Annotated in this window: 59 protein-coding genes and 2 pseudogenes (2 of these 61 cut by a window edge); 39 read left to right on the top strand and 22 right to left on the bottom strand. The window is 54.1% G+C overall.

Annotated features, from left to right (window positions below):
• Nucleotides 1-216, bottom strand: partial view of a cystathionine beta-lyase gene (gene metC, locus APU02_RS18165; protein ID WP_060570832.1) — the beginning only. It extends 972 nt beyond the left edge of the window; only the first 216 of its 1188 coding nucleotides appear in the window; the start codon lies at nucleotides 214-216; the stop codon falls past the left edge of the window.
• 250 nt (nucleotides 217-466) lie between these two features.
• On the opposite strand from metC, the gene exbB reads away from it, so the two are divergent.
• Together exbB and exbD are read left to right on the top strand one after the other, a co-directional pair.
• Nucleotides 467-1201, top strand: coding sequence for a tol-pal system-associated acyl-CoA thioesterase (exbB, locus tag APU02_RS18155; RefSeq protein ID WP_042289210.1), 735 nt, complete (start codon nucleotides 467-469; stop codon nucleotides 1199-1201).
• 6 nt (nucleotides 1202-1207) lie between these two features.
• Complete coding sequence (gene exbD / locus APU02_RS18150) at nucleotides 1208-1633, top strand: TonB system transport protein ExbD (protein ID WP_042289208.1); 426 nt, start codon at nucleotides 1208-1210, stop codon at nucleotides 1631-1633.
• Between the two features lie 112 nt (nucleotides 1634-1745).
• Here exbD and APU02_RS18145 read toward each other — a convergent pair whose 3' ends face one another.
• From APU02_RS18145 to APU02_RS18135, 3 genes are all read right to left on the bottom strand, one after another.
• Nucleotides 1746-2630: an SDR family oxidoreductase gene (locus tag APU02_RS18145; protein ID WP_060570831.1), complete on the bottom strand. Its 885-nt coding sequence runs from the start codon at nucleotides 2628-2630 to the stop codon at nucleotides 1746-1748.
• Between the two features lie 92 nt (nucleotides 2631-2722).
• Nucleotides 2723-3145 carry a hypothetical protein gene (locus APU02_RS18140; RefSeq protein ID WP_060570955.1) on the bottom strand — a complete coding sequence of 141 codons (423 nt, stop codon included), beginning with the start codon at nucleotides 3143-3145 and terminating at the stop codon, nucleotides 2723-2725.
• Nucleotides 3145-3552, bottom strand: a complete 408-nt coding sequence (locus APU02_RS18135) for a hypothetical protein (protein ID WP_042289205.1) — start codon at nucleotides 3550-3552, stop codon at nucleotides 3145-3147. The genes APU02_RS18140 and APU02_RS18135 overlap by 1 nt, the downstream gene beginning before the upstream one ends.
• A gap of 103 nt (nucleotides 3553-3655) precedes the next feature.
• On the opposite strand from APU02_RS18135, the gene APU02_RS18130 reads away from it, so the two are divergent.
• Together APU02_RS18130 and APU02_RS18125 are read left to right on the top strand one after the other, a co-directional pair.
• Nucleotides 3656-4159: a hypothetical protein gene (locus APU02_RS18130; protein WP_042289202.1), complete on the top strand. Its 504-nt coding sequence runs from the start codon at nucleotides 3656-3658 to the stop codon at nucleotides 4157-4159.
• A gap of 68 nt (nucleotides 4160-4227) precedes the next feature.
• Nucleotides 4228-4725, top strand: a complete 498-nt coding sequence (locus tag APU02_RS18125) for a TIGR00645 family protein (protein WP_042289198.1) — start codon at nucleotides 4228-4230, stop codon at nucleotides 4723-4725.
• A gap of 73 nt (nucleotides 4726-4798) precedes the next feature.
• Here APU02_RS18125 and APU02_RS18120 read toward each other — a convergent pair whose 3' ends face one another.
• Nucleotides 4799-5839 (bottom strand): aldo/keto reductase, encoded by a 1041-nt coding sequence (locus APU02_RS18120; protein WP_060570830.1) that lies wholly within the window; start codon nucleotides 5837-5839, stop codon nucleotides 4799-4801.
• A gap of 81 nt (nucleotides 5840-5920) precedes the next feature.
• Here APU02_RS18120 and yghX point away from each other — a divergent pair, with 81 nt between their 5' ends.
• Entirely contained in the window at nucleotides 5921-6808 is an 888-nt protein-coding gene (yghX, locus tag APU02_RS18115) for a YghX family hydrolase (RefSeq protein WP_042289192.1), read from the top strand.
• A 79-nt stretch (nucleotides 6809-6887) separates the two neighbouring features.
• Here yghX and APU02_RS18110 read toward each other — a convergent pair whose 3' ends face one another.
• Complete coding sequence (locus tag APU02_RS18110) at nucleotides 6888-9488, bottom strand: autotransporter outer membrane beta-barrel domain-containing protein (protein ID WP_060570829.1); 2601 nt, start codon at nucleotides 9486-9488, stop codon at nucleotides 6888-6890.
• 503 nt (nucleotides 9489-9991) lie between these two features.
• On the opposite strand from APU02_RS18110, the gene APU02_RS18105 reads away from it, so the two are divergent.
• From APU02_RS18105 to hybG, 9 genes are all read left to right on the top strand, one after another.
• Nucleotides 9992-11569 (top strand): methyl-accepting chemotaxis protein, encoded by a 1578-nt coding sequence (locus APU02_RS18105; RefSeq protein ID WP_060570828.1) that lies wholly within the window; start codon nucleotides 9992-9994, stop codon nucleotides 11567-11569.
• A gap of 189 nt (nucleotides 11570-11758) precedes the next feature.
• Complete coding sequence (gene hybO, locus APU02_RS18100; protein WP_042289187.1) at nucleotides 11759-12877, top strand: hydrogenase 2 small subunit; 1119 nt, start codon at nucleotides 11759-11761, stop codon at nucleotides 12875-12877.
• Nucleotides 12878-12879: 2 nt separating this feature from the next.
• The gene (gene hybA / locus APU02_RS18095) at nucleotides 12880-13866 is read left to right on the top strand and encodes a hydrogenase 2 operon protein HybA (protein ID WP_060570827.1); all 987 of its coding nucleotides are present in this window, start codon (nucleotides 12880-12882) and stop codon (nucleotides 13864-13866) included.
• A complete protein-coding gene (hybB, locus tag APU02_RS18090) occupies nucleotides 13856-15034 on the top strand; it encodes a Ni/Fe-hydrogenase cytochrome b subunit (RefSeq protein ID WP_060570826.1) in 1179 nt (392 codons plus the stop codon). The genes hybA and hybB overlap by 11 nt, the downstream gene beginning before the upstream one ends.
• Nucleotides 15031-16734: a hydrogenase 2 large subunit gene (gene hybC / locus APU02_RS18085; RefSeq protein ID WP_060570825.1), complete on the top strand. Its 1704-nt coding sequence runs from the start codon at nucleotides 15031-15033 to the stop codon at nucleotides 16732-16734. The genes hybB and hybC overlap by 4 nt, the downstream gene beginning before the upstream one ends.
• Nucleotides 16734-17228 carry a HyaD/HybD family hydrogenase maturation endopeptidase gene (locus APU02_RS18080; protein ID WP_060570824.1) on the top strand — a complete coding sequence of 165 codons (495 nt, stop codon included), beginning with the start codon at nucleotides 16734-16736 and terminating at the stop codon, nucleotides 17226-17228. The genes hybC and APU02_RS18080 overlap by 1 nt, the downstream gene beginning before the upstream one ends.
• The gene (gene hybE / locus APU02_RS18075; RefSeq protein ID WP_060570823.1) at nucleotides 17221-17709 is read left to right on the top strand and encodes a hydrogenase-2 assembly chaperone; all 489 of its coding nucleotides are present in this window, start codon (nucleotides 17221-17223) and stop codon (nucleotides 17707-17709) included. The genes APU02_RS18080 and hybE overlap by 8 nt, the downstream gene beginning before the upstream one ends.
• Nucleotides 17702-18043 carry a hydrogenase maturation nickel metallochaperone HypA gene (gene hypA / locus APU02_RS18070; RefSeq protein WP_042289173.1) on the top strand — a complete coding sequence of 114 codons (342 nt, stop codon included), beginning with the start codon at nucleotides 17702-17704 and terminating at the stop codon, nucleotides 18041-18043. The genes hybE and hypA overlap by 8 nt, the downstream gene beginning before the upstream one ends.
• Before the next feature lie 18 nt (nucleotides 18044-18061).
• Nucleotides 18062-18310: a hydrogenase maturation factor HybG gene (gene hybG, locus APU02_RS18065; protein ID WP_042289171.1), complete on the top strand. Its 249-nt coding sequence runs from the start codon at nucleotides 18062-18064 to the stop codon at nucleotides 18308-18310.
• Nucleotides 18311-18378: 68 nt separating this feature from the next.
• On the opposite strand, the gene yghU is transcribed toward hybG, so the two are convergent.
• Nucleotides 18379-19245, bottom strand: coding sequence for a glutathione-dependent disulfide-bond oxidoreductase (yghU, locus tag APU02_RS18060; RefSeq protein ID WP_042289168.1), 867 nt, complete (start codon nucleotides 19243-19245; stop codon nucleotides 18379-18381).
• Nucleotides 19246-19440: 195 nt separating this feature from the next.
• On the opposite strand from yghU, the gene gss reads away from it, so the two are divergent.
• Nucleotides 19441-21300 carry a bifunctional glutathionylspermidine amidase/synthase gene (gene gss, locus APU02_RS18055; RefSeq protein WP_060570822.1) on the top strand — a complete coding sequence of 620 codons (1860 nt, stop codon included), beginning with the start codon at nucleotides 19441-19443 and terminating at the stop codon, nucleotides 21298-21300.
• Between the two features lie 435 nt (nucleotides 21301-21735).
• On the top strand, nucleotides 21736-22500 hold the full coding sequence (locus APU02_RS18050) for a hypothetical protein (protein WP_060570821.1): 765 nt from the start codon (nucleotides 21736-21738) through the stop codon (nucleotides 22498-22500).
• Between the two features lie 382 nt (nucleotides 22501-22882).
• On the opposite strand, the pseudogene APU02_RS18045 reads toward APU02_RS18050, so the two are convergent.
• Nucleotides 22883-23184 (bottom strand): annotated as a pseudogene (locus tag APU02_RS18045) (SymE family type I addiction module toxin).
• A 399-nt stretch (nucleotides 23185-23583) separates the two neighbouring features.
• On the opposite strand from APU02_RS18045, the gene APU02_RS18040 reads away from it, so the two are divergent.
• Entirely contained in the window at nucleotides 23584-26184 is a 2601-nt protein-coding gene (locus APU02_RS18040) for an autotransporter outer membrane beta-barrel domain-containing protein (RefSeq protein ID WP_072197145.1), read from the top strand.
• Nucleotides 26185-26457: 273 nt separating this feature from the next.
• Here the strand turns inward: APU02_RS18040 and hemP are convergent.
• Nucleotides 26458-26616 (bottom strand): annotated as a pseudogene (hemP, locus tag APU02_RS26300) (hemin uptake protein HemP).
• 318 nt (nucleotides 26617-26934) lie between these two features.
• Complete coding sequence (locus APU02_RS26490; protein WP_131729050.1) at nucleotides 26935-27192, bottom strand: hypothetical protein; 258 nt, start codon at nucleotides 27190-27192, stop codon at nucleotides 26935-26937.
• 168 nt (nucleotides 27193-27360) lie between these two features.
• Here APU02_RS26490 and APU02_RS18035 point away from each other — a divergent pair, with 168 nt between their 5' ends.
• Complete coding sequence (locus tag APU02_RS18035; protein WP_042289159.1) at nucleotides 27361-28350, top strand: hypothetical protein; 990 nt, start codon at nucleotides 27361-27363, stop codon at nucleotides 28348-28350.
• Between the two features lie 100 nt (nucleotides 28351-28450).
• On the opposite strand, the gene APU02_RS18030 is transcribed toward APU02_RS18035, so the two are convergent.
• The 7 genes from APU02_RS18030 to APU02_RS18000 are packed head-to-tail and all read right to left on the bottom strand — an operon-like array spanning nucleotide 28451 to nucleotide 34749.
• Complete coding sequence (locus APU02_RS18030) at nucleotides 28451-30547, bottom strand: flagellar biosynthesis protein FlhA (protein ID WP_042289157.1); 2097 nt, start codon at nucleotides 30545-30547, stop codon at nucleotides 28451-28453.
• Nucleotides 30534-31670, bottom strand: coding sequence for a flagellar biosynthesis protein FlhB (gene flhB, locus APU02_RS18025; RefSeq protein ID WP_060570819.1), 1137 nt, complete (start codon nucleotides 31668-31670; stop codon nucleotides 30534-30536). The genes APU02_RS18030 and flhB overlap by 14 nt, the downstream gene beginning before the upstream one ends.
• Nucleotides 31670-32443 carry a flagellar biosynthetic protein FliR gene (gene fliR / locus APU02_RS18020; protein WP_042289153.1) on the bottom strand — a complete coding sequence of 258 codons (774 nt, stop codon included), beginning with the start codon at nucleotides 32441-32443 and terminating at the stop codon, nucleotides 31670-31672. The genes flhB and fliR overlap by 1 nt, the downstream gene beginning before the upstream one ends.
• A 6-nt stretch (nucleotides 32444-32449) precedes the next feature.
• Nucleotides 32450-32722, bottom strand: a complete 273-nt coding sequence (gene fliQ, locus APU02_RS18015; RefSeq protein ID WP_042289150.1) for a flagellar biosynthesis protein FliQ — start codon at nucleotides 32720-32722, stop codon at nucleotides 32450-32452.
• Between the two features lie 2 nt (nucleotides 32723-32724).
• The gene (fliP, locus tag APU02_RS18010; protein ID WP_060570818.1) at nucleotides 32725-33480 is read right to left on the bottom strand and encodes a flagellar type III secretion system pore protein FliP; all 756 of its coding nucleotides are present in this window, start codon (nucleotides 33478-33480) and stop codon (nucleotides 32725-32727) included.
• Nucleotides 33477-33875 (bottom strand): flagellar motor switch protein FliN, encoded by a 399-nt coding sequence (fliN, locus tag APU02_RS18005; RefSeq protein ID WP_042289145.1) that lies wholly within the window; start codon nucleotides 33873-33875, stop codon nucleotides 33477-33479. Before fliN ends, fliP begins: the two co-directional genes overlap by 4 nt.
• The gene (locus APU02_RS18000; protein ID WP_042289143.1) at nucleotides 33868-34749 is read right to left on the bottom strand and encodes a flagellar motor switch protein FliM; all 882 of its coding nucleotides are present in this window, start codon (nucleotides 34747-34749) and stop codon (nucleotides 33868-33870) included. Before APU02_RS18000 ends, fliN begins: the two co-directional genes overlap by 8 nt.
• Nucleotides 34750-35259: 510 nt before the next feature.
• Here APU02_RS18000 and APU02_RS17995 point away from each other — a divergent pair.
• The 10 genes from APU02_RS17995 to APU02_RS17950 are packed head-to-tail and all read left to right on the top strand — an operon-like array spanning nucleotide 35260 to nucleotide 44720.
• Complete coding sequence (locus APU02_RS17995; RefSeq protein WP_042289736.1) at nucleotides 35260-36297, top strand: sigma-54 dependent transcriptional regulator; 1038 nt, start codon at nucleotides 35260-35262, stop codon at nucleotides 36295-36297.
• Nucleotides 36298-36316: 19 nt separating this feature from the next.
• Nucleotides 36317-36685, top strand: coding sequence for a flagellar hook-basal body complex protein FliE (gene fliE / locus APU02_RS17990; protein WP_060570817.1), 369 nt, complete (start codon nucleotides 36317-36319; stop codon nucleotides 36683-36685).
• A 10-nt stretch (nucleotides 36686-36695) separates the two neighbouring features.
• Nucleotides 36696-38381, top strand: a complete 1686-nt coding sequence (gene fliF / locus APU02_RS17985; RefSeq protein WP_060570816.1) for a flagellar basal-body MS-ring/collar protein FliF — start codon at nucleotides 36696-36698, stop codon at nucleotides 38379-38381.
• Entirely contained in the window at nucleotides 38353-39390 is a 1038-nt protein-coding gene (locus tag APU02_RS17980; protein ID WP_042289135.1) for a flagellar motor switch protein FliG, read from the top strand. The genes fliF and APU02_RS17980 overlap by 29 nt, the downstream gene beginning before the upstream one ends.
• Before the next feature lie 3 nt (nucleotides 39391-39393).
• The gene (gene fliH / locus APU02_RS17975; protein ID WP_042289133.1) at nucleotides 39394-40152 is read left to right on the top strand and encodes a flagellar assembly protein FliH; all 759 of its coding nucleotides are present in this window, start codon (nucleotides 39394-39396) and stop codon (nucleotides 40150-40152) included.
• Nucleotides 40139-41458, top strand: a complete 1320-nt coding sequence (fliI, locus tag APU02_RS17970; protein ID WP_060570815.1) for a flagellar protein export ATPase FliI — start codon at nucleotides 40139-40141, stop codon at nucleotides 41456-41458. Before fliH ends, fliI begins: the two co-directional genes overlap by 14 nt.
• 9 nt (nucleotides 41459-41467) lie before the next feature.
• The gene (gene fliJ / locus APU02_RS17965) at nucleotides 41468-41911 is read left to right on the top strand and encodes a flagellar export protein FliJ (protein WP_060570814.1); all 444 of its coding nucleotides are present in this window, start codon (nucleotides 41468-41470) and stop codon (nucleotides 41909-41911) included.
• Between the two features lie 5 nt (nucleotides 41912-41916).
• Complete coding sequence (locus APU02_RS17960; RefSeq protein ID WP_072197144.1) at nucleotides 41917-43320, top strand: glycosyltransferase family 2 protein; 1404 nt, start codon at nucleotides 41917-41919, stop codon at nucleotides 43318-43320.
• A gap of 26 nt (nucleotides 43321-43346) precedes the next feature.
• Nucleotides 43347-44294: a hypothetical protein gene (locus tag APU02_RS17955; RefSeq protein ID WP_042289125.1), complete on the top strand. Its 948-nt coding sequence runs from the start codon at nucleotides 43347-43349 to the stop codon at nucleotides 44292-44294.
• A 3-nt stretch (nucleotides 44295-44297) separates the two neighbouring features.
• Nucleotides 44298-44720 carry an adenylyltransferase/cytidyltransferase family protein gene (locus APU02_RS17950; RefSeq protein ID WP_042289123.1) on the top strand — a complete coding sequence of 141 codons (423 nt, stop codon included), beginning with the start codon at nucleotides 44298-44300 and terminating at the stop codon, nucleotides 44718-44720.
• Between the two features lie 39 nt (nucleotides 44721-44759).
• On the opposite strand, the gene APU02_RS17945 is transcribed toward APU02_RS17950, so the two are convergent.
• The 5 genes from APU02_RS17945 to flgA all read right to left on the bottom strand — a co-directional run bounded on the left by APU02_RS17945 (nucleotide 44760) and on the right by flgA (nucleotide 48283).
• Nucleotides 44760-45812 (bottom strand): CDP-glycerol glycerophosphotransferase family protein, encoded by a 1053-nt coding sequence (locus tag APU02_RS17945; RefSeq protein WP_072197143.1) that lies wholly within the window; start codon nucleotides 45810-45812, stop codon nucleotides 44760-44762.
• Nucleotides 45813-45855: 43 nt separating this feature from the next.
• The gene (locus APU02_RS17940; RefSeq protein WP_060570813.1) at nucleotides 45856-46617 is read right to left on the bottom strand and encodes a hypothetical protein; all 762 of its coding nucleotides are present in this window, start codon (nucleotides 46615-46617) and stop codon (nucleotides 45856-45858) included.
• 33 nt (nucleotides 46618-46650) lie between these two features.
• Nucleotides 46651-47088, bottom strand: a complete 438-nt coding sequence (locus tag APU02_RS17935; protein ID WP_042289119.1) for a flagellar protein FlgN — start codon at nucleotides 47086-47088, stop codon at nucleotides 46651-46653.
• Between the two features lie 2 nt (nucleotides 47089-47090).
• Nucleotides 47091-47363, bottom strand: a complete 273-nt coding sequence (gene flgM / locus APU02_RS17930; protein ID WP_042289118.1) for a flagellar biosynthesis anti-sigma factor FlgM — start codon at nucleotides 47361-47363, stop codon at nucleotides 47091-47093.
• Between the two features lie 131 nt (nucleotides 47364-47494).
• A complete protein-coding gene (gene flgA / locus APU02_RS17925) occupies nucleotides 47495-48283 on the bottom strand; it encodes a flagellar basal body P-ring formation chaperone FlgA (protein ID WP_042289117.1) in 789 nt (262 codons plus the stop codon).
• Between the two features lie 78 nt (nucleotides 48284-48361).
• Between flgA and flgB the strand changes: the two genes are divergently transcribed.
• The 11 genes in view from flgB to flgL are tightly spaced (at most 34 nt apart) and all read left to right on the top strand, a layout consistent with a single transcriptional unit that may run on beyond the window.
• Nucleotides 48362-48712 carry a flagellar basal body rod protein FlgB gene (gene flgB / locus APU02_RS17920; protein WP_042289116.1) on the top strand — a complete coding sequence of 117 codons (351 nt, stop codon included), beginning with the start codon at nucleotides 48362-48364 and terminating at the stop codon, nucleotides 48710-48712.
• A gap of 23 nt (nucleotides 48713-48735) precedes the next feature.
• Nucleotides 48736-49161 (top strand): flagellar basal body rod protein FlgC, encoded by a 426-nt coding sequence (gene flgC / locus APU02_RS17915; RefSeq protein WP_042289114.1) that lies wholly within the window; start codon nucleotides 48736-48738, stop codon nucleotides 49159-49161.
• A 2-nt stretch (nucleotides 49162-49163) separates the two neighbouring features.
• Entirely contained in the window at nucleotides 49164-49841 is a 678-nt protein-coding gene (gene flgD / locus APU02_RS17910) for a flagellar hook assembly protein FlgD (protein WP_060570812.1), read from the top strand.
• Nucleotides 49842-49875: 34 nt separating this feature from the next.
• Entirely contained in the window at nucleotides 49876-51066 is a 1191-nt protein-coding gene (gene flgE, locus APU02_RS17905; protein ID WP_060570811.1) for a flagellar hook protein FlgE, read from the top strand.
• A complete protein-coding gene (locus APU02_RS17900) occupies nucleotides 51066-51797 on the top strand; it encodes a flagellar basal body rod protein FlgF (RefSeq protein ID WP_060570810.1) in 732 nt (243 codons plus the stop codon). The genes flgE and APU02_RS17900 overlap by 1 nt, the downstream gene beginning before the upstream one ends.
• Before the next feature lie 20 nt (nucleotides 51798-51817).
• Nucleotides 51818-52603: a flagellar basal-body rod protein FlgG gene (gene flgG, locus APU02_RS17895; RefSeq protein ID WP_060570809.1), complete on the top strand. Its 786-nt coding sequence runs from the start codon at nucleotides 51818-51820 to the stop codon at nucleotides 52601-52603.
• 26 nt (nucleotides 52604-52629) lie between these two features.
• Nucleotides 52630-53295, top strand: a complete 666-nt coding sequence (gene flgH / locus APU02_RS17890; protein ID WP_042289104.1) for a flagellar basal body L-ring protein FlgH — start codon at nucleotides 52630-52632, stop codon at nucleotides 53293-53295.
• 11 nt (nucleotides 53296-53306) lie between these two features.
• On the top strand, nucleotides 53307-54398 hold the full coding sequence (locus tag APU02_RS17885) for a flagellar basal body P-ring protein FlgI (RefSeq protein WP_167333861.1): 1092 nt from the start codon (nucleotides 53307-53309) through the stop codon (nucleotides 54396-54398).
• Nucleotides 54398-54787, top strand: a complete 390-nt coding sequence (locus APU02_RS17880; protein WP_060570808.1) for a rod-binding protein — start codon at nucleotides 54398-54400, stop codon at nucleotides 54785-54787. Before APU02_RS17885 ends, APU02_RS17880 begins: the two co-directional genes overlap by 1 nt.
• Nucleotides 54788-54790: 3 nt before the next feature.
• Entirely contained in the window at nucleotides 54791-56161 is a 1371-nt protein-coding gene (gene flgK / locus APU02_RS17875) for a flagellar hook-associated protein FlgK (RefSeq protein ID WP_060570807.1), read from the top strand.
• A gap of 21 nt (nucleotides 56162-56182) precedes the next feature.
• On the top strand, nucleotides 56183-56828 hold the 5' portion of the coding sequence (flgL, locus tag APU02_RS17870; protein ID WP_042289093.1) for a flagellar hook-associated protein FlgL. 269 nt of this gene lie beyond the right edge of the window; the window shows 646 of its 915 coding nt (coding positions 1-646); its start codon is at nucleotides 56183-56185; its stop codon lies beyond the right edge, outside the window.

The raw sequence follows: 56828 nt of genomic DNA, 5'->3' as shown, positions 1-56828 counted from the left end.
ACACATCGCTTCCTGGAGTGAGAAATGCGTGAGCGTGCCGCGACGTCCGTAAAACAGTTCGCCGTTTGCGCGGTTACGGGTGGCGTGTTTTTTGGCTTCGACGGTGTCGAAGACCAGCGATGAGGCGCGCTGAATCACGCTGTTGACGGAGCCGAGAGTGTACTTCTTACGGCGTCCCGCGCTGACCAGTCGGGTCTCCAGTTGCTTATCTGCCATGTCGGTTTTTCCTGTTTTTATACGTCTGGATGTCTAAACTACCACGAATGACAAAATGCGCATCCCGTCCTCTTATATAAAGCACAATATTTTCCCAAATTCTCCGCTCGTGATGTTTTACTGCGTAAGCGCAAGGAAAAGAAACCAAAGGTGCGGCACTATGTAAATAGTAATGAGAACGACTATCAATTCGACGTCGTTTTGATATTATTATGCTCAGATTTTGTGATTTGCGTCCTGGAGATACAGAGTGGGTAATAATTTGATGCAGACGGATCTCTCCGTCTGGGGTATGTATCAGCACGCCGATATCGTAGTGAAGTGCGTGATGATTGGTCTGATTCTGGCGTCAGTGGTCACCTGGGCTATCTTCTTCAGTAAAAGCGTGGATTTCTTCTCCCAGAAGCGTCGCCTGAAGCGCGAACAGCAACTGCTGGCGGAAGCCCGCTCTCTGGATCAGGCAAGCGATATTGCCGCTAAGTTCGGCGCGAAAAGCCTGAGTACCCAGTTGCTCAACGAAGCGCAGAACGAGCTGGAGCTGTCTGAAGGCAGCGAAGACAACGAAGGGATCAAAGAGCGTACCGGTTTTCGCCTTGAGCGTCGCGTTGCGGCGGCAGGACGTCAGATGGGGCGCGGAAATGGTTACCTGGCGACCATCGGGGCGATCTCCCCGTTTGTCGGTTTGTTCGGTACCGTATGGGGTATCATGAACAGCTTCATCGGTATCGCCCAAACGCAAACCACTAACCTTGCTGTGGTCGCGCCGGGTATCGCTGAAGCGCTGCTGGCGACCGCGATTGGTCTGGTTGCTGCGATTCCAGCCGTCGTCATCTATAACATTTTCGCCCGTCAGATTGGCGGTCTGAAAGCAACGCTCGGCGATATCGCCGCGCAGGTGTTGCTGCTGCAAAGCCGCGACCTGGACCTGGATGCAAGCGCCTCCGCGCATCCGGTACGTACCGCGCAGAAATTACGTGTAGGATAACGTTTCATGGCAATGCGTCTTAACGAAAACCTGGACGATAACGGTGAAATGCATGAAATCAACGTGACGCCGTTTATCGACGTCATGCTGGTGCTGCTGATCATCTTTATGGTGGCGGCTCCGCTGGCGACGGTGGATGTGAAGGTGAATCTGCCCGCATCTTCCAGCACGCCGCAGCCGCGTCCGGAAAAACCGGTGTATCTGTCAGTGAAAGCCGACAACAGCATGTTTATCGGTAACGATCCGGTGACCGAAGAAAGTATGATTGCGGAGCTTAACGCCCTGACGGAAGGGAAGAAGGACACCACGATTTTCTTCCGCGCGGACAAAACCGTGAACTACGAAACCATGATGAAGGTCATGGATACGCTGCATCAGGCGGGGTATCTGAAGATTGGCCTGGTCGGGGAAGAGGTCGCGAAGGCGAAATAACCGGCGCTTTTCGCTGACGGAAGAAGTAGGCCGGGTAAGGCAAAGCCGCTACCCGGCTTTTTTATGGCCTGATGGCGCGTCGCGTATCAGGCCAATGGTTTACCGTACTCAACTAGCCTAAATGCTCACCGCCGCACACGCCGTGTACTTCTGCGGTCACATAGCTTGATTCCTGACTCGCCAGATAGACATAGACCGGCGCCAGTTCCGCGGGCTGACCAGCGCGCTTCATGGGCGTCTGCTGACCAAACTGCGGAATTTTATCCTGCGTCTGACCGCCCGAAATTTGCAGTGCGGTCCAGATAGGGCCGGGCGCGACAACGTTTACCCGGATCCCTTTCCCGGCGACCTGTTTCGCCAGACCCCGGCTGTAGTTGAGGATCGCCGCCTTAGTCGATGCATAGTCCAGCAGATGCGGACTTGGCTGATACGCCTGAATTGACGAGGTGGTGATAATGCTGGCGCCTTTCGGCAGCAACGGGATAGCCTCTTGCGTGATCCAGAACAGCGCAAACACGTTCACCGCAAAGGTTTTCTGGAACTGTTCACTTGTCAGGTCCTTAATTTCAGGAATCGCCACCTGTTTACCGGCGACCAGCGCCAGCGTATCCAGACCCCCCAGCGCCTCGCGCGCCTTATGTACCAGCGAGCGGGCAAAGGATTCATCGCTCAGATCGCCGGGAATAAGCACCGCTTTGCGCCCGCTCTCTTCAATAAGGGCTTTAACCTGTTGCGCGTCTTCTTCTTCCGCTGGCAGATAGTTTATCGCCACGTCTGCGCCTTCACGCGCGTAAGCAATGGCGGCAGCCCGTCCTATGCCGGAGTCGCCCCCTGTCACCAGTGCCTTACGATCTTTAAGGCGACCGCTGCCCACGTAGCTTTTTTCGCCACAGTCAGGCACTGGGGTCATTTTCGCCTGTACGCCTGGCGCGGGCTGTTTCTGTTGGGGATATTCACCGGTGTAGTACTGTGTGGTGGGGTCTTGTAGAGTCGACATGCCATTTCTCCCTTCAGGTTAAACATACCTTAAGGGTAGACGCTGTGCGGGAAAGCGGGGGGAACCAGGACGATCCTGATCGCCCGGACAGGCTACGTTTTCTTTACGACGAGTTGTTCATCCAGCGCGACGCTGGTGATGTTCAGCGTGCGGTAGCGACCTTCGGCAAGCTTACGCGTCAGGCGCAGCGTCGCCGTTTCGCGATCCAGCAGTTGTTGCCAGTGGCTTTCCAGACGCCTCATGATTTTGTCATGTAATTCAGGGCGTTGCCGAATAAGGACATTTATCACCGCGCCGTAAATTTCTTCCTTAATTTGCAGCGCGTACATTTCCCGACGGTTCTGCCACTTCAACCGAACCAGCGCCGCAGGAATAGACGTCGCTTCCTGCGCCACGTTTTCCAGCAGCGCATTCTTATGCGCGACCAGCGCCGCAAGATTCTGCTTTAAGACAAATTGATCGCTTTTATTATCGTCCAAAGCCAGATAGACATTGTTATCTTCAACATCTTTGATCATTGTTCATCATCCAGAGAATAAAAAATCGGGGAAGATTTTTCTCGCGTAATTAAATTAAGCCAAATTTCGTTGCCATTTTCATTAATATGGTTGGTGGTGTCAGCCAATATTTTACTTAAGGTCTGGGCATCAATGTCACCTTCCGCCTGTAAGGTATTAATCACACGGGCAAAGGTTTCAATTTTCGCCACCCGACATAGCCGTTCTTTAAAATGGCGGTCGTGTTCTTCGAGCAGCATATTTTTAGATTGCCCGGTAGATGCCGCGCTAATTAAAATATCGGCTTCGTAATCGCGAAGGTTTTTCTTTCCTTGAGTGAAATTATTAGCGTTTTCTGCGGATCCTTCCGTCTGGCCTGACGCAGACAGATGAAAACGCGGCGGGACAAGATGCTCGGGAAGCATGTCACATTATCCTTGATTATCAGGTGTATAATTATTCTTATTGACAGGTCGCGTTGACAATAACATGGGGTAATTTTAAAATCAAAAAAAATGGAGCCATTTTATGAACAGTATTTTTTATTCTGTTATTACTCTGCTATTGCTCACCGGGGTCATACTTTTTTTAATACGCGAGTTTAATAAGCCGCGCGGTGCCGAAGAACATTCTCCCGACGTTCCACTCCCGCCGTTAACCAAAGACGAGGGGGAAGATCATTTTTCCACGCTGATGAATGCCATTACGCCGGTATGGTACTGGCGGGTTAATCATGAATATATTGATTTCCTGCACGCCACGGTAAAGCGAATGACAATGGCGCAATTGAATGAAACCCCCGGGCTATTTGATGCCCAGCGTCGCTGTAGCGATCTCAATTCCGCCGTGTATAAATACTACGACACGATAAAGAAACGCTGCCTGAATGGTGAAAAGGTGCCGCATTCCGATCTGGATGTCCTCAATCTGCGACAGTGCTTCCGGGAATTTAGCCTTGAAGCCTATCCGTCGCTGGTGGCGCTGGTGTGGCCCGAGTATCAGCGCCCGTGGATCACCCCCGGGGAAGTTTAAGGGATGTTGATCTGATGTTGCCATGTTGAGATATACTGTTCCCCGGTTTTGCTACATGACAGGAATATATGGAACGCTTTCTCGAAAATGTAATGTACGCGTCTCGCTGGTTGCTCGCCCCCGTCTACTTTGGTCTGTCGCTTGCGCTGGTGGCGCTGGCGCTGAAGTTCTTTCAGGAGATCTTTCACGTCCTGCCTAACGTCTTTTCGATGGCGGAAGCGGACCTGATTCTGGTGCTGCTGTCGCTGGTGGATATGACCCTCGTCGGCGGGTTGCTGGTGATGGTGATGTTTTCCGGTTACGAAAATTTCGTCTCACAGCTGGATATCTCAGAAGGTCGGGAAAAGCTCAACTGGCTGGGGAAAATGGATGCGACCTCGCTGAAAAACAAAGTGGCCGCGTCGATTGTGGCGATCTCTTCTATCCATCTTCTGCGCGTGTTTATGGACGCGAAAAACGTGCCGGACAATAAGCTGATGTGGTATGTGATTATCCACCTCACCTTTGTGCTGTCGGCGTTTGTAATGGGTTATCTCGACAGACTCACCCGGCATAAACACGAGTAAGCGATCTTCTCTCCTCGCGCCGGATGGCGGTAGCGCCATCCGGCAGGGTGTCTCGCCCGACGGCGATGACGGTTTATTTGTCGGAGGACGCCTGCCACAGGTTCAGTTGGCCGTCTGCGACATGCTTATCAATCTGCGCCAGTTCCCCGGCGGTAAACGCCAGATTCTTCAGCGCCTGTACGTTTTCTTCCAGCTGTTCAGGGCGGCTCGCGCCAATGAGTACCGAAGTGACGCGCTCATCTTTCAGCAGCCAGCTTAACGCCATTTGCGCCATCGACTGACCGCGCTGTTGCGCCATGGCGTTGAGCAGGCGCAGGCTGCTGAGATTCGCTTCCGTCAGCATGTTTTCCGTCAGGCCGCGTACTTTTTTCCCTTCGCGCTGCATCCGTGAACCTTCCGGGATCCCGTTTAAATATTTACCGGTTAACAGTCCCTGCGCCAGCGGGGTAAACGCGATACAGCCAACGCCATTTTCCGCCAGCGTATCCAGCAGACCGCTTTTATCCACCCAGCGATTCAGCAGGTTATAGGAAGGCTGATGAATCAACAGCGGGATCTTCCACTCGCGAAGCAGCGCCGCCATTTTCTGCGTGCGTTCCGGTGAGTAAGAAGAGATACCTACATACAGCGCTTTACCGCTTTGTACGGCGTGGGCGAGCGCTGAGGCGGTTTCTTCCATGGGCGTGTTTTCATCCACGCGATGCGAGTAAAAGATATCAACGTAATCCAGCCCCATGCGCTTCAGACTTTGATCGAGGCTGGCGAGCAGGTACTTACGTGAGCCGCCGGAGCCATAGGGACCAGGCCACATGTCGTAACCGGCTTTGGTGGAAATGATCAGTTCGTCGCGAAAAGGGGCGAAATCGGTGCGCAGCAGGCGACCGAAATTTTCTTCCGCACTGCCCGGCGGCGGACCATAGTTATTGGCTAAGTCGAAGTGGGTAACACCCAGATCGAAAGCTTTACGCAGCAGTGCGCGCTGAGAATCCAGCGCCTGCGCGTGGCCGAAACTGTGCCACAGGCCGAGCGACAGGGCGGGCAGCCGGAGTCCGCTTTTACCACAGTAGCGGTAAAGCATAGTGTCGTAGCGGTCAGGGGAGGCGTTCCAGGACATGATGTCTCCTTTCTTGTGATGAATTTTCGAAACAGCGTTTTCATTCTATGCTTATCAAATCACAAATCCTGGAGATATGCGATGGCCCGTCTGACCGCGAAAGATTTTCCGCAAGAACTGCTCGACTACTACGACTATTACGCGCACGGGAAGATCTCAAAACGAGAGTTTCTCAACCTCGCGGCAAAATATGCCGCCGGCGGGGTGACGGCGCTGGCGCTGTTCAACATGCTCAGGCCCAATTACGCGCTGGCTGAGCAGGTGAAATTCACCGATCCCGCTATCCTGCCGGAGTACATCCACTACCCGTCGCCAAACGGGCACGGCGATGTGCGCGGCTATCTGGTAAAACCGGCAAAAACGACGGGTAAGGTTCCGGCTGTGGTGGTCGTACATGAAAACCGCGGGCTGAATCCTTATATTGAAGATGTAGCGCGGCGGGTGGCGAAAGCGGGCTATATAGCGCTGGCGCCGGATGGTTTAAGCTCGGTTGGGGGGTACCCCGGAAACGATGAAGAAGGAAAAGCCTTACAGCAAAAGGTCGATCCGACAAAGCTGATGAACGACTTTTTTGCCGCCATTGAGTTTATGCAGAAACACCCAGACGCTACGGGCAAGGTCGGGATCACCGGTTTTTGCTATGGCGGCGGGGTATCAAATGCCGCTGCTGTGGCGTATCCGGAGCTGGCGTGCGCGGTGCCGTTTTATGGTCGCCAGGTCGCCGCGGCGGACGTGCCGAAGATCAACGCGCCGATTTTGCTACATTATGCCGAGCGGGATAAAAATATTAATGAAGGCTGGCCCGCCTATGAGGCCGCACTGAAAGCGAATAATAAGGTTTATCAAGCCTGGATTTATCCCGGCGTAAATCACGGATTTCATAACGACTCAACCCCACGCTATGACGAACCCGCGGCCGAACTGGCCTGGAAGCGCACACTGGCGTGGTTTGAGACGTATTTGCGCTAAAGCCCGGCGACGCGACGCCTGCCGGGCTTTTGGTAGGGTTAGCCGGGTAAGGCGAAGCCGCCACCCGGCAATTCAGGCATCAGAAGCTATAGCTCATCCCTGCCTGGACGCTGGCGTCGTTATCCACATCGCCGGTTCCCACATACACGCCGGTATTTAACGTGAAGTTGTGGGCGATGGTGGCGTTGATGCCTGCGCCAAAAATGCCCATCGTGTTGTTGTGGCCTGTGGTGTTGTGATAGTCCGCCGCCTTGATGTCGGTATCGTCGCTGAACTCTTTCTGGAAGCGCGCGTCAATCCACGGCATCAGCTGCACGCCTTTGTTCAGATCGCGAAGCGTGGTGGTCAGACGGACGCCAGCGCCGCCGTTCCAGGAAGACACCTGACTGTCAGAGAAGGTGATCTCCTTATCGGAGAAGCCGTCGGCTTTGGTCTGATCCCAGCCCAGAGTGGCATACGGTTGCAGCAGGGTTTCGCCCGGCAGCAGGACGTTTACGCCGGTACGCGCTTGCGCCATATACAGGCTTCCGTCGGTCGAGCCGTTCAGCGCTTCTGTCATCCCGCTGGTATTGCCGGTGACGTTGTTGGCAGACAGCGAGTAACGCATATCGCCATAGCTGAAGCTACCGTCCGCGAACAGTCCCCAGGTATCGCCACTCAGCGCCTGCTGCCATCCGCCGTACAGGCTGTAGAAATTCCCGTACACGCTGTCTTTGAAGCTGTCGACGCTGTCGCTGGTGTCCTGCACGCGGCTGCGGGTCCAGGCCAGGGCGATACCGCCAGTGACGCTGTCGCCGTTAGTTAAATGCGCCGTCCAGTCCACACCACCCTGCGCGCCCTGGGTAACGCTCTTGTAGTCGACATCGTTGCTGAAATTACCGTTCTGGTACAGGAAATCGCCCCATACCTGCGCTCCCTCCTGTTGTTCGCCCAACAGGCTGGCCAGATGTACCTGGTTCATGTGATTGCTGATGTCGTCAGCGACCTGATGACCCGCCTGTTCAGCCGCATCCAGACCGGCAATTAACCCCTGTACGTCGCTGGCCAGCGAACCTTGCGCGCTGTTAAACAGAATATTCCAGCTCTGGCTGTCACTGGCTTTCAGCATGGCCTGTGGCGCGCTGTCGGCGGCGACAATGTCCAGACTGTTGTCGTAGTTGTACGCGCCGCTGCGATTTTCCACTGTCTGCTGGCCGTTAGTGAACGTGGCGCCCGCATAGTCCTGCGGCGCAGCAGTGCCGGTGGTCGTAAAAGTCCCAAGAAGAACGCCGGAACGATTGATCGCAGACGGCGTGATGCTGTTGACCACCACGGCGTTATTACTGCCAGTGATCGTGCCGAAGTTAACGAAACTGTCGGTGCTCATGCTGACCGAGGCATTGCTCCCGGTGGTGCTGGCGATCAGGCTTGATCCGTTTTGCAGATCCCAGGTGGTTGCGTCGTTGATTTTGTCGATGCTGATGCTGTTATCGCTGGTGGTGTTTACCGTTTCGAACTGGCTTATCTGACCGGTGATCGAACTGCCCGCGTCCATGGACAGCGTATCGCTGCCGTCGCCGCCGTCCACGTTGCCGTTAACGTGAGACTGATTGGTCAGCACCAGCGTGTCGTCGCCTTTACCGGTGGTAACATCGCCGTTGACGTTGGCGTTGTTTTGCAGCGTGATGGTGGTATTGCCTTTATTGGCGCTGGTGTTGACGTCACCGTTGATGGTGCTGTTGTCCAGCAGAAGGGAATTGGTGGAATCACCGGCCAGAGTGACGTTCCCGTTAATCACGCTTTGATTGGTGAGTGAAAGGCTGGCGTACCCTTTTTCATTCACGACGCCAATATCGCCGGTCACGGTGCTGTTATTCATCGTCAGGCTGGTGTGGGTAGTGCCCAGCATGGCGATGGTAACGTCGCCAAACGCGTCAAGGTTGAGATCTTTAAAGATTGTCTTACTCAAAAATTGTGACGCTTTTTCAACATCCTGCGCCACTTCACTGTCGGTACCGTCGACGGAGGCATTGGTGAGCGAGAGTGTCGTATCCGATTTTTCGCTACCGGCATAAATACCGCCTTTATCCAATGAACTGTCGCTCATGGATATTGTCTGAACCCCATTACCGCCGCTGATAATACTGCCGTGCAGATCGCTGCCGTTAATAATATTGGCGGTATGATAGCCATTATCCTGCGGATCGAGATAGATAGACGCACCCATCATGTAGTCTTTTTTATTCGGATAAAGCACATCGTCGTTTTCGCCATTCAGGGTTGAATGATCAACGGTGACGGTAGTGTTCGTGGTCTTTTTAATATTGCCGACTTCAATCATATCCACTTTCGCGCCGTTGGTGACGGTGATATTTGCCGTCCCGCCATTGCTTCCCTGAATATAGCTGCCGGTCATATCGGTGCCGTTGACAGTTAATGATTGGGTTTCTCCGGTGTTGAAATGCCCGTTCATGAAGATCGACCCGGAGGTTGGGTCCGCCATTACGGCGTTAGCGACACCGTTATCTTGTTGGTAAACGCTAATACCGTCCTTGGACTCCGCAGCCCGTAGACCGCAGGTTTGCGACGTATCGTCACCAACGCATGGCGTGCTGGAGGCAGCAGAAACACAGGAACTGAAGGAAGCTAAAGCCACTAATACACATTGCGAGAGCAACGTGCGGTTCATTAATTTGCGCATTTTTTATTCCATTAATATCAAGATGAATCCGCTTTCTTTTTAATGGAAATGCGTTCATTTAAGAATCTTCTGAAAGGAGAATGATGTAATAAAATCTTAAAGTGGTTTTAAGAAAAAATAATGTTTTAATCACGGTCTGATAAATTAATTACTATGAATGCATTTTTCTCGTGAATATTTAAGCTTAAATAATAAGCTGTTTATGCCAATTTTATCCAGCAACATCGATATAGTTCAAAAGAACGCCTCAAACCCAATAATTCTTTAGGGGTATTTCGGTAATTTACTGCGCGGCTGTTTTACATTTTTACAACTATTGAAAGATAAAAACACGTTAACGCAATGTGGATTTCTCGCCCGGCGATTATCGTTTTCATTAACTTTCTTGTGGAGTAAAAATTTTTATAAAATTACGCGCGAAAAATTATACCTTCGCCGCTTCCTGCCGATAACGAGGTTAGACGCGCCTCTGGGCGACTTCTCCCTCATGGCAAGGAAAACATATGTACATGCTTCGTAATTTCACTATCCGGGTTGTCATGCTGACGATCCTCGGCATTTTCTGTTTAATGTGGGTCGGTGTGGGGCTTTACAGCACCTGGTCTCTTTCTCGCGTCGCGGAGGGCAACGAGGTGGATCGCCATCTTGTTCGCCAGATGACGGTGCTCAGCCAGGGCAACGATCAGTATTTTCGCTTCGTGACCCGTCTCAGCCGCGCCATGGACGTTAAAATCGGCGGAGGGACGCCCGATTTTGCGCCCGTACAACAGGCGCTGGATAACATGAGTAAAAAGTTACAGGAGATGAAAACCCTTTCTCCAGGCCCGATGGATCCCCAGGTTGCCGCCGATGTGCTGGCTAAATGGCAGGATCTGCTCGATAAAGGCGTCACGCCGCAAATGCAACTTGCGCAGCAGGGCACGCTGACCGCGTGGAGTGCGCAGGCGAATAACGTGACGCCAGCATTGAGCCGCGCCTTCGGCGCAAGCGCAGAGCGGTTCAATACCGCCGCTGCGGTCATGCTCGATCAAACCCGGGTTATGGTCGATGGCAAAACGGCGGTGATCCGCACGCTGATCGTCAGCGCGGTAATCCTGGGAATTGCGATCCTGTTTTTTACCGACCGCTATCTTGTGGCGATGCTGGTGAAACCGTTGGGGCGGATCCGTCAGCAGTTTCGCCAGATAGCCCAGGGCGATCTCAGCCAGCCGATTGACGATATCGGGCGTAACTGTGTGGGCCAGTTGGTGCCCCTACTGCGAGCGATGCAGGACAGTTTACGCGAGGCGGTCAGCGCGATTCGCGCAGGCAGCGATAATATCTGGCGGGGAGCGACCGAAATTTCCAGCGGCAACAACGATCTCTCATCGCGTACCGAGGAGCAGGCCGCCGCGCTGGAAGAGACCGCCGCCAGTATGGAACAGCTAACCGCGACGGTAAAACTGAACGCGGATAACGCGCGTCAGGCCAGCCAGCTTGCGGACTCGGCCTCCCGTACCGCCAGCCAGGGTGGTTCGCTGGTGTCAGACGTGGTGGACACCATGAACGGCATTTCCGCCAGCTCGAAGCAGATTGCCGAAATTACCACCGTGATTAACAGCATTGCCTTTCAGACCAATATTCTCGCCCTCAATGCGGCGGTCGAAGCCGCGCGTGCCGGTGAACAGGGGCGTGGATTCGCGGTGGTTGCCGGTGAAGTGCGTAACCTGGCAAGTCGCAGCGCGAATGCCGCGAAAGAGATCGAAACGCTGATCGCCGAATCCGTTCGCCGTGTCGATCAGGGGGCGCAACTGGTGAAAGACACCGGTTCGACCATGGAGGCGATTCTGCGCGGGGTGTCAGAAGTGGAGGCCATAATGAAGCAAATCGCTTCGGCTTCAGAAGAGCAGAGTAAAGGCATTTCGCAGGTTGGCGTCGCCATTACGCAGATGGATGGCGTCACGCAGCAAAATGCCGCGTTGGTGGAACAGGTTTCTGCCGCCGCCGCCGCGCTGGAGCGTCAAACCGAAGAACTGCAGCGTTCGGTGCAAAAATTCCGTCTTTCGCAAAGCGATAACGCTGACTTTCGAACCGAACATTGATCCGAAAGGGGTATTGGGCCGGTTTTATTAATTACACTACCGGCTACTCCCTTCGTTTTAGTATTCCTGCGCAGTATCATAGACTACATAACCATAATAAAAATGTGGTAAATGGCGCACCGATCGCAATAACGTTTGCGCGATTGATGCAAAATAAAAGCCAGGTCTTCGCAACGGAATAACTATAAAATGACTGGAGATAATACTCTCATTAATTCTCACGGCGTTAACCGTCGTGATTTCATGAAGCTTTGTGCAGCACTCGCCGCCACCATGGGGCTCAGCAGCAAAGCCGCCGCAGAAATGGCCGAATCGGTATCCCGCCCGCAGCGCCCGCCAGTTATCTGGATTGGCGCTCAGGAGTGTACGGGGTGTACCGAATCCCTCCTTCGTGCGACCCACCCCACGGTAGAAAACCTTGTTCTGGAGACCATCTCTCTGGAGTATCACGAGGTGCTTTCCGCCGCGTTCGGCCATCAGGTTGAAGAGAATAAACACAACGCGCTTGAGAAGTATAAAGGGCAGTATGTGTTGGTCGTCGATGGTTCCATTCCCTTAAAAGATAACGGTATTTACTGCATGGTTGCCGGTGAGCCGATTGTGGACCATATCCGCAAAGCGGCGGAAGGCGCGGCGGCGATTATCGCTATCGGCTCCTGTTCCGCCTGGGGCGGCGTCGCCGCTGCGGGCGTGAACCCAACCGGCGCGGTGGGTCTGCAGGAAGTACTGCCAGGCAAAACCGTGATTAACATTCCAGGCTGTCCGCCGAACCCGCATAACTTCCTGGCGACGGTCGCGCATATCATCACTTACGGTAAGCCGCCGAAGCTGGATGCGAAAAATCGTCCCACCTTCGCCTATGGCCGCCTGATCCACGAGCACTGTGAGCGCCGTCCGCACTTCGACGCCGGTCGCTTTGCCAAAGAGTTCGGCGATGAAGGTCACCGTGAAGGATGGTGCCTCTACCATCTTGGCTGTAAAGGACCGGAAACCTGGGGCAACTGCTCCACGCTGCAGTTCTGCGACGTGGGCGGCGTGTGGCCGGTGGCGATCGGGCATCCTTGCTACGGCTGTAACGAAGAGGGCGTGGGATTCCATAAGGGCATTCACCAGCTTGCTCACGTGGAAAACCAGACACCGCGTTCTGAAAAACCTGACGTAAATATGAAAGAAGGCGGCAACGTCTCTGCCGGCGCCATTGGCTTACTCGGCGGCGTCGTCGGACTTGTGGCAGGCGTCAGCGTGATGGCGGTGCGTGAACTGGGTCGTCAGCAAAAGAAAGATAACGCTGACTCACGGGGAGAATAACCGTGAACAGACGTAACTTTATTAAAGCAGCCTCCAGCGGGGCATTGCTGTTAGGCGCCGCGCCGTCTGTCAGCCATGCGGCTGCGCAAAACCGCCCGCCGATCCCCGGTTCACTCGGTATGTTGTATGACTCGACGCTGTGCGTCGGCTGTCAGGCCTGCGTGACTAAATGTCAGGACATCAACTTTCCGGCGCGCAACCCCGAAGGGGAACAGACCTGGTCAAACAACGACAAACTGTCGCCCTACACCAATAACATTATTCAGGTGTGGCGTAGCGGCGACGGCGTGAACAAAGACCAGGTCGATAACGGCTATGCGTACATTAAGAAACAGTGTATGCACTGCGTCGACCCTAACTGCGTCTCTGTCTGCCCGGTTTCCGCGCTGAAAAAAGATCCGAAAACCGGCATCGTCCATTACAACAAAGACGTCTGTACCGGTTGCCGCTATTGCATGGTCGCGTGTCCGTACAACGTGCCGAAGTACGACTACAACAACCCGTTTGGCGCGCTACACAAGTGTGAACTGTGTAACCAGAAAGGTGTTGAGCGACTCGATAAGGGCGGTCTTCCAGGCTGTGTGGAAGTGTGTCCGGCGGGCGCGGTGCTCTTCGGCACTCGCGAAGAGCTGATGGCCGAGGCGAAAAAGCGTCTTTCGCTTGAACCGGGCAGCCAGCATCACTATCCGCGTCAGACCCTGAAAACCGGCGACACCTACGTGCATACCGTGCCGAAGTATTACCCGCATCTGTATGGCGAAAAAGAGGGCGGCGGTACGCAGGTGCTGGTGCTGACCGGGGTACCTTACGAAAATCTGGATCTACCGAAGCTGGACGACCTCTCTACCGGCGCGCGATCCGAACACGTTCAACACACGCTGTATAAAGGCATGATATTACCCCTGGCTGCGCTGGCGGGCTTATCCGTGCTGGTTCGTCGTAACACTAAAAACGACCATCACGACGGAGGAGACGATCATGAGTCATGATCCTAAACCGCTGGGCGGCAAAATTATCAGTAAACCGGTCATTATTTTCGGGCCGCTAATCATCCTTTGTATGCTTCTTATCGTGAAGCGTCTGGTGTTTGGATTGGGGTCCGTCTCCGATCTGAACGGCGGCTTCCCGTGGGGCGTCTGGATCGCCTTCGACCTGCTGATCGGCACTGGCTTTGCCTGTGGCGGCTGGGCGCTGGCATGGGCGGTGTATGTTTTCAACCGGGGACAATACCACCCGCTGGTGCGTCCGGCGCTGCTGGCCAGTCTGTTTGGATATTCGCTGGGCGGTCTGTCTATCACGATTGATGTGGGGCGTTACTGGAACCTGCCGTACTTCTACATTCCGGGTCACTTCAATGTGAACTCGGTGCTGTTTGAGACGGCGGTCTGTATGACCATCTATATCGGCGTGATGGCGCTGGAGTTTGCCCCGGCGGTGTTTGAACGCCTGGGCTGGAAAGTGTCGCTGAAGCGTCTGAACAAGGTGATGTTCTTTATCATCGCCCTCGGCGCGCTGCTGCCGACCATGCACCAGTCCTCAATGGGATCGCTGATGATTTCGGCCGGCTACAAGGTGCATCCGTTGTGGCAAAGCTATGAAATGCTGCCGCTGTTTTCGGTGCTAACCGCCTTTATCATGGGCTTCTCAATCGTTATCTTTGAAGGTTCGCTGGTTCAGGCGGGTCTGAAAGGCAACGGCCCGGATGAAAAGAGCTTGTTTATCAAACTGACGAACACCATCAGCATACTGCTGGCGATATTCGTCGTGCTGCGCTTTGGCGAGCTGATCTATCGCGACAAGTTATCGTACGCGTTCGCAGGCGACCTCTATTCCCTGATGTTCTGGATTGAAGTCGTGCTGATGGTCTTCCCGCTGGTGGTGCTGCGCGTGGCGAAACTGCGCAACGATTCGCGGATGTTGTACCTGTCTGCGCTGAGCGCGCTGCTGGGCTGCGCGACCTGGCGACTCTCCTATTCGCTGGTGGCCTTCAATCCAGGCGGCGGCTACCACTACTTCCCAACCTGGGAAGAACTGTTGATTTCTATTGGTTTTGTGGCTATTGAGATTTGCGCTTACATCGTTCTCATTCGTCTACTGCCGATACTTCCTCCTTTAAAACAAAACGATCATAATCGTCATGAGGCGAGCAAAGCATGAGCCAGAGAATTACTATTGATCCGGTAACCCGTATCGAGGGGCATTTACGCATCGATTGCGAAATCGAAAATGGCGTTGTATCGAAAGCATGGGCGTCCGGCACCATGTGGCGCGGCATGGAAGAGATCGTGAAGAACCGCGATCCGCGCGACGCGTGGATGATTGTGCAGCGCATTTGCGGCGTCTGTACGACCACACATGCCATCTCTTCGGTGCGTGCGGCGGAAAGCGCGCTGAACATCGACGTGCCGGTGAACGCGCAGTATATCCGCAACATTATTCTGGCGGCGCATACCACGCATGACCACATCGTTCACTTTTACCAGCTGTCCGCGCTGGACTGGGTGGACATCACCTCCGCGCTGAATGCCGACCCGGCAAAAGCCGAAGCGCTGCTGAAAGGCGTTTCCAGCTGGCACCTGAACAGCGCGGAAGAGTTCACGAAAGTGCAGAACAAGATCAAAGATCTGGTTGCCAGCGGTCAGTTGGGCATTTTCGCCAACGGCTACTGGGGACATCCGGCGATGAAACTGCCGCCGGAAGTGAACCTGATCGCGGTTGCGCACTATCTGCAGGCGCTGGAATGCCAGCGTGACGCCAACCGTGTGGTGGCGCTGTTGGGCGGTAAAACGCCGCACATTCAGAACCTGGCGGTGGGCGGGGTAGCCAACCCGATCAACCTCGACGGTCTGGGCGTGCTGAACCTTGAACGCCTGATGTACATTAAGTCATTCATCGACAAGCTGAGCGACTTCGTTGAACAAGTTTATAAGGTCGATACTGCGGTGATCGCCGCGTTTTATCCGGAATGGCTGGAACGGGGTAAAGGCGCGGTGAACTACCTGAGCGCGCCGGAATTCCCGACCGACGGCAAAAACGGCAGCTTCCTGTTCCCTGGCGGCTACATTGAAAACGCCGATCTGTCGACCTACCGTCCAATCAGCTCTCACTCCGATGAATACCTGATCAAGGGTATCCAGGAAAGCGCGAAGCACGCCTGGTATAAAGACGAAGCGCCGCAGGCGCCGTGGGAAGGCACCACCATCCCGGAATACAACGGCTGGGCGGATGACGGTAAATATTCGTGGGTGAAATCGCCGACCTTCTACGGCAAAACCGTTGAAGTGGGACCGCTGGCGAATATGCTGGTTAAACTGGCGGCGGGACGCGAGTCCACGCAGGCGAAGCTGAATGAAATTGTCGCTATCTACCAGAAGCTGACCGGTAAAACGCTGGAAGTGGCGCAACTGCACTCCACGCTGGGGCGCATTATTGGCCGTACCGTTCACTGCTGCGAACTGCAGGGTATTTTGCAGAACCAGTACAGCGCGCTGATCGCCAATATTGGTAAAGGCGATCACACTACGTTTGTGAAGCCGGATATTCCGTCCACTGGCGAGTTCAAAGGCGTCGGCTTCCTTGAAGCGCCGCGCGGGATGCTTTCTCACTGGATGGTGATCAAAGACGGCATTATCAGCAACTACCAGGCGGTCGTACCGTCAACGTGGAACTCAGGCCCGCGTAACTTTAACGACGATGTCGGCCCGTATGAACAGTCGCTGGTGGGTACGCCGATTGCCGATCCGGAAAAACCGCTGGAAGTGGTACGTACTATTCACTCTTTCGACCCCTGTATGGCGTGCGCGGTGCATGTTGTCGACGCTGACGGGAACGAAGTGGTCTCTGTGAAGGTTCTGTAATGCGGATTTTAGTCTTAGGGGTCGGCAATATTTTGCTGACCGATGAAGCCATCGGAGTGCGGATCGTTGAAGCGTTAGCGCAGCGATACGTACTGCCGGATTTCGTAGAGGTCCTCGATGGCGGCACGGCGGGAATGGAATTGCTGGGTGACATGGCGAACCGCGATCATCTGATCATCGCGGACGCCATTGTGTCCAGAAAAAACACGCCGGGTACGATCATGGTCCTGCGGGACGATGAAGTGCCTGCGCTGTTTACCAATAAAATTTCCCCGCACCAGCTTGGCCTGGCCGACGTTCTGTCGGCCCTGCGTTTTACCGGCGAGTTCCCGAAGAAGTTGACCCTGGTGGGCGTCATTCCAGAGTCGCTGGAGCCGCACATTGGCTTAACGCCGACGGTGGAAGCGATGATTGAACCTGCGCTTGCGCAGGTTCTGGCCGCGCTGCGCGAGTCTGGTGTGGATGCCATCCCACGGGAGGTTGCGCATGCCTGAGGAGATTTCAGGGTTCCAGACCGCTCCGAAGGCGCAGGTTCAGGCCGCGTTTGACGCCATCGCGCAGCGTTCAATGCACGATCTCTCTTTTTTGCATCCTGATATGCCGGTGTATGTCTCTGACTTTACGCTGTATGAAGGACAGTGGACGGGATGTGTTATCACGCCGTGGATGCTGAGCGCGCTGATTTTGCCCGGGCCGGATCAACTCTGGCCGGTACGCAAGGTGAGCGAAAAACTCGGGCTGCGTCTGCCGTATGGCGATATGACGTTTACTGTTGGCGAGCTTGACGGCGTATCGCAATATCTCTCCTGCTCGTTGATGTCGCCGCTGAATCACGCGATGTCGGCGGAAGAGGGCGTCCGTCTGGCAGACGACTGCGCGCGGATGCTGCTGTCGCTGCCGGTCAGTAATCCTGATGCGCCGCAAACCAGCCGCCGTGCATTGCTGTTTGGCCGCCGGAGTAGTGAAAATGCATGAGCTGTCTCTTTGCCAGAGCGCGGTTGAGATCATTCAACAGCAGGCAGAACAGCACGGCGTTAAGCGAGTCACTGGCGTGTGGCTGGAGATTGGCGCGCTTTCCTGCGTCGAGGAGAGCGCCGTCCGTTTTAGCTTTGACATTGTCTGTCAGGGGACAGTGGCGCAGGGCTGCGTGCTGCACATCGACTACACGCCAGCGCAGGCATGGTGTTGGGATTGCAGTCAGGTGGTTGAGATCGCCCGGCACGATGCGCAATGTCCGCGCTGCCATGGCGATCGTCTGCGCGTGGATACCGGCGATTCGCTAAAAGTGAAGAGTATTGAAGTTGAATAAACCTCTGGGTGGTTAATTATGTGTATTGGCGTTCCGGGTCAGGTTCTGGCGGTGGGTGAAGATATTCATCAACTGGCGCAGGTGGAAGTGTGTGGTATCAAGCGCGATGTCAATATCGCCCTGATCTGCGAAGGCAACCCTGCGGAACTGGTTGGGCAGTGGGTGCTGGTTCACGTTGGCTTTGCGATGAGCATAATTGATGAGCATGAGGCCAACGCTACATTAGACGCGCTGCGCCGTATGGATTACGACGTGACCAGCGCGTAATACCGCTTTCATTTCGCGACCTTCCTGGCCGGATAAGGCGCACTGCGCGCCGTCATCCGGCCAGGAACTTATCCCTGTCGCTTATCTTCCGTCTTGTTTTCAACGTCGCTGGCGTCGTGCCGCTCATGCAGCTGTTCGTTCAGCGGACCGTTGGTCTTGTTCACTATTCTTCCCCGTTTCACCGCCGGACGTGCGGCAATCTCTTTCGCCCAGCGCTGCACGTTCTTGTAGCTGCCTGCGTCGAGAAATTCCGCGGCGTCGTACACGTTGCCGAGCACCACATTGCCGAACCATGGCCAGATTGCCATATCGGCAATCGTATAGTCGTCGCCCGCGACATAGGGGTGATTCGCTAACTGTTTATCCAGCACGTCCAGCAGACGTTTCGCTTCCATGGTGAAACGGTTAATGGCGTATTCGATCTTCACCGGCGCATAGTGATAAAAATGGCCGAAGCCGCCGCCAAGAAACGGTGCTGCGCCCTGTAGCCAGAACAGCCAGTTCAGGGTTTCCGTGCGTTTTGCCAGATCCTGCGGCAGGAAATAGCCAAATTTTTCCGCCAGATACAGCAGGATCGATCCCGACTCAAACACGCGCACCGGCGGATTTTGCGAATGATCGCGCAGGGCCGGGATCTTCGAGTTAGGGTTGACCTCAACAAAGCCGCTGGAGAACTGATCGCCTTCGCCGATGCGGATCAACCAGGCGTCATACTCTGCACCGGTGACGCCCAGTGCGAGCAGTTCTTCCAGCATGATCGTCACTTTCTGACCGTTCGGCGTGCCCAGCGAGTAGAGCTGCAACGGGTGTTTACCGACGGGCAATGTCTTGTCATGGGTTGGGCCGGAGATCGGACGGTTGATGTTGGCGAATGCGCCGCCGCCGGATTTATCCCACGTCCAGACGTTTGCGGGCTGATAAGTGTTATCTGACATGTTGACCTGCCTTCTGATGGGTTGTGTTGAAGCAGTGTAGCAGGTCGCCATTGAGGCATTTAACAGATTGGCACATTTACGCCCTGCTATTTTTTGCCTTCGCGCGTCTGGCCGCTGCGTGGAGGTGTATGATGATGAATGTTGTTGGGCAGGCAAGCAGATGCCGCTCAGGCTGTACAGATTGAGGTAAGTTGGATGAGCACAGGAACGAGCAGTCAGGATGCCCCCTTTGGGACATTATTGGGCTATGCCCCCGGTGGTGTAGCCATCTATTCTTCAGATTACAGCTCCCTTGACCCACGGGACTATGCCGACGACGCCGCGTTTCGCAGCTACATCGACAACGAGTATATGGGGCATAAATGGCAGTGCGTAGAGTTCGCCCGCCGTTTTTTGTTTCTTAACTATGGTGTTGTGTTTACCGATGTCGGTATGGCGTGGGAGATCTTCTCACTGCGTTTCCTGCGCGAAGTGGTAAACGACAATATCCTGCCGCTGCAGGCCTTTCCTAACGGTTCGCCTCGCGCGCCGGTCGCCGGGGCGCTATTAATCTGGCAAAAGGGTGGTGAATTTAACGAGACCGGTCATGTGGCGATTATCACCCAGTTGCTGGAGGATAAGATCCGTATCGCCGAGCAGAACGTCATCCACACGCCGCTCCCTCCCGGCCAGCAGTGGACGCGCGAGCTGGAGATGGTGGTAGAAAAGGGTCATTACACGCTGAAAGATACCTTTGACGATACCACGATTCTGGGGTGGATGATCCAGACTGACGACACGCAGCACAGCCTGCCGCAGCCGGGGAACGCCAATGACTCACTGAAGATCCGCGGCGCGCGTCTGGCGGAGAAAGGCCAGTTCGCCGGCAAATGGCTGGATGAACGCGATCCGCTGCAAAAGGCGTATGTGGCCGCTAACGGGCACGTGATAAATCAGGATCCGTACCAGTATTTCACCATCACCGAGAGCGCCGAGCAGGAGCTGATTAAAGCGACCAACGAACTGCATCTGATGTATCTGCATGCCACCGACAAGGTGCTGAAAGATGACAATCTGCTGGCGCTGTTCGATATCCCCAAAATTCTCTGGCCGCGTTTACGTTTGTCCTGGCAGCGTCGCCGTCATCATATGATCACCGGTCGTATGGATTTTTGTATGGATGAACGCGGGCTGAAGGTTTACGAGTACAACGCGGATTCCGCCTCCTGTCATACCGAGGCGGGGCTGATTCTTGAACGTTGGGCTGAACAGGGCTATACGGGACAGGGCCATAATCCCGCCGAAGGGCTGATCAATGAACTGGCCGGGGCGTGGAAACACAGCCATGCGCGGCCTTTCGTGCATATCATGCAGGATAAAGACATTGAGGAAAATTACCACGCCCAGTTTATGCAGCAGGCGCTGCGCCAGGCCGGGTTTGAAAGCAAAATCCTGCGCGGGCTGGATGAGTTGCGCTGGGACGACGCGGGGCAACTGATTGACGGTGACGATCGCCTGGTGAACTGCGTCTGGAAAACGTGGGCCTGGGAAACAGCGATTGAGCAGATTCGCGAAGTCAGTGAAACCGAATACGCCGCTGTGCCGATCCGCACCGGGCATACCAATCAGGACGTCCGCCTGATAGACGTCCTGCTGCGCCCGGAGGTGCTGGTGTTTGAACCACTGTGGACAGTGATCCCCGGAAACAAAGCGATCCTGCCGATTCTGTGGCAACTGTTCCCGCATCATCGTTATCTGCTGGACACCGATTTCACAGTGAACGACGAACTGGCGCAAACCGGTTATGCGGTGAAACCGATTGCCGGACGCTGCGGCAGCAATATCGATCTGGTCAGTCATCAGGAAGAACTGCTGGATAAAACCAGCGGGAAATTCGCTGAGCAGAAGAACATTTATCAGCAACTGTGGTGTCTGCCAAACGTCGCCGGGAAGTACATTCAGGTCTGCACGTTTACTGTTGGCGGCAACTACGGCGGCACCTGCCTGCGCGGCGACGAGTCGTTGGTCATTAAAAAAGAGAGCGATATTGAACCGCTGATTGTCGTGAAAGAATAGACGCTTACCTTGTAGCGCAGCGCTTACAGACCTGCGACGTGACGGCAGACCTCAATACGGTAAGCGCTACATAAACCCAAACCCGCCTTCGGGCGGGCTTTTTACATCGTGAAGCCGCCGCCGGCGCGGCGTTATTCTGCAACAACCAGGATAAAGAGGCGTCCCCCAGGGGCAGGAATATCAGAGAGAGTTAAGAATATTTTTAAAAAGAGACTTCTTCATCAAGTTTTTAAACCTATACGGGAGAAATAGTTCTTAATCGTGTCTTGCTGGTATATTCATCATCGTTTTAAATTTTGATTTATTATTTATGCAATAAATGTTTCATCTGCAGAAATAATTCTCTTTTGCCAGCTTCTTTTGTAGGTATATAATTATTTGGATTTTTCAGGGAAATAATACACGAATTCAGATCCAGATGAGGGAGCATGCACTATGAATACCCGGTCAGCAATATTTTTATGTGTGGTCGCATTCCTGCTGGCGGGTTGTGCGCCACGCTCCTCCATCGATGCGAAGAAAACGGGGCTGCGGGCGGAGAGCGGCGTCAATAAAAATGCTTCAGCACAGCTGCTGTCGGACAAGGATATTTTTGGTAACGAAACCACATTGGCGGTGTCCGAAGAGGATATCCAGGCGGCGCTGGAAGAGGATGAATTTCGTGTACCGCTGAATTCCTCTGTTATTCTCGTACAGTCCGGTAGCCGCGCGCCAGAAACGGCGATGCAGCAAGAAATGCGGAAATATTATACTGTCGCGACCTTTTCCGGGATTCCGGACAGGCAAAAAGTGATTTCCTGCAATAAAAATGAGAACGGCGATGTGGTTGCCAGTGAGAATATGAACTGGATGCAGGCACTGCGTTACGTCGGCGCGAAGGGGCATCAGAAAGCGATCGTTGTTTATCAGGATACATTGCAGTCCGGTAAATACGATCCCACAACCAAAACGACGACGTGGTCGGACTATAAAAATGAGAAGCTGACGGATGCGGCTTCGCTGCGTTACCTGGTGCGTTTTACGCTCGTGGATGTGGCGACAGGAGGCTGGTCCACCTGGACGCCAGTCAACTATGAAGAGGCTGTTCTTCCCTTGCTGACGAGTAAAAGCGGCACAGCTACCACGGAACAACAGATTTCTCAGCTTAAACAAAAAACCTATGCAACAGCGGTTAAAGATTTGGTGAGCCGGTATCAGTAAATCAACTCTACATCAGACGTTGAATTATGGCGACGATCAGAAACATTATCAGTAGGACGGGGTGTTCTCGTACTGAATCGAATCCATAGCCACGAGGGAAAAATGTCGAATAGGTATATATTTTTAGAAGTGCAAGATGCAATATAATTATTTGGCGCCTCTCGGTAAGCGATAACATTCTTATTAATATCTCAATGGTGATTGACGAGTGTAATAACGAAAAAGAACCTCCACTTTTTGAAACTTCGATCACTGACAATGTTGTTGTTTTATCACTATTTGGTGATTTTAATGAACAAAAGATAATAAGAGAAAGAGTTAATTACGCATTTCATAAAAAAAATATTCGTGGTTTTGTAGAGGAATAAATAAAAATCTCCGTTCAGTACACTAAACTAAACATCCCGTCTTTGATCCCTTTAACTAACTGTTTAACCTGATAAAGTTCATCATGCCGTTCCTGCACCTCGTTACGTCCGCCATCAACACAATACACCCGTCCATAATCCTCACCGTCAGTCCGCGTCCGGTCTCAAATCCCGCCTCTGCCAACCCGTCGCCACTAAGGTGCACGCTGGGGCTGCGCGAATATCCGGTGGGGACTTTGATTTTACGGTTGGTGCGGGAAATACCGACATAACCGACTTTAAGACGGCGATACTCACCCCCGATGGGGGAGTAAATGCGCTATGAGTAACCAGTATGCAGAAACCGTTTAACCAGAGCAACGACGGCTGAAACCGGGAAGCTGGTAGCGGCAGGTCATCCGCGAGCACCTGGAATGGGGCGTTCGGGGCCAGACGGTGCGGCCGTGCTCGACACCAGAGGCAGGATCGTCTACCGGGTGGGGTCAGTCCAGTGGGCCCTCATGAACTTTGCAAACCTCTTTCAGAGCCCACTATAAGCACGGATTAAAAACGTAATTTCTCATAGGCACATGATTTGTCCATGTAAGATATTTCTGATATAAATAGGCGTCTTATTGTTAAGGTTATTAGTGGTAATTATCTTAATTGCATTAATTTTATTTACCAATAAGTCAAAGGGACATTAAGGCATAAACTTAAAACGGAACAGAGCATCATGCTTAGAAAACTCTCTTTTATCGTCCTGCTATCTTCGGGGAATGCGCTCGCAGCTGAAGCTGTATGTAGCTCCACCGACGGGAAACAACTAACCTGTAGCGGCGAGCAAGGACTTTTTACCGATATTGACAACACCCTTAACTCATATCAAAGCGTTACTATTGATACTACAACAAATGACAGAGGCTATGGATTAGACTTCCGTCAAACTGTCCATCATTTAACGCCAGATAACATAAACATTACCACTACTGGAAAATACTCTGACGGTATTATAGGGCGGATAGCCACGACGACAATTGATGGCAACCTGAATATTAAAACGTATGGTGAATATTCCTCCGGTATATTATTGCAGGAGTTTGAATACGCCAATGTAACCATCGCTGGCGACATGGACATTTATACACGCCATGGCATGGGGATCGCAGCTGAACTTACTCTGGGCAATAATAAAAACAATCTATTAACCGCCGGAGATAATATTTCTGTTGTCACAGAAGGCGCAGGAAATAACTTAAGACGGGGTGCCGGATATGGAATCTATGCCGGCTCTGCATACTATTTAAACAGTTTGGGATTTATTCCCGATCACCATACGGCCCGTATCATGCTGGGTAACAATGTATCTGTACAAACCAGCGGCGATGAAGCCCATGGGGTGTATGCGAACAAAACAGGAATGATACAGGTTGGTGACATCTCCGTTCTTACCCGGGGTGAGCAGGCGGCGGGCCTGAAAGCGGAGGATGGCAACAAATATGCACCACCGGGACAACGTTTACTCAGAGCCCGAACTGAAAGTTATGAAGGTGGAAAAATATTCCTGACACGTAACGTTAATATCGATGTGGAAGGCGCCGGAAGTTACGCCATGCATTCGACCGGGTTTGGATCTTACATCGGTTCTTCCTGGCTTGGCGGGCAGCAGTCCAGAGGGACCTATATCGTCAATGGTAACCTGTTGGCTGAAACATTAGGGGTGATTGATTTACGGATGACCCATGGTTCAGTATTTACCGGCACCGCCGATTCTAAACAGCTGAATACTGATAATTCCCTGAATACCGTGGATAATGGCTATATTTATCTGGATATGTCCAGAACCAGCAGTATCTGGAATATGACCGGGGACTCGGTGGTTACCCGTCTGGATTTGAATGATGCGAATTTAACCTATGCTGCCCCCACCCAGCATTCATCATTTACACCTAAATTCCTGCACGTGATCGAGGATTATTCCGGAAATAATGGCATTCTGACGCTTAATACTGTTCTTGGCGGTGATGACTCTCCGACTGATAAACTGTATGTTCATGGCGATGTAGAAGCTGGTAACACTCAGGTCAGTATAAATAATATTGGCGGCCAGGGTGACCTGACGAATCAGGGCATTGAAATAGTCAATGTGGGGGGCCAGTCCATCGGCACCTTTACAAAATATGGTCGTATCGTTGCCGGCGCTTATGATTATGATGTTGTCCGTAAAGGCGAGAACTGGTATCTGGTGAGTGGCCTGCCGGAACCAACACCTGAACCAACACCAGAGCCGACGCCGGAACCAACACCGGAACCAACGCCGGAGCCAATCCCGACTCCGAAGCCAACACCGAATCCTTCCCCGATAGTTCGTCCGGAAGGAGGAGAATATGTGGCTAACATTATGGGGTCTAATACCTTATTCCTGCATAGGCTGCACGATCGCGTAGGTGAGCCACATTATGTCGGATCTGTTTCAGATAACAGAGAAAATGTTACGGGTATGTGGATGCGAAACGTCGGAGGACATACTCGTTTCAAAGACAGCAGTGGGCAAATCAACACCCAGGCGAACCGTTATGTTCTCCAGTTAGGTGGGGATATTGTGCAATGGAGCAGTGACGGTAAAGACAGATATCACCTCGGTATTATGGGCGGATACGCCAACCAGAAAAGTAACTCGCATAATAAATTCAGCCATTACTACAGCGAAGGGAGTGTAAACGGCTACAGCGCAGGTATTTACGGAACATGGCTGGAAAATAACGCCGAGAAGACGGGGGGGTATGTTGATACCTGGCTTCTGTATAACTGGTTTGACAATACCGTAAGCGGCAATTCCCTGGCTTCCGAAGACTATAAATCGAAGGGCTTCACTGCATCGGTTGAGTCTGGTTACACATGGAAACTTGGCGAGAAAAATCATCGGGAAAGCTATTTTGTTCAGTCTGTTGCACAACTGACATGGATGGGCGTTAAAGCTGACTCTTTCACGGAGAAAAACGGAACGCGCGTTGAAAGTGAAGGTGATGGAAATATCCAGACCCGACTGGGGACCCGTTTGTTTATCAAAGGTCATAGTCAGCTTGATGAGGGTAAACAGCGAATTTTCGAACCGTTCATCGAAGCCAACTGGATCCACAACACACGCGATTTTGGCGTATCAATGGGTGGAGTGGATGTCAAACAGGCAGGAGCGCGTAACATTGCTGAGCTGAAAACCGGTGTAGAAAGCCAGATCAACCGCAATGTAAATCTGTGGGGGAATGTTGCACAACAGATTGGCGACAAGGGCTACAGTGATACCAGCGCCATGCTGGGACTTAAAGTCAATTTCTAAACCTACCTGAAATACAGCTTCAGGCATATTGCCTGGCGCTGTATCTCGATGCGGTACTGTGTTGTGGAGTGGCACAGTAAATTTGGCCACCCGCTTAAAGGTGATATTCTCATCTCAACACAAAACGGGTGACTTAATGGACAAGAAAACCCGGCATACCTTCACTCCGGAGTTCAGTCTGAAAGTTTGCAGGCGTAGCATAATAATTCTCCCTGAGGAAAATGAAATAGTGCTGGATGGGCGTCACCGGGGTGGCTGGCGAAGTGGGATGATTTATTTCGTCAGTATCAATTTGCCGGAATGCGTCTGGCGTAGTTGATAGTGTTCGCTATTGTACGCAATTCATACCGGGCCCTCGTCGCCGGATAACGTTTTGCTGTTGATCAGATGTTTCACGGGGGAAGGACGCGACGAAACGCGATGTGTTGTCAGAGCGGCTGATGTGTTGCTCAGTCTTGGCACATTTATTATGGAACTGATAATCAACTTGGTAGCGAGAAGCATTATCAAGATAAGCGAGAATGCACCAAGCGATTTTATTTAGAAAAAAGGCGGCTGGATCAATTTTTTATATTCCGTGGCGCCACGGTTTGTCCGGGAAGGGGCTGGTCAGGTAATCATTCTTCTTTACGTCCGTTTTCTTTCATGCGTATCAACACCATGTTGTTTTAATACTGATTCATCTTATCAGGGAGATTATTGGCGGAGACGAAAACGTGTTATCTATATGTCAGATAAAAACAGAGCAATTTAAATCTCTATCTCTTTACCGAGATCGTATTCTATTAACGTCCATTTAACAGGAGAGCCCTGATAATAGGGCAGCATTTCTCCCTTTTTTAAATTTACCACGGCCGAAACGACGGTGCTGGAGAGCTGCCAGTAGCCACTTTGTGGGCTGAGTTGACCGCTGTTGCGAATGATGCCAAGCGGCTTGCGGCGGGAATCGTCTTGTTGAAGTGAAGAAGAGAGCACCGAAAGAGTGTAATTACTGCTATCAATTTTCATAACATAACTTCCAACAAAGAATACATATGACGTATAAGCGACCGTCGGGGGCGATTGCTTAAGCTGATGGCATTATTATTTATCGCTAGAATTAACTTATGCGACTTATTGCAAATAAACGCTGTTTTCGCCAAAATGGGCGACCTTTTTGGTTAAAGAATACGCAAAATGACCTGCCGCCTGATTAATTGTTTGCTCCTGACCCTTTCGCTTTTCACCAGCAGCGCGTTTGCGGTGAACTGTTTGCGCGCCTCGACGCCGCTGGAAAACACCATTTGCGGCAACGATAATTTGCACTGGCTGGACAGCACGATGAGCGTGATTTACCGTACAATGCTGGTAAAAAGCGGTAACCATGACGTGCAGCAGCGTTATGCGGAGTGGGAGTCATCGCTGAAAAACTGTACGACGGATACCTGCATTGAACGCGCTTATTACGAAGGGATCAGCACCATTTCGGACGTAGCGCCCGATTTTGACTGGGAAGGGCGCTGGTGGAACGTCAGCGTCTCCAATATGAGCGGCGGCACCATTCAGTTTAGCCGCAGCGCGGAGTGGTCGGTCACAACGGACATTCGCGTCTGGTCAGGACGGAACAAGGATGAATTTGCGGCGGAGGCCCGCAAACTTTACGGTATGGCGCTGGTGGAGCGTATCGCGGATACCAATAACTGCCGGTTACTGTTTATTCCGCGCAAGAGCGGCGCGATTCAGGTCTTCAGCAATGCGGACTGGAGCTGTGGGCTCTCAATGCCGAGCGGTGCGTTTATTGACGGGCGCTATGAGCGTGCCGACAGCGATCCGCGGCCAAAAGCGACGCTGCTGTCGCTGGCGATTTTCTCTGATCCGAAGATGGATGAACGTTTTCGCACGCTGGTAGGAAGCGACTACCAAAAGTTTGTCGACACGGCCAATGTTTATATGTATCAGGAAGATACCGACAATATCGGCGCGACGGTGGTCTCTATGTGGGTGCGGGGCGCCGCCAATAACCAGACGGCGATCATCATGTACACGAAAAGCGACATCTGGGCGGCGAGAGTTTATCCGAATGAGAAAGGTAAGCTACAGCTGCAATATTTCAGCACGAAAGGGAACGATCCGCGCACCATGACCCGGACTATCGCCGAGTGGAAGCTGCGTTTTCTGGATAAATAAAGCCGGATAAGCGAAACGCCATCAGGCTTTATTACCTACGGATGACTCTCTCTTTAAGAGCGGGTCAGGAGGGAGGGGAAACGATACGCACAAATGCCCTTTACCCCAGCGTACCCACCACGTTCAAATCAGTGTCATCCGGCACTTCATTATAAGAAAGCACATGTAGCCCATTGGCGAAGAGGCGTCCATAACGTGCGATCACTGGTCGCAGTTGCGGCGTCACCAGCAGCAGCGGCGGCAGGCTTTTCGCTTTCATCTGCTCGTAGACCATCGGCATGGTGTTTTGTAGCTGCGTCAGAATATTCGGGTCGACCGGGAAGCTGTCCAGCGCCACTTTTCCCGCCTGCTGCGCCTGGGTGAGCGCGCCAAGCAGCATATTCTCCAGTTCATTATCGATGGTATAGGCCACCAGTTGGGGCCGGTCCGCGTTAATGCTGTGCACAATCGCGCGGCGCAGGGCAAAGCGCACGTCGGCGGTGAGCAGAACCGGATCTTTGGTCACGGCTGAACTTTCCAGCAGCGTGGAAGCGATCGTCACAATATCCTTCAGCGACACCTGCTCCAGCAGAAGTTGGCGGTAGATCCGCAGCAGTTGGCTGTAGTTCAGCGCCGCGTTGAGATCTTCCGCCAGCTTAGGCGCCTGCTGGGCCAAACGGGCGTGAAGATGCGTAATATCATCATAGTTAAACAGCTCCGGCAGATGCTCGCGGGCGACCTTATTAACGTGGGTCGCCACCACGCTGGCGCAGTCCACCACCTGATAGCCCAGATTCAGCGCTTTGGATTTTTGCTCCGGGTCGATCCAGACGATCGCCATGCCGTAAGCCGGGTCGGTATCCAGCACACCGTCTATCTCGCCATACAGCTCCGCGCCGGGGATCGCCATCAGCTTATCCGCGTGGACTTCGCCCAGTGAGGTGCGGATCCCGTTGATATGAATGGCGTATTGCGCGGGCTTAAGGCGGAAGTTTTCCCGCACGCGAATTTCCGGCAGCAGCACGCCGCAGTGTTCGGAAATGACCTGCCGCACGCCGCGAATACGCTGAGTAAGCGGGCTGCCTTTAGACTCATCCACCATCATTACCAGCTTATAGCCGAGATTGAGGCCAATCGGTTCCACCAACGGAATATTCTCCCAGGTGATCGATGGCGTTTCATCCGGCGTGAGCGCCTCTGAAATGGCGTCCATATCGCTTTCTGGCTGTGCGGGCTGCACCACTTTGCTCTGTCGCCAGGCGGCGAATAACAGCAGCGCCGTGAAGCTCAGGAAGGCGATGTGGGGCATGCCCGGCACGATGGCAAGAATAAACATCACGAACGCGGCGGTGTAGAGTACTTTCGGCTTCGAGAGCAACTGGGCTTTAATCTCGTCGCTGACGTCGTTGCCTTCGCTGACGCGGGTCACGATAATCGCCGCGGCGGTTGCCAGCAGCAGCGACGGGATCTGCGCCACCAGGCCGTCACCGATAGTCAGCAGAACGTACTGACGGAACGCGTGGGTGGCGTCGAGATCGTATTTAAAGATACCGATGCAGATCCCGCCGATCACGTTGATGATCAGTACCATGATCCCGGCGATGGCGTCGCCGCGTACAAACTTCGAGGCCCCGTCCATCGAGCCGTAGAAATCGGCCTCTTTCGCCACTTCCTGGCGGCGGGTGCGTGCCTGCTGCTGATTGATTAACCCGGCGTTGAGATCGGCGTCGATCGCCATTTGTTTACCCGGCAGGGCATCGAGGGTGAAGCGCGCGGAGACTTCAGAAATACGCTCCGCACCCTTAGTGACGACCACAAAGTTGATGATCATCAGGATGATAAATACCACGAAGCCGACCACGAAATCGCCGCCGATCACCACCTGGCCGAAGGCTTCAATCACCTTGCCGGCCGCGCCTTCCCCTTCATGACCGTGCAGTAACACCACGCGCGTTGATGCCACGTTGAGGGTGAGGCGCATCAGGGTGGTGATAAGCAACAGGGTCGGGAAAATGGCAAAGTCCAGCGGACGCTGCATATTGACCGACACGAGCAGCACAATCACCGCCAGTACGATGTTGAAGGTGAAGAAGATATCCAGCATCAGCGGCGACAGCGGCAGAATAACCATTGCCAGCACGCAGAGAAGCAAGATAGGCACGCCAACGTGCCACTGACGGAGCACGCTGAGCGCGTTGCGCAATTTACTGTTCGCCATTGGCTTTTAAGACCTCCTGAGGAATGTTTATCTGCCTGTTCAGACGGGGTTTTTGCTCAACGTTGCCTGCGCGCCACGATTTCAGCTGCATCACATAGGTCAGAACGTGGGCGATAGCGCGGAAAAGCTGCGCCGGTATTTGCTGGTTAACGCGCGTGGTGTAGTAAACCGCGCGCGCCAGCGGAGGAAACTCCACCACTTCAATGTCGTGGCTGGCGGCGACTTCACGGATCCACAACGCCACGTCGTCGATGCCTTTGGCGACGATGTAAGGCGCTTCCGCCTTTTGCGGATCGTATTTCAGCGCCACCGCGTAGTGGGTCGGGTTGGTGATAATCACATCCGCCGTCGGGACGGTTCGGCTGATCTGCCCCATCGCCATCTGGCGCTGCAACTGGCGAATACGGCCTTTGATCTGCGGGTTACCGTCGTTGTTTTTATGCTCCTCTTTCACTTCCTGTTTGGTCATGCGCATCTTTTTGGTGAACATGAACTTACTCAGGGGAACGTCAAGCAAAGCAAAGATGACAATAACCGCGACAAAATAGCTGACAACGTGATGGAAAATATCGAAACCCTGCATGATCGCCTGGCGTAAATAAAGGCGCTGAAGATGCAGCAGCCCGTCCATGGAGTCGTGCACCATCATGTAGAGAACGCTGAGAATAATGCCGCATTTGAGCAGCATCTTGCCGACATCCAGATAGTGGCTGGCGGAAAAAAGCCGCTTTACGCCGCTGATGGGCGACAGTTTTTTGATGTCGGGTTTCAGCTTTATCGGCGTAAAAATCCAGCCGCCAGGGATCAGGCTGGCGACCATGCACGCCAGCGGAATCGGGATCAGGGTGGCGATAAAACGCAGCAGTATCCAGACGTTCAGCAGCAGAAACTGATTAAGCGCTCCCGGATCGTCGATTTTCGAACCCATCTGGCCGACGGCGATAAACGACTCCCCGACCAGCTGGCGGTAGTAGGGCAGGAACGCCGCGAGGGTGAAAAATGATGCCACCAGACCGACGGCCATCGTCAGGTCTTTCGAGCGCGGGATATCGCCCTTTTCGCGCGCTTTGCGCAGCTTCCCGAGGGTGGGTTTTTCGCTTTTATCGCCACCGGAAGAGGCCATTAGTGCACCCTTATGGCGTCGAGTTTCGCCAGAATTTCAGTGGTCAGGTTGAGATAGTGGTCAGGAATATTCGTGACCAGCATTGAAATGCAAAGCAACCCGAACAGCATGCTGATCGGGAAGCCGAGCGAAAACAGGTTCAGCGTAGGCGACACGCGGTTCAGCAGTCCAAAACCGCCCTGAACTATCAGCATCACAAAAGTGGTCGGTAGAGCGATAAGCGTGGCGGAGGCCATGATCCAGCCGAGGCCCTGGGCGATCAGGGTCAGTGTAGGGTTGTTGATAGCCTGGCCGATGGGCCAGTAGCTGAAGCCCTTATACAAAATCGTCACCATCAGCAGATGGCCATCCATAACGAAAAAAAGCAGGCCGCAGAACACGTAGATAATTTGTGAAATCACGGTGGTGGAGTTGCCGTTGATCGGATCGTTCATCATCGCCATCCCGAGCCCCATATTCATAGACAGAATATGTCCGGCGGTTTGCAGGGCGACAAACACCAGTTGGAGGGCGCTGGCGAAAAGAATGCCCCACAATAGCTGCTCGCTAATCAGCAAAATGGTGCGTATCGACAGCAGTTCGCTCAACAGTACGTTGTTTGGCAGCATAGGGGTGATAATGACGGACAGCGCCAGCGCAGTGGCGATTTTAATCCGGCGGGAAAACGCTTTGTTATCCAGCACGGGGGCGAACTGAAGAAACGCCAGAATACGGATGAAGGGCAGCACCAGCGCCATTAATGGCGTAAGCAGCGCCTGAATATCGATTCCCATTGCGGTTTAGCCTACCAGCCCCGCCGCCTGGTGAAAGATCTGCGTGGTAAAGTCCACCAACTGCGTCAGCATCCACTTTCCGGCAAAAATCAGCACCCCCAGCGTCACCACCAGGCGCGGCAGAAAGCTCAGCGTCTGTTCGTTAATCTGCGTGGTGGCCTGAAAAATACTGACGCACAGCCCGACAATCAGGCTGGGTACAATCGCGACGGCGGAGATCAACAGCACCAGATGAATGCCGGAGGCCATGATGTCTCCGGCGGTATCCATATTCATCATCGTTATAACCCCTGCACGCTGGAGGTCAGCGTGCCGACAATCAGCGTCCAGCCGTCGCAAAGCACGAACAGCATCAGCTTAAAGGGCAGCGAAACGATCAGCGGCGACAGCATCATCATCCCCATCGCCATGAGAATACTGGCGACGATCAGGTCGATAACCAGGAAGGGGATGTAGATCATGAAACCTATCTGGAAAGCGGTTTTCAGTTCGCTCAGCAGGTACGCGGGCGTTACCACCGTTAAATCCTGTTCGCGGGCATCACCTTCGATACCCGCGATGCTCATCATCTGCGCCATCGCCTTATTGTTGGTTTGCGCCAGCATATATTTTTTCAGCGGGGCTTCCGCCTTTGCCAGCGCCTGCTTCAGCGTGATTTCATCGTTCTGGAACGGGGTGATGGCGTCCGTATAAATGGTCGTCCATACCGGGCGCATCACCAGCAGCGTCAGTGCCAGTGCGATACCGGTCAGGATTTTGTTGGGTGGGCTCTGCTGTAGCCCCAGCGCCTGGCGCAAAATCGCCAGGACGATAATAAAGCGGGTGAAACAGGTCATCATCAGCACCATGATCGGCAGCAGGCCGAGCAGGGTCATCAGGATCAGGATCTCAATTTTGACGTTGTAATCCTGGCCTGTCTGCGTCGTTGCGGTGCTAAAGAGGGTGACATCACCGTTTGCCGCCAGTACGGGCTGGGCAAACAGCAAACCCAGGAGCAGCAACAGGGTGATGCCGCTGCGGTAAAACGACTGATTCATCGCGTCAACTCACCAAGCTCTTTGGCGTTAAACTCGATAATACGCAGCCCATATTTATCGTTCAGCACCACCACTTCTGCTTTGCCGAACAGAATGCCGTTAACCTTGATATCCAGCGGCTCGCCTGCCATTTTGTCCAGTTCGATGACGGAATCGCTGTTGACCGTCATCAGCTCTGCCAGCGAAATATCGACGGAGGCGACTTCCAGCGTCAGTGTGACCGGAATACGGCGGAACAGGGCCATTTTACGCATGTCGGTCATCGGCGCGCTGCGCGTTTCCGACTGCAAATCAAGACGGATATTGCCTTCGACGGTGGCTTCCTGCGGCATATCGCTGAGGTTCAGATCGTCAAGATCGAGAGACTGACTCAGTTCGTGTTGCAAATCACTCATAGTGTTTCTCGGTTGTTTTGTCATAGATATCGCACAGGAACAACTTGCTGCGATCTTCTGCAATTGCGGCTTCAAAAATTTGTTCTTTACCGATAAAAACCGGTAACGGTTCATTTACGGCGATAGGGATGATGTCGCCAGGTTTGATGTCGGCGATCTGCGCGACCGTCAGGTTAAGGCTGGCCAGACGGCCATTCAGCTTCAACGGCAGCGTATCGAAAAGACGCTCGATTTGTGCCGGGCTCAGCGGTGCGCTTTGCACGCTGCTCTGGCTGGCTTCGGGTGTACGCAGCGACGCCAGCATCTGATCGACATGATGATGGTCGAGGAGCACGGTAAAGCTGCCGTGGTCATACCCTTCGAGCGTAAAGGTAATACACCATGACCATTGGCTAATGACCGTGGAGTAATCGATTTTAATATCGAGATTTTCCCCGAAGGTTTCTTTGCTGATAATTAATGACGTTAATTCCTGGCCCAGTTTACTTTTCAGGCGTTCTTCAGTTTTGGTCACCGGCAATGTGTCGTCGGGCGCGACATGATTACTGTCTTTGCTCAACCCATAATAATCATGAAGAATATTCAGCAGTAAAATACGGTCAATGACAAACGCAATATTACCGTAGGGTGTTGAGAATATTTGCGCGTTTTTATAGTTTTGATCTATCGCAAACGTCATGGTCTTTAACGCCGCATTGACGCGGAGCTTCTTCAGAAAATAGATGCTCAGTCTGGCGTCAAGGATGTCAAAGCAGTCATTCATCAGCTTTGGCAGTTTATGCCATGGGCGACCGAGCTTGCTGATCTCTGGTTTGATGAGATCGGGCAAATCATCGTGCTTATGGATTCTGATTCGCTGTGAGACAGGGTACATGATTATTCCGGGTTAATAGTAATGGTCAATCGAGTAATAACGCTCGTTATTAATCTGAATGGCGCTATCTACAAAAAAATCGTGGAAGCATTTGAGTTTTTACAATCTCGTGTCGCTCTACTACAACATCGGGGAAACTTCGCGAGGTGCAGACTTACACTCCATTCATCAGGAAGAGGATTAGACAATTACAGGCTTTTATTTGCAATAGGTAATGGGTTATTAATCCATTATTTATCTGCGATTATATTGATTAATAACTTTTATAAGTTATTGTTTTTAAATGATTAATATTTTAATACCCATTAAAAAAAAGACAATTCTGAGTCCGTGGGTATACTGCACTCACTTTCATAAATCATGCCCTTTTATGAAAGGTTAACATCCTACTTATTTTTATTAACATTTCGTTTTTCGCCTTGTTGTGCGTGCTACGGATAATATTACGTGGCGATGTGTTTAATAAAAGTAGAGTGGGGTATCTTTTATTTGTTCTTTCTGTTGGTACTCCTGATGAGCATTATCATTGACCGTGAAGAGCGCAATGAAAACGGCTTTATTGCTGTTTCCCCTGCCAGCGTTAACGTAATGTCGTTAGCCCGCCGTGTTGCTAACTATAATGTTTCAGTTCTCATTACTGGCGAAACGGGAACAGGTAAAGAGTGTGTTGCGAAATACATTCATGAACACGCCTGTGGCAGCGAGGCTCCTTATGTGGGGGTTAACTGTGCGGCGATTCCGGAAAGTATGCTGGAAGCCATTTTATTCGGTTATGAAAAAGGCGCATTTACCGGCGCGGTAGCCAGCGTGGCGGGTAAATTTGAGCAGGCCAACGGCGGCACGCTGCTGCTGGATGAAATTGGCGACATGCCGCTGGCGCTGCAGGCGAAATTACTGCGCGTATTACAGGAGCAGGAAGTCGAACGTCTTGGTAGCCATAAACGCATTCCGCTGGATATTCGTTTAATTGCTTCCACAAATAAAGATTTGCAGCAGGAAATTGCGGAAGGCCGTTTCCGCCAGGATCTCTTTTACCGTATTTCGGTGGTGCCGATTCATATTACGCCGCTGCGTGAACGTAAGCAGGACATTCTGCCGCTGGCGCAGCGCTTTATCGCCAAATACCGCGCTTTTCACAAGGGGAGCTTACGCCTTGGCGATGATGCGCGTAAGGCGTTGCTGGGCTACGACTGGCCGGGCAATGTACGAGAGCTGGAAAACGTGATTCAGCGCGGCATGATTTTATGCAATGGCGAAGAGGTCAGCGCCGCTGATTTCGGTCTGGTTGCGCGGGTGATGCTGCCGGAAACCCCGGCCATCGACATGATGCCCGCCTACCGCGAGCAGGAGAGTGCGGGCGCATCGGCGATCCGTGACGTCAAGCTGCATGGCCGTCTGGCGGAATACCAGTACATCATCGACTTGCTGAAGCGCCATAAAGGCAATAAATCAAAGACCGCCGAATTTTTAGGCATCACCCCCCGCGCCCTGCGTTATCGCCTCGCTTCGATGCGTGATGAAGGCATCGACCTTGAATGTGACTCCTGAGGCCAGGAAGGATTGAGTAATGGATGAAATACGAGCAACAGGCATGAACCCGACGCAGACGGAGATACTGAGCCGGATGCAGCACACCGCCGCGCTGGCCTCTGCCAGCGGACTGGATGCGCACACGTCGGTACAGCCCGCCAGCAGCGCGTTCGCGGCCAGCGAACCGCTTTCTTTTGGTCAGGTTCTTAATAACGCTATCGATAATGTTGATGCCATTCAGCACAGCGCGGGCGCAAAACAGAAAGCGATTGATATGGGTCAGAGCGATGATTTAGCCGGTGCAATGATCGAAAGTCAAAAGGCCAGTGTGGCTTTCTCGGCCATGATGCAGGTGCGCAATAAGCTCACCAGCGCGCTGGACGAAGTGATGAATACTCCGCTCTAAGGTTTTAATCGTGTTAAACAAGATCAAATCTCGTCTTCCCGCCGTTTCACTGCCTTCCGGCCTGAATAAAACGCAACTGCTGGCTATCGTCGGTGGCGTGGTACTGACGCTCGGCATCGTGCTTTCCCTGTGGAACCGCAATCAGGGCTATGTGGCGCTTTATGGTTCGCAAGAGCATCTCCCGGTCTCTCAGGTGGTGGAGGTGTTGGGGGCGGAAACCATTCCTTACCGTATTAACCCGGACAACGGCCAGATCCTGGTCAGCGAAAGCAAACTCTCTCAGGCGCGTATGGCGTTGGCGGCGAAGGGCATCAGTGCGCTCACGCCGGAGGGCTATGAGCTGATGGACAAAGAAGAGATGCTGGGCAGCAGCCAGTTTATTCAGAACGTGCGCTACAAGCGCAGCATGGAGGGTGAGCTGGCGAAAAGCATTATGGCGCTGGAAGCGGTGGAAAATGCCCGCGTGCATCTTGGGATCAGCGAAGCGAGCTCATTCGTGCTGGCGAACAAACCGGGCAGCAGCGCCTCGGTGATGGTGCAGCTACGCTACGGCAAAAAGCTGGATGATACGCAGGTTGCTTCTATCGTTCAACTGGTTTCCGGCAGCGTGCCCGGCATGTTGCCAACGAATGTCCGCGTGGTAGACCAGGCGGGGAATCTGCTCTCGGCCGGTATCGACGGGCCGGATGGCGCGCTGGCGGGTAAGGGGCCGGGCAGCGATGTGGTGCAGCGCATCCGCGCCGATACCAGCCAGAACATCGCCAGCCTGCTGACCTCTCTGGTCGGCGCGGGCAACTTTCGCATCAGCGTTGCGCCGGACGTCAACCTGAGCCGCGTGGAAGAGACGCAGGAGCGCCTTGGGAAAGAGCCGCTCGTCAGCGATGAGCAGGTCACACAGGAAAACACCACCAACGAAATGGCGTTCGGCATTCCTGGCTCCCTGAGCAATCGCCCGGTGAACCAGGCGCCGCAGGCTGCGGCAAATCAGGCGGCGGGCGTACAGCCTGACGCGAACGCGGCGAACGGCGACAGCGCCGACCCGCGTTCGCTCTCCAGCCGCAGCCAGCAGCAGCGTAAATACGCCTTTGACCGCGATATTCGCCATATCCGCCACCCTGGCTACAAGCTGGAAAAAATGAGCGTCGCCGTGGCGCTGAACAAGTCGGCACCGGCGCTGGCGAAAATGACTCCGGAACAGCTGGCCTCTATGACGCGTCTGGTGGAGAGCGCCGCCGGTATCGAAAAATCGCGCGGCGATGTCCTGACGATGGACGTGCTGGCCTTTACCGCGCCGGAAGGAAATGTCATGCCGGAGCTGAAGTGGTGGCAGGACCCGTCCATGCAGTACTGGGGGCAGAATGGCGGCATTGGCCTGCTGGCGCTGTTAACCCTGCTGTTTTGCGTGCGTCCGCTGGCGCAGCGCTTTGGCCGCCGTGAACGGGTCGCCATCGAGAAAGAAGCAGAACCTGAGAACATTCTGCTGAGCCATGAGGGAGTGATGGCGGAAGACGGCCTGTCGAATGGCCTGCCGAAAGTGGGCTTCCATAATGACGATCATCTGCCGCCGCAGAGCTCCGGTCTGGAAGCGAAAGTCGAATATCTCCAGGTGCTGGCGCAGAGTGAAACCGAGCGTGTAGCGGACGTACTGAAACAATGGATCAACAGCAATGAGCGAAGCAACAGTAAACCGGAATAATCATAGCAGCGACGGGGCAGCCGGGCGCAGCCGCCTGGAGCAGGCGGCAATCCTCCTGTTGAGCGTGGGTGAAGAGGCCGCCGCTCAGGTGATGAGAAAAATGGATCGTGAAGAGGTGGTGCTGCTCAGCGAAACCATGGCGCGTTTACATGATGTAAAGGTAAACCAGGCGCGCCAGGCGATGAACAACTTCTTCTCGGATTACCGCGAGCAGAGCGGGATCAACGGTGCGTCGCGCACCTATCTGCGCAGCATTCTGGAAAAAGCGCTGGGTGGCGAAATTGCCCGCAGCGTGATTAACGGCATCTATGGCGATGAGATCCGCTACCGCATGGCGCGCCTGCAGTGGGTGGATATTCCGCAGCTGGCGGCGCTGATTGAGCAGGAGCACCTGCAGTTGCAGGCAGTTTTCCTCGCCTTCCTGCCGCCGGATATTGCTGCCAGCGTGCTGAATGTTCTGCCGCGCGAACGCCAGGATGAGATTATCTACCGCATCGCACGCCTCGATGATATTAACCGCGATGTGATCGACGAACTCGACCGCTTAATCGATCGCGGCGTGGCGGTGCTCTCTGAACATGGCTCAAAAGTGATCGGCATTAAGCACGCCGCCAACATTGTCAACCGTATTCCGAGCAACCAGCAGATCCTGTTGGATCAGCTGCGCGAGCGCGACGAGAAGGTGGTCGACGATCTGAAAGATGAGATGTATGAGTTCTATATCCTCAGTCGCCAGACGCAGGTGACCTTGCAGTATTTGCTGGATGAAATCCCGCTGGAGGACTGGGCTGTGGCGCTGAAAGGCACCGAGCCGGTTCTGCGCCAGGCGATTTTCAACGTTATGCCTAAGCGTCAGGTGACGCTGCTGCAAAATACCACTTCGCGTCTCGGGCCGGTGCCGGTCAGTCGCATTGAGCAGGTGCGCAAAGAGATCATGCAGGTGGTGCGTCAGCTCGCCGAAGAGGGCGAAATCCAGGTGCAGCTGTTTGCCGAGCAGACGGTGGAGTAAGGCATGTTTAAACGTCGCAATCTGCCGCTTGATGCCCTGACTCCTCGCCGCCAGGCGGTGGTGAAGCCGCGCCTGCACAAATTCCCTCCGCTGCGTAAACGCTGGGTGCAGAACGGTCCGCCGCGCGAAGAGGAGGGGACGCGCGCGCTCGATCCCGCAGAATACCAGCAGCAGAAAAAAGAGGGTTTTCAGGACGGCATGAACCAGGGGTTTGCCCTGGGGATGGCCGAAGGGAAAGAGGAAGGCTACCAGGAGGGAGTGCGTCTCGGATTCGACGAGGGGATGCGCAAAGGGCTGGCGGAAGGCAAACAGCAGGCACGCCAGCAGTTTATGGAGGCCGCCGCACCGTTTGAGCGCATCGCCACGGAAGTACAGCATTATCTTGAACGTTATGAGCAGCGCCGCCGCGAAGAGCTGCTGCAACTGGTGGAAAAAGTGACCCGTCAGGTGATCCGCTGCGAACTGGCGCTGCAACCCACGCAACTGCTGGCGCTGGTGGAAGAGGCGTTAACCAGCCTGCCGCAGCCGCCGGAACAGGTACGCGTATTGCTGAATGCGCAAGAGTTTCAGCGCATCAGCGAAGCGGAGCCGGAGAAAACTCGCGAATGGGGGCTGGCAGCCGATGCCACCCTGGAGCCGGGCGAATGCCGCGTGGTGACCGACACCACTGAAATAGACGTCGGCTGTCAGCATCGTCTGGATCAGTGTGTCGATGTGCTGAAAGAAAACCTGCTGTCGGATGTGACCCATGAGCAGCCTTGATTTCGAACAGGCGCTGAAATCGATCGAACAGATAGATCTGGCGCGCGTCGCCGGGCGTCTGGTGCGCGTGAACGGCATTTTGCTGGAGTGCGTCGGCTGCCGCCTGGCCGTAGGCCAGATCTGCCGCGTGGAAAGCGTGGATGGTGAAACCCTGGATGCGCAGGTGGTTGGTTTTGACCGCGAAGTGACCTACCTGATGCCCTTCAAACAGCCGTCCGGCCTGATTGCCGGGGCGCGCGTCTTTCCGGCCGGAAAAAGCGAAGGAGCGATGATTGGCGATCAGTGGCTGGGCCGCGTGGTAAATGGCCTGGGCGAGCCGATTGATGATAAGGGCAAGCTGGGCGGCGATACGCTGCTGGCGCAGCAACTGCCGCAGATCCACCCCCTGAAACGCCAGCCGGTTGAATCGCCGCTGGACGTGGGCGTGCGCGCCATTAACGGCCTGTTGACCATCGGCAAGGGTCAGCGCGTGGGGCTGATGGCGGGCAGCGGCGTCGGCAAGAGCGTACTGCTCGGCATGATCACCCGCTATACCCAGGCGGAAGTGGTGGTGGTTGGCCTGATTGGCGAACGCGGCCGCGAGGTGAGAGAGTTTATTGAAAATTCGCTGAAGGTCGAAGGGCTGGCGAAATCGGTGATTGTCGCGGCACCGGCCGATGAGTCGCCGCTGATGCGTATGAAAGCCACCGAACTGTGCCACACCATCGCCAGCTACTATCGTGACAAAGGTAAAGATGTGCTGCTGCTGGTCGATTCTTTGACGCGCTACGCTATGGCGCAGCGTGAAATCGCTCTGTCGCTGGGTGAACCGCCTGCCACGAAAGGGTATCCGCCCTCGGCGTTCGGCATGATCCCTCGTCTGGTGGAAAGCGCCGGTAACAGTGAAGGCGCGGGTTCGATGACCGCGATCTATACCGTACTGGCGGAAGGGGACGATCAGCAGGACCCGATCGTCGACTGCGCCCGTGCAGTACTCGACGGGCATATCGTTCTGTCTCGCCATCTGGCTGAAGCCGGACACTATCCGGCTATCGATATCGGCCAGTCCATCAGCCGCTGTATGAGCCAGATAACCACGCGGGAGCATCAGCTCGCCGCCCGTACCCTCAAGCAGCTTTACGCGGAATATCAAAATATTAAACCGCTGATCCCGCTGGGGGGGTATGTAGCGGGTGCCGATGCGTTGGCCGACAGATCTGTGCGCCTGTCTCCCGCCATCACCCAGTTTTTACAGCAGGAAGTGCAGGATGCCGCGCCAATCGCCGCGGTCGTCAATGATTTGTGCGCGCTGGCGCAAGCGGGATAAGGCTGAACGATGAGCAAACTGATATCAACGCTGGAACAACTCCATCTGCTGCGACATCGCGCGGTGAATGACTTAGCCGGCAAACTGGCTTCACAGAACCAGCTCTGCCAGCGCTTTGAGAAGAATATCGCCGGTCTGACCTCGCTGGCCACCGGGATGTCAGCCGCTCAGGGTGGCAACGCGGCAATGATGTTCAACCAGTCAAAATATAAGCACAACATTCAGCGGGTCATTGACTGGCAGAAACAGGAGCAGGCGCTGGCCCGCCTGGAAGCGCAGCAAATCCAGGGCAGGTTGCTGACGGCGTCGCGGCGTGAGAAGAGCCTGGAGCTGGTGCTGGATGCGAAACGCGCTGACAAGCAGGCTGAACATACGCGCCGCGAACAGAAAACCACAGACGCTATTTCCGCGCAGTGCTGGATGCGCCAGCAGATCCTCCAACAACAACGATAAGAACGATGGCAAACGTAAAAAAAACCGGGTCCGCCTCGCTGATGGACACGTTGATGAAACGTCAGAAGACGGTCTCTCCCCGGCACACGCCGTTTATCAGTGTGGTCTGCCCTACCTATAACCGTCGCGAATTTCTGCCCTATCTGCTTTATATGTGGCAGTACCAGGACTACCCGGCGGAGAAGCGTGAGCTGGTGATTCTTGATGACTCTGCGCAGAGCAATGCTGACCTCATTGCAATGATGGTCGACCCGGCGTGCCCGAACGTGCGCTATATTCACAGCGAAGAGCGACTGGTGCTTGGGCAAAAACGCAATATGCTCAACGAGCTGGCGAAAGGCGAATACATCCTCTGCTTTGATGATGATGACTACTACCCGCCGAATAAAATTTCTCATCAGGTGGCGCAAATGCAGGAGAACAACGCGCTTTTCTCCGGCACCGATCGTCTCTATATCTGGTACAGCCATCTGAATAAAATTTATCTTACCCATGCTTTTGGCCCCAGGCATGCGCTGAACGGTACTTTTGGGTTTCATCGCAACTTCCTGAAAAAGCATCGTTATGACGATACCGCGACCCGTGCCGAGGAGACATCGTTTCTGAACGGGTTTACTACGCCGGTGCTGCAGATCGACCCGAAGCAGTCCATTCTGTGCATTTCGCATAGCCACAATACCTACGACAAAGACTTTGTAATGAGCACTTCCACACCGGTGGATCTCACGATTGAGGATTTTGTCAGCGACCCGAACCTGCTGGCGCACTATCGCCGCCTGAGCCATGCCCCGATAAATACGCAAGTGAACTGGGCGATCTTTGAAAAAATCGCGGTACTGTTTGATGGCGGTCAGGCGTCTGCGCTCCAGGCGCGCTGCGAAGCGCTGATGGCGTTTGGCGTTCGCGCCAGTCAAATTTGGCCGGTGGAGAAGCAGACGCTTGAGCTCGAAACCCACTGCCAGGTACTGGAGGAGGCGCAGCAGCAGGGCTGGCGCAATGTGCTGTTGCTCGACGCCGATATTCAGTTTGTCAAAAAAGAGAACACGATCCTCTACGTCAACAAACTGCTGAACGGACTGGAGCAGGTCGCCTGGCACGGGCTGACATTGGGGGCGCGTTATGAAAACTTCACGCCGATGCAATCGATGCCGGGCGTCGCGCGTATCTTCAACGCCGGGTGTGGCTGCGCCTACGCGATCAATGCGCCCTATTATGGCGAACTATTAAGCGCCTATCGCCAGGGGATGGCGCAGGACGTCAACCTTGACCGCTGCTGGGCCGGGGTGATGGGGCGTGGCGACGTATGGCTCGGTTTTAGTCCCGGTTTCGCCTTTTTACAACTCCATCCGGACCCGAAAAGCGGTGAGGTCATCGACTGTACCCACTGGTTTTTCCGCAAACACCGCTAAACCGATTATCCCCCTGAGAGAGCACTATGGAACTGACTGAACATTACCAACCTGAATTTGTAAGACGGTTTATGGCGCGGGACAGCGTCTGTGAATGCCAGGCCTGCCGCAACGCGCCGCAGGGCTGGCCGTACATCAGCATAAAAATGAAAAACCAGCAGCGTGAAAGCCTGGATATGGCGTGTGAAACGGCAGCGCGTGAAATTGTACTCAACCCGGAAGCATTTGTACTGCATACGTCACAGGCACCGGCACAGGGAGAAGAAGTTCTTTCTGGCTGGAGCGAAGTCCTGAATCAGCAGTGCATCAACCTGGCAATTCATCCGGCGCTGTCACATGACGAGCGTCTCTACGCGATTGGCATATTGCTGAGTAAAGCGCAGCAGTACCGGGATAACGGCGAGCATGACCCGGCGTTACTGGCGTCGATGGGTGATCAGCTTGCCAGTCTGGCGGATCAGGGCATTCTCTCTCAGCAGTTTACGATGCTGCCGGAAATCCCGGAAAACCCGTGCGCAGTGTTAAAAGAGATGGGAGCGATTCGCCTGACGCTGAATTTACCGATGGCGGAAAAAATGGTGATATCGCTGAAGCTGAGCGAGCTGGGGATTATGTCGCCGTCGCGACTGGCGGAGCGGCTTGACGCGCTCAAATCGCACTGGCAGACCATACCGCTGTTTAACGAACAGCCCTGGCTTCTCAATAACATTTTACTCTATGCGCTCTACAGCCGCATTTTCCCCGGTCTCCATTGTGATAACTATGGCGAAGCCTTTCTGAATCTGGCGCGGACGTTTTTCCGCTTAAAAGCGATCTGCAGCATTCGTTGCGACGAACGTCAGGAGTTGTCCCCGGAAGATGTGGCGATGCTGGCCAGCGCGCTGGAGGCGTGGCAGAGCAAAAATCCTTCCCCGTCGCCGGCGCAATATACAGCAGATTATCGGTTGCTCCATGGATTATCGCTGTTGAGATAACGTATGAATACAGATGTACGCCAGCCTGAACACAGTAAAAAAATTATTACCTTTGGGACGTTCGATGTTTTTCATGTCGGCCACCTGAATATTTTGCGCCGGGCAAAATCGCTGGGAGGACGGCTGGTGGTTGGCGTGTCATCGGATGCGCTTAATTACAGAAAAAAAGGGCGATACCCTATCTATAACGAGCAGGATCGACTTGCTATCGTGGCCGGGATAAAATATGTCGATGACGTCTTTATTGAAGACTCTCTGGAATTAAAATCCCGGTATATTCAGCAACACGCGGCGGATACGCTCGTCATGGGTAATGACTGGCAGGGAAAATTTGATGAACTCGCGTCTCTCGTTGAGGTGATCTATTTACCCCGGACGCCCGTCATTTCAACGACCTCGATCATCGATGTGATTAAAAATTTTTGAGTTTGGCCCGGCGCGCGTCGGGCCAGATTATTCTTAACACTATTCGTGTAACGCCTCAACGATCACCAGCGCTGCCCGCAGGCCAGCCATGCCATCATTAAACGCGTCACAATAATGCGTTTTAATCTGTTGCAGTGAAGTATTGAGATTCTCCCACGGATAGTCAGCAGACAAATATCGCCTGATATCTTGCATATCTGTGGCAACGGGCATAAATTCGCGAACTTTTTGTTCCGGGCTGTCTACAGAACTATAGGATGCCTGATTGATTAACAGTTTTCCCATTCCTGGCCAGTTTAAAAGAATGACTTTTTTATCGGCATTAATCGCATCAAAAATAAAACCGCTATTATCAGTAATGACATAGTCGGCACAGTCCAGCAGGGCAAAAGTCGTGGCGCTATCACTGACAATGTTCTTAATAAAACGGCGGACCAGTTTGAGCATGTTTCGTTCGCTCTCTTTATAAAGCGTTCGGTGATGCAGTTTAGCAATAATATTATATTCTTTGTTCATTCGACCCAGCCTTTCGGCCCAGTGAGGAATTGAACTGAGATCGCCGTAGGTTGGCGCATAAAGAAGTGTGGGTTTCGCCGGATCAATCTTTATGCCATCCGGTAGCGTCCTGGACCAGGTATTATTATGCCAGTCATCAAAGCGTGGGTTGCCGACAACAATGGCTTTATCACCCACGTTCAATGATGTTTGGGTATAGTCGCTGTAACAAAGAATATAGTGGTAATCTGAGTTCCAGTGTGCATGATTCCATTGATTTTTTGCCAGACCATATAGCGCACGAATATGAATATGCGCTGAATTTTTCAGATGCCGAATGTAATAAGGTGTGATCAGACAGTGATATTTTTTCTCTGTCTGTAAAATACATGAGAGAGTGGTGCAGGTGAGTCCCGGCATTTTGATATTATTCAAACCGGAAATCATCTCAGCGACGAAGTTTTTTTCGATTAAGTCATTTATGAGCAACTCGCACTTGACTTTTTTGCTCAGCAATACAGATATGATATTGCGATAAACTTCATAATGAAAAGAAGTCTCCATGTAAAAAGCTACGCAGCCAGATTGCTGTTGCATCTGTTTTCCTTTTTATATAAACAGGATTGTCGGGTAATACTGATTAGGCGTGATGGCCGTTATAGATATGCCCCCACTGAGGGAAAATACCCGATTCAAATTGATAAATTAATGACAGAATGAGCGGCAGGTTATAGGGAGTGACTTCTGTATGTTTTGTCACCTGCGGTGAACAGGTTTCGATGAGATTGAATAAAGGGTATTTATCAAATAGAGAAAGGTTGGGTTCTATCTCGGTAACATACTGTACGTCTTGTTTTGACGTGAAAAGGTAGATGTTTCGTTGAGTCTCATTATCATGCCTGATGATGCCTGGAATATAACGGTCAAGAGCAAATATTTTTTGAGGGCTTATTTCACCCATCATGGCGGCGCCAACGGCTTCCCAGTGGCCTTCTGCAACATAACGACCAATGCTAAATTGAGGTACGCAGGTGATAATATTTTTAATTTTATGTTTTATACCATAATACAGGGCCGCACTGCCCCCTTTAGAGGCCCCCAGTATAGAAACATTAACTGGCTTCACATTGTCAATGACCGCGTCAATAAGCAGACTGACACCGTTTTCTATATCAAATTTCATGTCGTTGCACAGGTAATAAGCGGGCAACCCTTTGAAATCATCTTTGATCCATAATACAGTCGAGCGGCAGTGTGATAGAATATCAAAATCGTAGATGGTTGGGTCCGGTAAGTTAAACCCTGACATCACGATTAATAAATGCTGACAATCATACTTGGATTTTTTTATTCGATAATGAATATTAATATCGGGGCGGAATTTAAACGTTTTCTCATCCACTGTTGTTTAGCCTTTAAGAAAAATAGGGAAGCGTTACCCCTGCTGATATAACCAGTTCTCCGGCTCATTCACGTTTAAGACGTTCAACAGGATCTCCTGCTGCATACTCATCAGTGAGCCATTGTATTCATTGGCTGAAAAACAGCGAGTGGCCTGCTGCTGCAGGTCCTGCCAGAGTGCGGCGACGGGCGTGCGGTTGGCGGGCGGAAGGCGGGCGATCAATGACTGCATTCCCTCGGCGCTGGCAGGGATGCCCAGTGACTTCAGCAAGCGGTAGCGCTGCTGGCTGTTGATGGACAGATGTTGATACTGTTCCATTACCTGCGCGTTGAGCGCGTCAAGCTCAGCGGCACGGCGGGCGACAATGTGCTCGCGCTGCGTTTCAAGCAGGCGCAGCAGGGCATGGTAGTGCTGGCGATCGGCGGCCATGCCCTGAATCAGGGTCTTAACGCTCTGGACAGCGTTAGTCATAATTACCTCTGGAAATATTTTTGCATCGATTCGGTCAGGGAATCGAGATTAATGGCGATTTTGCCGCTGCTAATGGCTTCTTTCATCTCGGCGACGCGCGCCATATCCACTTCCGGCAGCGTGGCCAGTTGAGATTGTGCATCGCCCAGCATTGGGTCAACGGCGGCGCTACGCTCAATTTTGTTGCCTTTCTGCGCGACGGTCTGGGTCTGCCCGGCTGTGCTGGCATTATTGATGGCGCCTGCCAGGTTGTACTGAGTTGCTGCTACTTTCATCGCTACGCTCTCTTTTTCGAATTTTGTTTGGGTTGCTAACGAATCCTGCCTGGCGGAAGAGGGGCTTCCGATGCCCTCACTGTGTAAGAGCGGCCAGTCGTCGGGCAAACTTAAACCGATTTCGCACTTTTTTAGCGTCCTCCCGCGTAGACCATTTTCACCACCCCGCTGTCGGCGACGATGGCGCTCACCACGCGTTCGCTGCTCTCATTTTTCACCTTGATAATTTCGCCTTTACGTCCCTTTTTCATCGCCTCGCCCACGGTGCGGGCTTCCACACCGCCCTGTTCGGCGATCATCACCACGCGCTGGCCGCGTTCAACCAGCACCGGCGCTTCCAACTGCGTCAGGGCAATCGCCTGACGATCGCGGATGCGGCGCTTCACCGTCAGCCCCATCACCTCGTCCGGGTTGGTCAGGTAGTTGCCGCGCAGGCCGCTGATATTGAGCTTCTTAATGGTGATGTCGTCCGGGGAGAGCAGATGGCCGCGATCCAACGTGTTTTGCGCGACCACCACCGGAAGATAGATATCCGGTTTTACCGTTACCGCCACGTCCCAGCGCTGCGGCGCGTCGCAGCGTACATCCACACGCAGGCGGTTGAGATCGATACGTTCACCCTCCGGCAGGGTGACGGTCGGTTCCTGTGCGCAGACTACCAGGTGCGATGCCTCGGAGGGGATAAACAAATTCATCTCCGCCTGGTAGTCCGGCCACTGTCGGCGTTTGGCTTCATGATAAATCATTTTGGCTGCGTGGAGCTGCGTCGCGACGTAGATCTGCTTACGCGCGTTGGTTTTTTTTTCGGGCGTTGCCGCACTGGCGGTGACGGCGAAAGCCAGGAGGAAAGAGAAGACGCCATAGCGGAAGCAACGCTTCACCTCTGGCGACTGGAAATGACTAAAACGGTTATAAATCATGATATTAAAACCTTGGCACGAATTTTGCTAATAGGGTAAGCAAATCATCGCAGGTTTAGCATCACGAGGGTGTGAATTGTGAGTATTACTTTTGACAAAGCATTGGGCGTTCATCCACAGGCTGTAGCACTTCGACTTTCCCGAGCAGAGTTGCTTTCAGCCAATCTGGCCAATGTCGATACCCCCAACTTTCAGGCTAAAGATATTGATTTTGCCGCAGAGATGCAACGTTCATCGCGGAGTTTTTCGCAGACCGCACTGCCGCAGGAGATGTATCGCGTTCCTTATCAGCCCTCTTCGGACGGCAACACCGTATCGTTGAACGTGGAGCAGGCTGAGTTTGCCAAAAACGCGCAGGATTACCAGATGAGCCTGGCGTTTTTAAACATGAAATTTACGGGCCTGAAGCAGGCCATTGAAGGTAAGTAATCCTACGCAGGTAATCACGGAATATGGCTTTTACCGATATTTATCGCGTTTCGGGGTCGGCGATGACGGCGCAAACCGTTCGTCTGAATACCATCGCCAGTAACCTCGCCAACGCAGAAACAGCGGCAACCAGCGAAGAGGGGGTTTATAAAGCCCGCCGTCCGGTGTTTGCCGCGATTTACAAAAACGACGAACTGATGCACAGCCGGGCGCTGACCGGCGCGCGGGTTCAGGTGATGGACGTTGTGGAGAGCGGCGAAGCCGTTGAACGCTACGAGCCTCATAACCCGCTGGCGAACGGCGACGGCTACGTCTATTACCCGGGCGTCAACGTGGTGGAAGAAATGGCGGACATGATGTCGGCCTCCCGAAGCTTCGAAACCAACGTTGAAGTGCTTAACAGTGTGAAAAGTATGCAGCAAAGCCTGCTGCGACTTGGAGAAGCCTAAGCATGAACGTAAATAACGCATCCCGCAGCGCCCAGGCGACTTCCCTCGGCGGCAGCGTCTCCGGCAACGGCAACACCGCGGCTGGCATGAACACGCTGTTTATGCAACTGCTGGTGGCACAGATCCAGAACCAGGACCCGCTAAACCCGACGGATGGCACCGAGTACGTCAGCCAGCTGGCACAGCTTACTCAGGTGCAGTCGATGGAAACCATGTCCCAGCTGATGGCGAACAGTTCCGTGTTGATGGACAACCTGCAAACCCTCACCACCGGCAATCTGGTCGGCCAGCACGTGATGGTGCAGAGCGACAGCATCAACAGCGACGGCGAAACGGTTGTGGACGGGCGTCTGACGCTGCAGCACGCCGCGGGCGTAGTGACGGTGATCGTCAAAGATTCCGCGGGCGTCGAGCACAAAATCGAATTGGGCAAACAGGACGCGGGTCAGGTGGATTTCAGTATCGACCCGGCGGAGATGGGGCTCAGCGAAGGGAAATACACTCTGAGCGTGGTCACGGATACCGGCGAAGAGACGGTGCCGATTGAAGTGGGCGGAACGGTCACCAACGTGCGCATTCCGCTCGACGGAAGCGCCACCGTCCTGAATATCAACGGTATTGGCGACATCGCTTACAACAACATTACGCAATTTGGAACAACCTCGAAAAACGCCGTCTGAGGCGATTTCACGAGATGATGAAACAGGAACTTTTATGAGCTTTAACATTGCCACCACCGGCCTGAACGCGGTCACCGAACAGCTGAACGCGATCTCTAACAATATCGCCAACTCCGGCACCGTAGGCTTTAAATCGGGCCGCGCCGAGTTTTCCGCGCTTTACGCTGAAAGCCAGCCACTGGGCGTCGGCGTTTCCGGTGTCACTCAAAGCATCACCAAAGGCGGAAGCATCTCTTCCACCGGCAACGCCCTCGATCTGGCGATCAACGGCAACGGTTTCTTTGTCGTGCGCGACAGCGCGGGCACCACGGCATACAGTCGCGCGGGCTACTTCGGCACCGACAGCAGCGGTAACCTGATCAATAACCTGGGCATGTACCTGCAGGGTTACCCAGTGGATGCGAACGGCCAGCTTCAGGTCGGCACCGTCGGCAATCTGACCATCAGCAGCGGCTCGATCCCGGCGAAGGCCACCGACAGCCTCGACTTCACCGCCAACCTCGATGCCAACGCAGATATGCCGACAAACGGCAACTTCGACCCGAAGGACAATACCTCGTACAACAATACCTATACTACGCAGGTCTACGATTCTCTGGGTCGTGAGCACACCCTGAACCAGTATTTCGTGAAGAAAGACGATAACACCTGGGAAGTCCACTACTACATGGACGACACCGAGATCCCAAACAGTGCCCAGGAAATGACGTTCTCCGACCAGGGCATACTGACCACACCGACCGACCTGACCAGCCTGAATGTTGATATTCCGGGCGCGGCCGGGCTCTCCATCGACCTGAGCTACAACGGCACCACGCAGTACGGTTCTGATTTCTCGGTGAGCAAAAACCAGGGTAGCGGCTATGCCTCCGGCGAGCGTACCGGCCAGGCGATTGATGCCGATGGCAGCGTTTACGCCACCTTCTCCAATGGTGAACGTATGCTGCAAGGGCAACTGGTGCTGGCTAACTTTGCCAACGCCAACGGCCTTCAGTCGCAGGACGGCACCACCTGGACGCAAACCGCCAGCTCGGGCGCACCGCTGACAGGCGCGCCAGGTACAGGCCTGCTGGGCTCGATTACCGCCGGGGCGCTGGAGCAGTCCAACGTCGACCTGACCTCTGAGCTGGTCGGGCTGATGACCGCGCAGCGTAACTACCAGGCCAACACCAAGGTGATCAGCACTAACGACAACATGATGAATGCGCTCTTCCAGGCGGTGTAATGGATCGATTGATTTTTACCGCCGTAAGCGGCGCATCACGCACACTGTCGCAGCAGGAGATCCACGCGAATAACCTGGCGAACGTCAACACCCAGGGCTTTCGCGGCGATCTCGATCGCGCGATCACGCAGCAGGTGAGCGGCGAGGGTTACGCCTCCCGCTATATGACCCTGCCCACTCAGGGTGGCGTGGACATGACCCCCGGCGCGGTCCGTGAAACCGGGCGCAGCCTGGATCTGGCGATTAAGGGCGAGGGGCTGATCGCCCTGAGCAGCGGCAATCGTGAGGTCTATACCCGCAACGGCCAGATTGACGTCAACGCCGATGGCGAGCTGTCTATCAACGGGCTGCCGGTGGAAGGTGACAACGGCCCCATAGTTCTGCCGCCGTTCTCCTCCGTCAGCATCGGCGAGGACGGGGTGATAACCATCGTGCCCGACGACGGTGACATCGCCGCGCCGGTGGATAACGATCGCGTCAAGCTGGTTAACGTGCCGGCCAGTGAGCTGAGCAAAAATGCTGATGGCTTTCTGGTGAGCAATGCGGCGGTTAACCCGCGCGATGAAGAGGTGATGGTGGCTTCCGGGCATTTGGAGAGCGCCAACGTGTCGGCGATCGACGAGATGGTCTCCAGCATTGCGCTAAACCGCCAGTTTGAAGCGCAGATCAAAATGATGAAAGCCGCAGAAGATCTCGCGACGGCGGGCAACCGCCTGATTCGCGGCTCCTGATATTAAAAGAAGGATGAGAGATGAATCCCGCATTGTGGATTAGTAAAACCGGTCTGGCGGCGCAGGACGCCAAAATGTCTGCCATTTCTAACAACCTGGCGAACGTCAACACCACCGGGTTTAAGCGCGATCGCGCCATGTTCGCCGATCTGTTCTATCAGAATCAGCGTACGCCGGGGGGCCAACTGGATCAGAACAACGTCGCGCCGACCGGTATTCAGTACGGCACCGGCGTGAAAATTGTTGGTACGCAGAAAGAGTTCACCGTTGGCAGCATTCAGAACACCGAGCAGGCGTTGGATGTGGCGATCACCGGGCAGGGTTTTTTCCAGGTGGAAATGCCCAACGGCGATATCGGTTATACCCGCGCCGGTAACTTTCAGAAAACGCCGGACGGCCTGCTGACCAACGCTCAGGGCTTACCGCTGGTGCCGCAAATTGAACTGCCGGAAAACGTGAAGGACCTGCAGATCGGTAAAGACGGTACCATCACCGCGACCGTCGCAGGCGAAACGGATCCGGTTGAGCTCGGCCAGCTAACGCTGGTGAACTTCGTCAATCCGGCCGGGCTGGAAGCGGTGGGCGGTAACCTTTATCGCGAAACTGCCGCCAGCGGCGAAGCGGTAGAAGGCGTTCCGGGCGAAGAGGCGTTTGGCCAACTGGAGCAGGGGTCGCTGGAAGGCTCTAACGTGCAGGTCGTCGAGGAGATGGTCGATATGATCACCGTGCAGCGGGCATATGAAATGAACGCCAAAATGGTCTCCGCCGCCGACGACATGCTGAAGTTTGTCACCCAGTCGATGTAATGACCGGGCAGTAAAGTGAAAGTGTAATGAAAAAGCAGGTAGTAATGGTTTTGCTGGCACTGTTTTTGTCGGGCTGTGAAAGCCCGGCGTTGCTGGTGCAAAAAGATGATGCGGCCTTCGCGCCGCCGGAAGATATCGTGATGCCGGATACGCAGGTGCGCGGTGGCGGGTTGTACAACAGCGGCTATAACTGGTCGCTGATACAGGACCGCCGCGCTTATCGCGTGGGCGATATCCTGACCGTCAAACTGGATGAGTCCACCCAAGCCAGCAAGCAGGCGCGCACCAATTTCGGCAAAAAGAACGATGTTTCCCTGGGGATCCCGGACGCGTTCGGCCACTCGGTGGATAATCTCTCCGCCTCCATAGACGGCAACCGTAACTTTAACGGCAACGCCGCCTCGCAGCAGCAAAACAGCCTGCGCGGGGCGATCACCGTGGCCGTCTACAAAGTGCTGCCGAACGGTGTGCTGGCGATCCGCGGCGAGAAGTGGCTGACACTCAATCAGGGTGATGAATACATGCGCGTGACCGGGCTGGTGCGGGCGGATGACGTCGAGCGTGACAACTCCGTTTCCTCACAGCGCATCGCCAATGCCCGCATCTCCTATTCCGGACGCGGCGCGCTGAGCGACGCCAATTCCGCTGGTTGGCTGACGCGCGTCTTCAACCACCCGCTGTTTCCGATCTAATGGAGTCCGTAATGCGTAAAGTGGCACTTTTTTGCCTGCTCATCTGGAGCATGGGGGCGATGGCCCAGCGCCTGGGAGACGTGGTCGATATTCAGGGCGTGCGCGGCAATCAGCTGGTGGGCTACAGCCTGGTGGTGGGGCTCGACGGCACCGGGGATAAAAACCAGGTCAAATTCACCAGCCAGTCGGTGACCAACATGCTGCGACAGTTTGGCGTTCAGCTACCGGCGAAAATCGACCCGAAAGTGAAAAACGTCGCGGCCGTCGCCATCAGCGCGACGCTGCCGCCGGGCTATGCGCGTGGGCAGAGCATTGACGTCACCGTCTCCTCGATTGGCGATGCGAAAAGCCTTCGCGGCGGTACGCTGCTGCTGACCCAACTGCGCGGCGCGGACGGTGAAGTCTATGCGCTGGCGCAGGGCAATGTGGTGGTCGGCGGGGTGAAAGCCGAAGGCAATAGCGGCTCCAGTGTGACCATCAATACACCGACCGTGGGACGCGTGCCGAATGGCGGCTCCGTCGAGCGTGAAGTGATGACCGATTTCCAGCAGGAGCCGGTGGTGATGCTGAACCTCAAGCGCCCGAGCTTTAAAACGGCCAACAGCGTTGCCGTCGCGCTGAACAGCGCTTTTGGCTCCGGCACCGCGACCGCCCAGAGCGCCACCAACGTCGCCGTTCGCGCGCCGCTGGGCGCAGGCGATCGCGTGGCGTTTATGTCGACGCTGGAAGATGTGCAGATCAACGCCGGGAAGCAGCCGCCGCGCGTGGTGTTTAACGCCCGTACCGGCACGGTGGTGATCGGCGATGGCGTAGTGGTGCGTGCCGCCGCCGTCTCCCACGGCAACCTGACGGTTACCATTCGTGAGTCGTCGAACGTGAGTCAGCCGGGCGCGTTCAGCCAGGGGCAAACGGCGGTGACGCCGCAAAGCGATGTGAACGTCAACCGCGGTAGCGGCCAGATGGTGATGATCCCTGCGGGCACTAGCCTGCGCAGTATTGTCAACACCATCAATAGCCTCGGCGCCGCGCCGGATGACACGATGGCGATTTTGCAGGCGCTGCACGAAGCAGGCGCGCTGGACGCTGAACTGGTGGTCATCTGATGCTGAATGCTATCACCCGTCAAAGTGCCATTCTGCCCGGCGACATCACCGGGCAGGTGAAACCGCAAAACCTGGAGCAGGCGGCGGAGCAGTTCGAAGCGCTGATGCTGCGCTCTATGCTGTCGCAGATGCGTAAAGCCGCCGATGTGCTGGGGGAAGATAATCCATTCAACAGCAAACAGCAGCGCATGATGCGTGATTTTTATGACGATAAGCTCGCCTCTGAGCTCGCGTCGCAGCGCAGCACCGGCATCGCGCAGATGATTATCAGCCAGCTTTCACCGCAAACGACAGCGCCGCTTAAGGATGCGGGAAGTCTGGTCGCTTTAAAAGAACAGCCAAAAGAACTCAGCACGCCCGTTGTCCCGGTCATGCGTGAACAGGAGTAACCCATGAGTATGATTAATATTGCCTTCAGCGGCATTCAGGCCGCGCAGATCGGCATGAACGTAACCTCGATGAACGTTGCCAACTGGATGGTGAGCGGTTACAGCCGCCAGGGAGCGGTGCAAAGCGCTATCGGACCGATGGGTGAGGCGGGAATGAGTGCGGGGAACGGCGTCCAGGTGGACAGCATTCGGCGTATCTCCAGCCAGTATCTGGTGAATCAGGTGTGGCAGACCGGTAATAAGGCCAGCTATTACGAGACGGGGAATCAGTACATCACGTCGCTGGAAAAAGTGGTGGGTTCCGACACCACCAGCCTCGGTAACGGGCTCGATGAGTTTATCAATGCCCTGAGCGAACTGACCCAGACGCCGGAATCTCCGGCACTGCGCCAGCAACTGCTCAATCAGGCGGGGGCCCTCGCCACACGCTTTAACAGCGTGAATAACTTTATCACCAGCCAGAAAGAGTCGATTACCACCCAGCGCGGCGCGATGGTCGATCAGATCAACACCATCAGCGGCAGCATCGCCGACTACAACAAAAAGATCGCCGATATGGATTCGACCGGCGGTAACAGCAGCGTACTGCGCGATCAGCGCGATGAGCTGGTGAAAACCCTCAGTACGCTGGCGGACGTGAAGGTGACGGAGGATAAATCCGGCAGCTATACCGTTTCGCTCGCCAGCGGCCAGCCGCTGGTTAGTGGCAAAACTGCCGGCAAACTGCGCGTCGGTCAGGATGCGAACGGTAATTCGACGCTGGCGCTGAAGTTCTCCACCAGCGAATTTTCGCTCGACCCTGCCGTTGGCGGCCAGCTCGGCGCGCTGCACGACTATGAAACTGGCACGCTGCAGCAGATGAAAGACTCGGTGCAGGGCATGGCGGAAACGGTGGCGGACCTGTTTAACGATCAACTGCAAAAGGGGTTTGATCTGAACGGCAATCCAGGGAAAGCGCTCTTCACTTTTGACCCGTCTAACCCGGCGGGAATGTTGCAGGTCAATGACTTAAACCCGGAAGAGCTGGCGCTCTCCGGCGCGAAAGATGAGCCCGGCAACAGCGACAATCTGGCCGAGCTGATTGAGCTGAAAAACAAAAAAACCACTATTCCGGGTATGGGCAACATGAGCCTGAGCGAAGGGGCCGCGGCGATTATCTCCACCATCGGTATCGCCAGCCGCCAGAGCACCACCGAGATGGATGCCGCCGCCGCCGTGCGCGAGCAGGCGCAGAATCAGCGTGATAACCTCAGCGCGGTAAACCAGGATGAAGAAGCGATTAATCTTCAGGTCTACATGCAGGCTTACCAGGCGAATATGAAGGTTATCTCTACCGGTAATCAGATCTTTTCCGATCTGATGAGCATGTTTTAAGCGCGACAGGAATGATTAACAATGCGTATTAGCAGCCTCTATAACTCCAACGCCATGCTGACACAGATGGGCACTAACGGCACGCGCCTGAGCAAACTTCTGGAGCAGGTCTCCACGCTGAAGCGCATTAACGTGCCTTCCGACGACCCGGTGGCCGCCAGCCGTCTGGTGCAGCTCAACCGCGAAGAATCAGCGATCACCCAGTACCAGAGCAATATCAAACGCCTGAGCGGCGCGCTGGCGATTCAGGAGTCGAACGTCAACGCGCTCAATAATCAGCTTCTGTCGCTTAACGATAAGCTGCTGTCGGCCAACAACAGCACCCACAGCCAGAAAGATATGGCGGGCTACGGCGCGGAAATCGACTCGATGATCGACTCGCTGGTGGCATCAATGAATGCCAAAAATGAAAATGGCAGCTATCTCTTTTCCGGCACCAAAACCGACAGCAAAACCGTCACTCTGGACGAGAATGGACAATACGTTTACGGCGGCAACGACGGCACGCGTGAAACGCAGGTCGCCAACGGCGTGAGCATCACCGAAAATACCAACGTCGCGCAGGCGTTTTCCGGCTCAGGTAACGATCTGAAGGTGCTGAACGATCTGAAAGCTCTCAGCGCAAAAATGCAGGACCCGGACGCCAGCTACGCGGACTATAAAGATG

This window comes from Citrobacter sp. 50677481 (assembly GCF_001463265.1).
Lineage (GTDB): Bacteria > Pseudomonadota > Gammaproteobacteria > Enterobacterales > Enterobacteriaceae > Citrobacter_A > Citrobacter_A sedlakii.
Note: the sequence above shows the minus strand (reverse complement) of the source record. Positions and strands in the feature narration are given on the sequence as shown.

Bases quoted from the DNA above. Each gene is read 5' to 3' on its own strand.
- fliP (WP_060570818.1), bottom strand. From the start codon at position 33,480: ATGAATCAGTCGTTTTACCGCAGCGGCATCACCCTGTTGCTGCTCCTG.
- hybO (WP_042289187.1), top strand. From the start codon at position 11,759: ATGACTGGAGATAATACTCTCATTAATTCTCACGGCGTTAACCGTCGT.
- APU02_RS17960 (WP_072197144.1), top strand. From the start codon at position 41,917: ATGGCAAACGTAAAAAAAACCGGGTCCGCCTCGCTGATGGACACGTTG.
- yghX (WP_042289192.1), top strand. From the start codon at position 5,921: ATGGCCCGTCTGACCGCGAAAGATTTTCCGCAAGAACTGCTCGACTAC.
- fliH (WP_042289133.1), top strand. From the start codon at position 39,394: ATGTTTAAACGTCGCAATCTGCCGCTTGATGCCCTGACTCCTCGCCGC.
- APU02_RS17955 (WP_042289125.1), top strand. From the start codon at position 43,347: ATGGAACTGACTGAACATTACCAACCTGAATTTGTAAGACGGTTTATG.
- APU02_RS18125 (WP_042289198.1), top strand. From the start codon at position 4,228: ATGGAACGCTTTCTCGAAAATGTAATGTACGCGTCTCGCTGGTTGCTC.
- yghU (WP_042289168.1), bottom strand. From the start codon at position 19,245: ATGTCAGATAACACTTATCAGCCCGCAAACGTCTGGACGTGGGATAAA.
- APU02_RS17935 (WP_042289119.1), bottom strand. From the start codon at position 47,088: ATGACTAACGCTGTCCAGAGCGTTAAGACCCTGATTCAGGGCATGGCC.
- flgG (WP_060570809.1), top strand. From the start codon at position 51,818: ATGAATCCCGCATTGTGGATTAGTAAAACCGGTCTGGCGGCGCAGGAC.
- flgD (WP_060570812.1), top strand. From the start codon at position 49,164: ATGAACGTAAATAACGCATCCCGCAGCGCCCAGGCGACTTCCCTCGGC.
- APU02_RS18000 (WP_042289143.1), bottom strand. From the start codon at position 34,749: ATGTACCCTGTCTCACAGCGAATCAGAATCCATAAGCACGATGATTTG.
- flgH (WP_042289104.1), top strand. From the start codon at position 52,630: ATGAAAAAGCAGGTAGTAATGGTTTTGCTGGCACTGTTTTTGTCGGGC.
- fliJ (WP_060570814.1), top strand. From the start codon at position 41,468: ATGAGCAAACTGATATCAACGCTGGAACAACTCCATCTGCTGCGACAT.
- APU02_RS17980 (WP_042289135.1), top strand. From the start codon at position 38,353: ATGAGCGAAGCAACAGTAAACCGGAATAATCATAGCAGCGACGGGGCA.
- flhB (WP_060570819.1), bottom strand. From the start codon at position 31,670: ATGGCCTCTTCCGGTGGCGATAAAAGCGAAAAACCCACCCTCGGGAAG.
- APU02_RS18110 (WP_060570829.1), bottom strand. From the start codon at position 9,488: ATGCGCAAATTAATGAACCGCACGTTGCTCTCGCAATGTGTATTAGTG.
- fliQ (WP_042289150.1), bottom strand. From the start codon at position 32,722: ATGATGAATATGGATACCGCCGGAGACATCATGGCCTCCGGCATTCAT.
- fliI (WP_060570815.1), top strand. From the start codon at position 40,139: ATGAGCAGCCTTGATTTCGAACAGGCGCTGAAATCGATCGAACAGATA.
- flgE (WP_060570811.1), top strand. From the start codon at position 49,876: ATGAGCTTTAACATTGCCACCACCGGCCTGAACGCGGTCACCGAACAG.
- flgM (WP_042289118.1), bottom strand. From the start codon at position 47,363: ATGAAAGTAGCAGCAACTCAGTACAACCTGGCAGGCGCCATCAATAAT.
- APU02_RS18050 (WP_060570821.1), top strand. From the start codon at position 21,736: ATGAATACCCGGTCAGCAATATTTTTATGTGTGGTCGCATTCCTGCTG.
- hypA (WP_042289173.1), top strand. From the start codon at position 17,702: ATGCATGAGCTGTCTCTTTGCCAGAGCGCGGTTGAGATCATTCAACAG.
- gss (WP_060570822.1), top strand. From the start codon at position 19,441: ATGAGCACAGGAACGAGCAGTCAGGATGCCCCCTTTGGGACATTATTG.
- APU02_RS18035 (WP_042289159.1), top strand. From the start codon at position 27,361: ATGACCTGCCGCCTGATTAATTGTTTGCTCCTGACCCTTTCGCTTTTC.
- APU02_RS17885 (WP_167333861.1), top strand. From the start codon at position 53,307: ATGCGTAAAGTGGCACTTTTTTGCCTGCTCATCTGGAGCATGGGGGCG.
- hybG (WP_042289171.1), top strand. From the start codon at position 18,062: ATGTGTATTGGCGTTCCGGGTCAGGTTCTGGCGGTGGGTGAAGATATT.
- APU02_RS17945 (WP_072197143.1), bottom strand. From the start codon at position 45,812: ATGCAACAGCAATCTGGCTGCGTAGCTTTTTACATGGAGACTTCTTTT.
- APU02_RS26490 (WP_131729050.1), bottom strand. From the start codon at position 27,192: ATGAAAATTGATAGCAGTAATTACACTCTTTCGGTGCTCTCTTCTTCA.
- fliE (WP_060570817.1), top strand. From the start codon at position 36,317: ATGGATGAAATACGAGCAACAGGCATGAACCCGACGCAGACGGAGATA.
- APU02_RS18030 (WP_042289157.1), bottom strand. From the start codon at position 30,547: ATGGCGAACAGTAAATTGCGCAACGCGCTCAGCGTGCTCCGTCAGTGG.
- flgC (WP_042289114.1), top strand. From the start codon at position 48,736: ATGGCTTTTACCGATATTTATCGCGTTTCGGGGTCGGCGATGACGGCG.
- APU02_RS17900 (WP_060570810.1), top strand. From the start codon at position 51,066: ATGGATCGATTGATTTTTACCGCCGTAAGCGGCGCATCACGCACACTG.
- APU02_RS18135 (WP_042289205.1), bottom strand. From the start codon at position 3,552: ATGCTTCCCGAGCATCTTGTCCCGCCGCGTTTTCATCTGTCTGCGTCA.
- hybB (WP_060570826.1), top strand. From the start codon at position 13,856: ATGAGTCATGATCCTAAACCGCTGGGCGGCAAAATTATCAGTAAACCG.
- fliR (WP_042289153.1), bottom strand. From the start codon at position 32,443: ATGGGAATCGATATTCAGGCGCTGCTTACGCCATTAATGGCGCTGGTG.
- fliN (WP_042289145.1), bottom strand. From the start codon at position 33,875: ATGAGTGATTTGCAACACGAACTGAGTCAGTCTCTCGATCTTGACGAT.
- hybC (WP_060570825.1), top strand. From the start codon at position 15,031: ATGAGCCAGAGAATTACTATTGATCCGGTAACCCGTATCGAGGGGCAT.
- APU02_RS18145 (WP_060570831.1), bottom strand. From the start codon at position 2,630: ATGTCGACTCTACAAGACCCCACCACACAGTACTACACCGGTGAATAT.
- APU02_RS18080 (WP_060570824.1), top strand. From the start codon at position 16,734: ATGCGGATTTTAGTCTTAGGGGTCGGCAATATTTTGCTGACCGATGAA.
- APU02_RS18120 (WP_060570830.1), bottom strand. From the start codon at position 5,839: ATGTCCTGGAACGCCTCCCCTGACCGCTACGACACTATGCTTTACCGC.
- APU02_RS18105 (WP_060570828.1), top strand. From the start codon at position 9,992: ATGTACATGCTTCGTAATTTCACTATCCGGGTTGTCATGCTGACGATC.
- exbD (WP_042289208.1), top strand. From the start codon at position 1,208: ATGGCAATGCGTCTTAACGAAAACCTGGACGATAACGGTGAAATGCAT.
- APU02_RS17880 (WP_060570808.1), top strand. From the start codon at position 54,398: ATGCTGAATGCTATCACCCGTCAAAGTGCCATTCTGCCCGGCGACATC.
- APU02_RS17950 (WP_042289123.1), top strand. From the start codon at position 44,298: ATGAATACAGATGTACGCCAGCCTGAACACAGTAAAAAAATTATTACC.
- flgA (WP_042289117.1), bottom strand. From the start codon at position 48,283: ATGATTTATAACCGTTTTAGTCATTTCCAGTCGCCAGAGGTGAAGCGT.
- APU02_RS18130 (WP_042289202.1), top strand. From the start codon at position 3,656: ATGAACAGTATTTTTTATTCTGTTATTACTCTGCTATTGCTCACCGGG.
- flgK (WP_060570807.1), top strand. From the start codon at position 54,791: ATGAGTATGATTAATATTGCCTTCAGCGGCATTCAGGCCGCGCAGATC.
- APU02_RS18040 (WP_072197145.1), top strand. From the start codon at position 23,584: ATGCTTAGAAAACTCTCTTTTATCGTCCTGCTATCTTCGGGGAATGCG.
- hybE (WP_060570823.1), top strand. From the start codon at position 17,221: ATGCCTGAGGAGATTTCAGGGTTCCAGACCGCTCCGAAGGCGCAGGTT.